This window comes from Halopseudomonas sp., from assembly GCF_036961105.1.
Taxonomy (GTDB): Bacteria; Pseudomonadota; Gammaproteobacteria; order Pseudomonadales; family Pseudomonadaceae; genus Halopseudomonas.
Genome location: NZ_JBALWW010000007.1, coordinates 1 through 57,671, shown reverse-complemented (window position 1 = coordinate 57,671; position 57,671 = coordinate 1). Strand labels below are relative to the sequence as shown.

Below are 57,671 nucleotides of genomic sequence, written 5' to 3'. Positions count from 1 at the left end.
GCCGATGGTGCCGGAGTAGGCCACCGAGTCGCTGATATTGGCGCCGTGGTTGACGCCGGAGAGCACCAGGTCGGGCTTCTCGGGCATCAGCTCGGCCACGCCCAACAGCACGCAGTCGCTTGGCGTGCCGCTGACGCTGAAGCGGCGCTCTTCAAAGTGATGCACGCGCAGCGGGTGGTGAACCGAGATCGACATGGAGACGCCGCTCTGGTCCAGGTCGGGTGAGACTATCCAGACCTCTTCGGCGATCTGCGCGGCAATTTCCTCCAGCACTTTCAGGCCGGGGCCGCGCCAACCGTCATCGTTGGTCAGCAGTACGCGCTTGATGGGCTTGGACATCAGGATTCCTTGGCGAAGTTTGTAGGTCGGAAACAAGGCGGGGCACCTGATCAGGTGCCCCGCTAGGGTAGTGCTGCTTACTTGCTCTGGGCAATTTCCCAGCCGCGCTGGGCGAGCAGCCCGGCGCGTTTGCCGACTTCCAGGGCGTCGGCGTTGCTGGCGTTGCCCTGCAGTGCGCGGTGATACACGCCCTGCACAATGGCGGCCAGACGGAACAGCGAGAAGGCCAGGTAGAAGTTCCAGTCCGGCACACCGCTGCGGCCGGTGTACTGGCAATACCAGTCCAGCACTTGTTGCTCTTCCGGCAGTCCCAGTGACTTCAGATCGGCCCCGGCCAGGCCCTTGGCGCCATCGACGTTCAGCGGCATGTGGTAGGGCAGGCAGCAGTACGCCAGATCCGACAGGGGATGGCCCAGGGTGGCCAGTTCCCAGTCGAGAATCGAGACGATCCTGGACTCGGTGGGGTGCACCATCAGGTTGCCGATGCGGAAGTCGCCGTGGGCGATGGTGGTGCTGTCGTCGGCGGGGATGTTTTCCGGCAGCCACTTCATCAGCGCGTCCATGGCGGGCATGTCGTCGGTGCGGCTGGCCTCAAACTGGCCGCCCCAGCGCTTGAGCTGACGGGCAATGTAGTTGTCGGGCTTGCCGTAGCCTTCCAGGCCAATGGCCTTGTAGTCGGCGTTGTGCAGCTTGCCCATGGTCTCGATCATCGATTGATAGATCGGCATGCGCTCTTCCTGGGCTACTTCGGCCAGCAGCGGCTGGGAGTAGACGCGGCCGTCAACGTAATCCATGACGTAGAACGCGGTACCGATGATCTCGGGGTCTTCGCACAGCAGGTGGGCGGTGGGCACGGGTACGTCAGTGCTGCCCAGCGCGTTGATCACCTGGAACTCGCGCTCGACCATGTGTGCGGAGGGCAGCAGTTTGCCCGGTGGCTTCTTGCGCAGTACGTAGCGCTTCTCACCGATTTCCAGCAGGAAGGTCGGGTTGGACTGGCCGCCCTGGAACTGCTGGACTTTCATGCCCTGGTTGGCTCCGGGGAGGTAATCCTGCAGATACTTGGCCAATTTGGCCTCGTCAAACTGGTGTGCAGGCAATACGTCAATCAGGGTGGCTCCGCTCATCTTGTGATCCTGTAGTGAATGGGTCTGTACAGAAAGTAACACGCCAGGCGGCTGCCTGGCGTATAGAAAAGCCTTATGAATCAGGCGTTATCAGGTAATGGTATCGCCACCATCGGCAACGATGGTCTGCCCGGTCACATAGGCACCGGCCTGTGAGCCCAGAAACAGAGCCACCCCAGCAATATCCACCGGTTCGCCAACGCGGCGCAGTGGCAGCTTTTCTTCCACGCGCTGCAGGCGATCGGGGTCGTCCAGCAGGGCCTGGGCAAAGTCGGTACGAATCAGCCCCGGTGCAATGGAGTTGACGCGAATGTTCTGCGGGCCCCATTCCAGTGAGAGGTTGCGTGCCAGCCCAGCCTCGGCGGCCTTGGACATACCATAGACGCCAATGTTGGCGCTGGCCCGAATACCGGCAATGCTCGACAGCAGCACGATGGAGCCACCGCCCTGCTTGACCATGTGCGGGATCGCCATGTTGCACAGCCAGAAGGTGCCCTTGACGTTGGTGCCCATGATCTTGTCGAAGGCCTCATCGCTGACGCTGTGCGTGGGGCCGTACACCGGGTTGGTGGCGGCGTTGCAGACCAGAATGTCGATCTGGCCATAGGCGGCCAGGGTCTGATCCACCAGGTTCTGCAACTGCGCCTTGTCGCCCACGTGGCAGGCCACCGGCAAGGCTTCAAAACCCTGAGCACGCAGCTCACTGGCCACCTGCTCGCACACATCCGCCTTGCGGCTGGAAATCACTACCTTGGCACCGGCCTTGGCATATTCCTCGGCAATCGCCTTACCGATGCCCTTGGTAGAGCCGGTAATGACGGCGACCTTGCCAGTCAAATCGAAAAGCTTGCTCATAGAATCCTCGCTGCGCTGGAGCGGCAAGCTTCAAGCCGCAAGCTGCAAGCCAAACAGAATCAGCTTGCGGCTTGCAGCTTGGCGCTTGCGGCTGTTGTTAGAGATACTGCCCCATCTCCAGCTTGGCGATGGTGCCCAGGTGCACTTCGTCCGGGCCGTCGGCCAGGCGCAGGGTACGGGCCTTGGCGTAGGCAGAGGCCAGGAAGGTGTCCTGGCAAACGCCCTTGGCGCCGAATACCTGAATGGCGCGGTCAATCACGTTGCAGGCCATGGTAGGGGCAACGGCCTTGATCATGGCGATCTGCTGACGGGCAACCTTGTTGCCATGCAGATCCATGCTGCGGGCAGCGTGCAGGGTCAGCAGGCGAGCCTGGTCGATTTCGCAACGCGATTTGGCGATGGCTTCGGCGGTGCTGCCGTGCTTGTACAGCGGCTTGCCGAACGCGACGCGCTCGGCGGCGCGGCGGCACATGGCTTCCAATGCGCGTTCGGCAATGCCGATGCTGCGCATGCAGTGGTGAATACGGCCTGGCCCAAGGCGACCCTGGGCGATCTCGAAGCCGCGGCCTTCGCCCAGCAGAATGTTGGAAACCGGTACGCGCACGTTGTCGTAAGTGATTTCGGCGTGGCCGTGCGGCGCGTGGTCGTAACCGAATACGTGCAGATCACGCACTATGGTCACGCCGGGGGTGTCGAGCGGCACCAGGATCATGCTCTGTTGTACGTGCTTGGGTGCGTCGGGATCGGTCTTGCCCATCACGATGGCGATCTTGCAGTGCTCGTTCAGTGCTCCGGAAGACCACCACTTGGTGCCGTTGATCACGTACTCGTCGCCGTCGCGGCGGATTTCACACTGGATGTTGGTGGCGTCGGAGGAGGCCACGTCGGGCTCGGTCATGGAGAAGCAGGAGCGGATCTCACCGGCCAGCAGCGGCTTGAGCCACTTTTCCTTCTGCTCTTCGTTGCCGTAGCGCTCGATGGTTTCCATGTTGCCGGTATCCGGCGCACTGCAATTGAAAACTTCGCCAGCGAAGGAGACGCGACCCATGATTTCGCACAGGTGGGCATACTCTTCGTTGTTCAGCCCGGCGCCACGCTCGGAGTGCGGCAGGAACATGTTCCACAGGCCCTGGCTGCGTGCTTTTGCCTTCAGCTCTTCCAGGATGGGCGGGTGGCCCCACTTGTTGTCTTTGACCTGCTCGTAAAACAAGGCTTCGTTAGGATAGATGTGCTCGTCCATGAAGGCTTGTAGCTGCTGTTTTACGTCCTTGACGCGCGGGCTGAGTTCAAACATGTTGGATCCTTGGCATTGTTGGCTGGGGCGTCACCCCAGGGATGACACAATGCCGCTGACCATATAGTCAGTGAGACGGAAACAGAACGATGTCCCGCCGCTGAAATGGGTGCGCATAAAAAAACGTGATAACGCCGGGTGGGTATTATCAGTCTGAGCGAGACCGCAGCTGTCTGGCTGGCGCTTCAGGCCGCGCCAGCAATCTCTGAACGCAGGGAATCGGGCAGGCGCGCCAGGTCGCGCGGTTCATCCAGATCCCACAGGGTGGGGCCTTCCCAGAGACTTTGCTCCGCTGCCTGCAAGCGCTGGCGGGTGTGCCGCAACACGTTGCTGTGGCTCCATTGCATGCCGACAAAGGGCGCCGGGTTGGGCTCACGCTGGCCGATGAGCACGTAGCCGCCATCGTCGCTGGGAATAATGGCGGTGTCGTAGGTTGCCAGTGCGGCGTTGGCCTGTTGTACGGCGGCGGTGTTCATGTCGGGGCAATCACTGCCAATCAGCAGGGCGCCATTTGGATGCTCTGCCAGGGCATTGGCCATGCGCTTGCCCAGATCTACGCCTACCTGCTGGCGCAGGGTGAGGTCATGCTCTTTGGCTAGTTGCTTGAGTAGCGGATGGTCTGTGTGCGGTGCGTACAGGTAGCGCGCTGCGGGCCAGTCGATGGTCTGTTGCAGGCTATGACGCAGCAGTTTTATGTAGAGATTACAGGCCCCTTCGGCGCCCAGGGCAGGGATCAAGCGGGTTTTGACCTGGCCGGGTATCGGCGCTTTGGCAAAGATCAACAGCGGGCGAGGGCGGTTGGGCATGTGGCGTGGGGCTCCGTCAGTTCGGGGTCAAGCGTGCTAGTACCACTTGGCGAGACGGTGCGGTGACACGCCAAGCCAGTAAAGGGCGCGCAACCACCACATAAGGGCCACGGTGCGCAGGGTGCCGTGCTGTTGCCAGCGGCGGCTGGAGGTAGTCAGTGCCGGTTGCAGACAGGCGGGGCGGCCGTGGCGGCGCAGCCGTTTGCTCAACTCTATGTCCTCCATAAGTGGGAGGTCGGCGTAGCCGCCAAGTTCCGTAAAAAGTTGCCGTTGCACGAAAATGCCCTGGTCGCCGGTACACACACCGGTCAGCCTTGAGCGCTGGTTCATCATCCAGCCAACCAGGCGTAACAGAGCGCTGCCGGGTTCCAGGCGCACATCGAAGCGGCCCCAGCGATGGCCGGCGGCCAGGCTGTGCAGCACGCGCTGGGCAAAGTCGGACGGCAACTGTGTGTCGGCATGCAGAAACAGCAGGGCGTCGCCGCGCGCCGCCTTGGCGCCGAGATTCATCTGCCGCGCGCGGCCGGGTGGGCTGGATAACACGCGGTCGCACAGCGGGGTGGCCAGCGCGGCGGTGTTATCGCTGCTGCCACCATCCACCAGGATGATTTCGACCTGCGGCCGGTAGGCTTGCAGTGGCTGCAGGCTGGCCACAATGTGCTGCGCTTCGTTGCGCGCCGGGATGACGATGCTGAGCGCTGGCAGCATTGTTTCATACGCCATTACTTCAGCCGCCAGCGGTGCCAGCGTTGTACCCAGCCCAGCAGTTTTTCCGGCGCATGCGCGCGTTTCCACTCGCCGGCGGCGTACTTGTTGGCCTCGGCCAGGGTGGGGTAGCTGTGCACGGTGCCGAGTATCTTGTTCAGGCCCAGGTTGTGCTTCATGGCCAGCACGTATTCGGCAATCAGCTCGCCGGCGTGGGCGCCGACGATGGTCGCGCCCAGGATGCGATCCTTGCTGGGCTGGGTGAGTACCTTGACGTAACCTTCAGCGCTTTCATCGGCGATGGCGCGGTCCAGGTCGTCGATGGCGTAGCGGGTGACCTCGTAATCGATCTGCTGTTGCTGGGCTTCGTCCTCGGACAGGCCAACCCGCGCCACTTCTGGCTCGGTAAAGGTCACGTGCGGCAGCACGCGGTAATCCACCTTGAAGCGCTTGAAGCTGCCGAACAAGGCGTTCACTGCGGCGTACCAGGCCTGATGGGCAGCGGCGTGGGTGAACTGATAGGGGCCGGTCACATCGCCGACGGCATAGATGTTGGGGAAGCGGGTGGCCAGGTACTCGTTGGTGGCCAGGGTGCCGTTATCACGCAGGGTCAGTCCCAGCTCTTCAACGCCGTAGCCGCGGATATTGGCCTGCCGGCCAACGGCAACCAGCACGGCATCAAACTCGATGCGCACCAGTTCATCGCTGTCGAGCAGGCGAGCCTCCACCGCGTGCTGTTGTCCGTCACAGGTGAAGCGTTCGGCCTGATGCCGCAGTCGCAGGTCGACCCCTTCGCTACGCAGGGCGAGACTGACCAGTTCGCCGGCGTCGGCATCTTCACGCGGCAACAGGCGCTCGCCGCGTTCCAGTTGAATCACCTGCGAGCCTAAACGCTGGAAGGCCTGGGCCAGCTCACAGCCGATCGGACCGCCGCCCAGCACCAGCAGCCGACGCGGTTGCTCGCGCAGGCCCCACAAGGTGTCTGAGGTGTAGGCCGGCGCCTCTGCCAGCCCAGGTATGTCGGGCATGAGGGGGCGGCCGCCAGCGGCGATGATGATGTTGCGGGTGGTCAGGTTGCGGCCATCGACCTCGACGCTCCAGGGCGAGGTGATGCGGGCGGCGCCCTGGATCACATCAACACCCAGCTTGGTGTAGCGCTCGGGTGAGTCGTGGGGCTCGATGTCCTTGATCACGCGCTGCACGCGCTCCATGACCCGCGCGAAGTCGACGGTGGCGCTGGCGTTGGTGTAGCCCAGTGCGGCGGCGCGTTTCACTTCGGCTGCCAGGCGCGCCGAGCGAATCAGTGCCTTGGAGGGTACACAGCCGGTGTTCAGGCAGTCGCCGCCCATGGCGTGTTTTTCAATCAGGCTGACCTCGGCTTTGACTGCCGCGGCAATATAGGCGCTGACCAGGCCGCCACTGCCGGCGCCGATCACCACCAGGTTGCGGTCGAAGCGCTTGGGCTTGTTCCAGCCGCGATACACGCGCCGGGCCTTGATCTGGTCAAGGATCTTGCGCGCAATCAGCGGGAACAGGCCGAGCAGTATAAAGGCGCCGAGCACGCCCGGCGAGAGTATCCCGCCGAGTGATTCCAGCTGGCTCAGCTCGCGCCCCGCATTCACGTACACCAGGGTGCCGGGTAGCATGCCCAGCTGGCTGACCCACCAGAAGGTACGCGCCTTGATGGCGGTCAGGCCCATGGCCAGGTTGATCATGAAAAAGGGGAACGCCGGCACCAGACGCAGGGCAAACAGATAGAAAGCGCCTTCGCGCTCGATGCCTTCATTCAAGGGTTTCAGGCGGCGGCCAAAGCGATTCTGCACCCAGTCGCGCAGCAGAAAACGGCTGATCAGCATGGCCAGGGTGGCGCCCAGGCTGGAGGCAAACGAGACCAGCAATAGACCCCAACCCAGACCGAACAACGCGCCGCCGGCAAGGGTCATCAGCGCAGCACCGGGTAGCGACAGGGCTGTGACGGCGACGTAGGCGAGGAAGAACAGACTGCCCGCCAGCAGTGGGTTGGCAGTTACCTGGGCGTTGAGGTTCTGCTGCTGCGCCTTGATCGCATCCAGGCTGAAATACTGATTCAGATCGAACAGAAAAAACGCCGCGATCAGCGCCACAATCGCGAGCAGTACCGCGGCTTTCTTGAGATTCATACGAAGTGGGCCTCCAGGGCGCAAAGAGTGCTGGCCAGCGTAAAGCCGCCGAGTAGGGCGTCGAGCGGCTGCTCGGTAGTGCCTTGGGTGATGCGTTCGCGATAGGCCAGCGCGGCGGGGCTGCCGGCTGGCCATTGGCGGTCAAACTCGGCGAGAAACGCCTGATGGTCATAGTTGAGCGGGATGGCCTCGATATACAAGCCAGCCACCTGCGCGCGATACAGCGCAGCCAGGCTGGGCTGAACGCTAATGCGGGTGATGAGCCCGTACTGGCCATTGTTGAAATTGGGCATGCCGGCGGCGCCGTTGTTGATCACCGCCCAATGCTCGGTCGCCAGTGCGGCGGGCGCGCAGGTGTGGCTGGTGGCCAGCACGCTGATCTGCTGTTGCTCGCACCAGCGGCCAAGCTGTTGTTGCCGCTCGGCTGAGCGCAGCGCCTGACGGTCGCATTGCCAGCCCGCCAGTGATTGTTCATCGCCGTGGCTGATGGCCACGCGCTGCCCGCCCACGCTGACCAGGGCGGTGGCCGGCCGCGCGGCCAATTGTTCAGGCATGCCGGGGATTAGCCCCACCGTGGCGGTCAGCCGTTGATGAACGGCATTGGACCAGTCCACAGTTTGCTCGGGTACCTCATCCGGGTAGGCGCAGCCGCAGCCATGTTCGCCGCTGTCAGGACGGCCCAGCTCGGTCTCTACATTGCCGCGCAGCAATGTGTACTGCGCCAGTTGCTGTTCTATGCGGCTGAACAGCGCGGGCTCTGCGTCGAACCAGTGCGCATCGCCATTGACTACTACGCGTGCCAGAGGCTCGCGCAGTAACCGATGATGCAACGCGACCAGTGCCTGTTCGTTACCGTACAGGCCGCCCACTACATACAGGGTGTCGCATTCGAATGCGGGCTCGCCGCTGAAGGCGGTAGCCGGGATCTGATAGTCCAGTGGGCAGCTGCGGCCGGGCTTCATGCTGGCCTCCGCATGCCGCACAGTAAATAGGCCGCTGTACAGAGCAACAGGCCGTAGAGGTTGGTGCCCAGCAGCAGGGCATAGCGGCCATCGCCGATGGCCCAGCTGTCAGGAATCCAGCCGATGGTCAGGGCGACGCCCAGCAGCAGGCCGCACCAGAAACTCAGATGGAAGCCCAGAGCCGTGGGGCGCACCAGGCCGTGCAGCATGAATACCGGCGCCAGGCCGATGACCATGGTGCCGCTGATGGTGGTGGCCTTGAGAATATCGGTGCCGGCCAGCATGGGCAGATTACCCAGCACGGCGAATACCAGCATGGCGGTCATGCCCACGGCAATGGACTTTTGCCCCAGGTTGCGCCCGGCCAGCGCCGGCAGCTCACGGCCGGTCAGGCGGGCGAGGCTGGCGAAGGTGGAATCGAGCGTGGAACCTGCGGCAGAGATCATCACCAGCGTCATCACGATCAAGGCGCCGATGCCCATGGTACGCGCCAGCGCGGCAGGCACATTGCTGGAAGCTTCCAGGCCACTCAGGCTGGCATGCACGCCGATCAGACTGAAGGCCAGAATGGCGATAAAGCCCAGCACGCCAGCCAGAGTAAAGGCGCGCAGCATGGATTTTTCTTCGCTGATAAAGCCGCGGTCGGTCAGCACCGGATCGTGGAAGGGATAGCTGAACAGCTGCAGACAGGCGACCAGGAACAGATCAACTCCGGCATTCATCGCCCAGCTGCTGTTACTGCGCAATTCCGCTACCGAGTGGTTTGGCAATACCAGACCCAACACCCATACCAGGGCCACCACGAAGATAGCGGCCTGGGCGGCGTCGGTCAGGATCGAGCTGCGCAGGCCGCCGCGCAGGCTGTAGGCGAGGGTCACGGCGGTGAACAGCAGGGCAGAGACGATGAAGGGCGTGCTGCCGCTTTCGCCGTAGTAGCCGCCCACCACCGCCGTGTTGCTCCACACCTCGTTGAACAGCCGGATGAGAATCGCGGCAGAGAACGCCAGGGCGGCCGCACGGCCGTAATTGCTGGTCAGAAAGCTGACCATGCTGGTAGCGCCGAAGCTGCGACGCAAACGGTAGATGACATAGCCGCACAACGGAATCGATAGCCAGTAAGTGGCGTAGGCCAGGCCGCCAACCAGGCCGAACTCGGCGCCCAGGTTGGCGGCATTGGTAACGGATTTGGCAAAGATCCAGCTGATGAAAATGCTGATGGTCAGCAGCATGGGCGAGGCGGGGCGACCGCTGCTGTCTTCACCGTTAAAGAAGCCGCCGAGCGTCACGCTGCGCGGTGAGAGTGCATACATGATGGCGCCATAGGCGAGAAGAAAACCCCAGAAAAATAGGCCGGTCATACTGCTGATCGCCATGCGACTGTTCCTGTCAGAGCGGTTGAAGTTTGAATTGTTGTCGGGTGATCAGCTCAGCACGCCGCCGCAGCTGGAGCCCTGGCCGGCGGTGCAGGCAAAGCAATGATCACGCGTGGCAATGGGGGTGCCTTCCAGCGCGCGGGTGGCGAGTTGGCGCAGGTGCGGGCGATCCTTGGCGATGATCGGCATGTCCAGATCGAGCATCTGGTTAAAATCGCAATCGTACAGATGCCCGCGCCAGTCCACGCTGACGGTGTTGCGACACATCAGCCCCGGCAGATTGGCCGCGCTGAAATTGTCGCGCAGCAGCTGCATGTAGTCGTTGAACTGCCCGCGGCTGGCCAGGGTGCTGCCAAAGCGCGCAATAGGTTGATTGGTGATGGTGAACAGCTGGCTGAACACGATGCCAAAGTCTTCCAGCAAGTGCGCCTTGTAATCGGCCTGCAAGGCAGCCTGCGGCGGCGGCAAGCTGGGGCCTTGCGGGTTGTACACCAGGTTGAGCTCAAGGCCGCTGCCGGGATGGCCGTAGCCCAGGCGGTTGAGCTGCAAGAGGCCCTGAATGCTGCGCTCGAACACACCGTCGCCGCGCTGCTGGTCGACATTGTCGCGCGAGTAGCAGGGCAGGGAGGCGGAGACCTGTACTTTATTGTCAGCCAGAAATTCGGCCAGATACTCATAGCCTGGCTCGCTGAGAATGGTCAGGTTGCAGCGGTCGATCACTTCCAGGCCCGCAGCGCGAGCATGCCGCACTATTTCGCGAAAACGCGGATGCATCTCCGGCGCGCCGCCGGTGAGGTCGAGCGTCTGCACCGAGTGAGCATCTATGACCTCGTACAGATCGGCGATCACCTCATCGCTCATCGCCTCGGTGCGGGTCGGGCCTGCGTTCACATGGCAATGCAGGCAGCGCTGATTGCACTGGTACGTCAGGTTGACCTGCAGCGTGGTCAGGGCGTGGCGGGCGATCGGCGGAAAATCCAGACGATTCAATAGTGGCAAGGTGTCCAGCACAAGAAGCTCCTCGCAGATTTGATGTGTATAGAGTAGAGCATTGGGCGGCTGCTTTGTTACATGCGGGGCGGGAATCTGCTCGGGCACCATTGCCCCTATGGCTTGTCACACTGCCAATTGCAGCTACAGTCTGCCTGGGCTGTGTGCGTTCCCACTATTACAGGAAGGTCAAATGATGAAACGCCTATTGCTGGTCGCTGGAGCGGCGCTGATGAGTGGTCTGGTCATAGCCCAGGAGCCGGTCGCTCCGCCGCAGGTTGATCTGGAGCAGCAACAAGCGCTGCGTGATGCTGTGTCCGGTACATCGCGCGGTATTACCAACGTGATGCGCGATGCTTATCGCAACCCGGAGCGCACCCTGGCGTTTTTTGGCGTAACGCCGCAGCAGACCGTGATCGAAATCTGGCCAGGGGGTGGCTGGTACACCGAGATACTGGCGCCGCTGTTGCGTGAGGATGGCAAGCTGATTGCCGCACATTTTGATCCCGAGTCCGAGGTGGCCTTCTTCCGCCGCTCACGTACCGAGTTTGAAGAGAAAATGGCGGGCGCGCCGGATGTCTACGACAAGGTGGAACTGACGACGCTCAATTACGATCCGCAATTGCCTATTGCTGAGCCCGGCAGCGCGGATCGGGTACTGACCTTCCGCAATGTGCACAACTGGCTGTCTGCTGGTGAAGACAAGGCCGCGCTGGTATTCGAGAAGTTTTATGCGGCATTGAAACCGGGCGGGATGCTGGGCGTGGTTGAGCATCAGGCGCGTGCTGGCACCAGCCTGGAGCAGATGATCGACAGCGGCTATGTGACTCAGACCAAGGTGCGCGAATTGGCAGAGGCCGCCGGGTTCCAGCTGGTATCGGTCAGCCCGGTGAATCAGAACGTGCAGGATTCGACCGATCACCCTGAAGGGGTGTGGACGCTGCCCCCCACGCTGCGCCTGGGCGACAAGGATCGCGCGCGCTACCTCGCCATTGGTGAAAGCGATCGCATGACGCTGCTGTTCGTCAAACCCGAATGAGCTGATTCTGCTGCTTGGCTTATTGGCGCGCTGCAGGCTGCTTTTTGCTTAGCTCGCGCCGATACGCCGTGGGGCTCATATCGGTCCAGCGGCGGAAGGCGCGGGTGAAGCTGCTGGGATCGAGAAAGCCAAGCTCATAGGCGATGCTGGTCAGGGAGAGTTGGCCGTCGGCAATCATGCGCAACGCCGCCTCGCGTCGTACCTCATCCGCCAACTGTTCATAAGACGTACCTTCCTGGCTGAGCTTGCGGCGCAAGTGCCGCTGGCTGATATTCATCGGCCCGGCTACGCGTTCCGCGGTAATCTCGCCAGATCCCAACAGCAAATGGATGCGGCGCTTAACCTGTTCGGACAGAGCGCTGCTCGGCAGCGTAGACAGCATCTGCTGCAGGATCTCGGTAAGTTTGGGCAACAGCAGGCTGGACGCGGTCGCCAGCGGCTTGACCAGCACGCTCCGGCGTAGCGACAGGGCATAGCTGTCGGCAAATACCACCTGCTGATTCTTCAATAAATGCCGGCAGTTTTCTGCGTGCGCCTCATGGTGATCTGCCAACTGCACGGTGTGCAGCAGGCCATCGCCATCCAGATCGATACGCGTGAAGTAGCGGGTCAGGTAGCCGACAATCGAGGCCAGATGCTGCGGGTGCGTATCGCCTATGGGCCTGAACTGCAGGCGCACTGTATCGTCCTGGCTCTCGACCTTGAGCGTCAGCTGAGTGGTGACAATCGGAAAGTAGCGGGTCAGCAGCTGCAGGGCGTCGTCTATGGTCGGCGACGCGGATGCTGTCAGCGCGAGCGTATTAAAGGCAGTTGGACTGAATACCCGATGCATGCGCAAACCGAGCAAGGGGTCATCGGCAAGGCGAGTGGCTTCTGACCAGATCAGCGAGCAGAACTGCTGGTCAATGAAACCTTCAGCTTCAAAATGTTCGCTGAAAAGACACCCTGCGACGCTGGTATGGCGCAGCGACAGATCATATTGCCTCAGCGTCTGCTCCACGGCTGTCGCCCAGAAAGCGCTTTCGCGCACGCGAAAAAAAGACTGTGAACTCGACTGCTCGAACATTCCCCGGAGCCTGCTCTACTCTTGTTAGTGACAAAATCGGCGTTTGTCTTGTGGGCGGAGTATAACGAGATTTTTTTACAGCAAAAGCCCGGAATAATGTTTCGCAGAGCAGAATGTTGTTACAGAGAATGTGGGAAAGCGCCAGAGGCCTCGAACGGCCTTGGGTGTGGCTGATCTCGTCGGTGAGTGCCTACGCGAGAGAAAAATCGGACAAACCCAACAAAAGCCAAGATGTAGCTAAAGATTCCCCGTGGTAGAAGCTTTAATTAGCTTTCGTCCGGTGGATTCTGGTTGCGCCAGGGAGCTACCTCAAGCTCACTCAAAAGAGTGAGTTGAACTAGTCGTTACCCCTGCAATTCAGTTGGTGAATGTCCTTTTGGGACAAACAAATTGGCCGATAAGGGCAGGTTATTTGTGCTGGCCTCGTGACAGACTGCGTTTGTCCTGAACGTGTCCCTCGATACACAGGTTCATGTCACCCAAACGGAGCAGCACAATGACAAAAAAAATGCATGCCTGGTCCCTAGCCGCATTGCCTCTGGCAATTGGCCTGGCCAGCTTTTCGGGTACTGCTAGCGCAGTCAACTTCAACCTTGGCGAAGTGGAAGGTCAGCTGGACTCTCAGCTCTCCATCGGCGCCAGCATGTCCACGCAGAACGCGGACAAGCGTTTTGTATCACTTTCTCAAGGTGGCGAGGCGGCTGCTCGTACTTCTGACGATGGTCGTCTGAACTACGAAGCTGGCGATGTCTTTTCCAAAATTTTCCGCGGCGTGCACGACCTGGAACTGCGTTATGGCGATTCCGGTGCCTTTGTACGTGGCAAATATTGGTACGACTTTGAAACCAAAGACGGCAGCCAGCGTTTCTATGATATTGACGACTCTGGCCGTGATCCTTTGGTCAAAGGATCTGGCGTAGCGCTGTTGGACGCTTTCGTCTACCACAACTACTTTATCGGCAATAATCCGGGCAACGTACGACTGGGTCGCCAGGTTGTGAGCTGGGGCGAGTCTACCTTTATCCAGAACTCCATCAACTCCATTAACCCCATCGACGTAGCTGCGCTGCGCCGACCAGGTGCCGAAATCAAAGAAGGTCTCCTGCCGGTTGAAATGCTTTATCTCTCCCAGGGGCTTACCGAAAACCTGAGTATGGAAGCGTTCTATCAGTTGAAGATGCAGGAAACTGTATTGGATAACTGCGGTACCTTCTTTGGTGCAGATACCCTCGCAACGGGTTGTAATGACCGCCTGGTGGTTACAGGGCCTGACTTCCCACAAGGTGGCGCGCAGGGCATGAATGGTGACCCGCTGGCAGGTACGGCTCTGGAGTCATTTTTTGGCGTCCCTGCAGCATCCTATATCGTACGTGCCAGAAAGGATAAGGAAGCTAGCGACGACGGTCAGTTCGGTGTTGCATTCCGCTGGTTTGTGCCTGAGTTGAACGATAGCGAATTCGGCTTCTATGCGATGAACTACCATAGCCGGACGCCTTTTTACTCCAACATCGCCGGTAACTATCTTGGTCCAACCAGCGCAGTCGCTGGCCTGGCCCAAGCAGGTAACTTTCTAGGAGCTGGGCAGGCGAACGCCGTGCGTGCTAATGGCTTGATTACTGGTATCGACGGTGCTCGTGGGCCAGCGGGTTATTTCTTTGAATACCCTGAAGATATCCGTTTGTACGGCGTAAGCTTCCAGACTAGCATCGCTGGCGCTTCCGTAGGCGGTGAGCTGAGCTATCGTCCCAATATGCCGATGCAGCTCAATACGGGTGACATGAGCCGTACCGCATTGTTGGCAGCCAGCGGCGCTGCAGGATCTGACAATACGCACCGCGGCTTGGAAGGCGAAGTTGACGTTGGTGATTACATCAAGGGATACGAACGCAATGAGTTTTGGCAGGCACAGGTTACTGCTATCCAATTCTTTGATCGCGTGATGGGTGCCAGCCGTTTGGCGCTGGTTGGTGAAGCAGGCGTAAACTACATCAGCGGCATTGGCGATATGCGGTTTGGCCGTGATTCGTTGTTTGGTCAGAGCCCTTATAACGGTGGTGACCTTACCAATCCGACCGTTGGCGCTAACGGTACTTTCTCGGACGCAGGTACTTGTGCTTCCAACGAAGGTACCGCTGCGGCTGACCGTTCACCCAATGCTGCTAGCTGGTGTGAAAACGACGGCTTCTATACTGACTGGTCTTATGGCTACCGCCTGCGTGCTTCGCTGGATTACAGCAACGTGTTTGCCGGTATCAACCTGAGCCCGAACCTGGCTTGGACTCACGATGTTGAAGGTTACGGCCCTAACTTCACTGAAGACGCCAAGTCCATCAGCGTAGGTCTGAACGCGGATTACGGTAACAAGTACGCCGCCAGCCTGAGCTATACCGATTTCTTCGATGGTAAATACAACACCAACGTTGATCGCGACTTCTTGTCCGCCAGCTTCAGCGTTAGCTTCTAAGACCGACCACAGGAGAAACAATAAGATGCGTATGCAAAAAACTCTGTTGGGTGCAGGCGGTTTGGCTCTGAGCCTACTGGCCACGGGTGTCATGGCACAAAGCCTGAGCCAGTCTGAAATTGATTCATTGGGTAGCAGCCTGACGCCAATCGGCGCAGAAAAAGCCGGCAACGCGGCGGGCACTATCCCCGAGTGGACAGGTGGCCTGGGCACTGATGCCGGCAAGGAGTTGGCTAACAACTTCTTGGAAGACCCGTTCAAAGGTGAGCAGCCCGAGTTCGTGATTACTGCGCAGAACTATCAGCAGTACAAAGACAACCTGACTCCTGGTCAGGTGGCGATGTTCGAGCGCTATCCTGAAACCTTCAAGATGCCGGTCTACAAGACCCAGCGTACTGTTGGCTACCCGCAGTCAGTCTATGACCAGGTCAAGCAAACAGCAGGTCAAGCCAAGCTGGTTAACGGCGGTGATGGTATCTCCAACTTCTCGCATGGCTCATTTGCTTTCCCGGTACCCAAGTCTGGCGCCGAGGTGGTGTGGAACCATAACACTCGTTATCGCGTGAATATCAAGCGCTGGTACATGCAGGCGATGCCGCAAACCAACGGTTCTTTCACGCTGATTAAAATGGAAGAAGAAGTAGGTTATCCACAGCTGATGGATGATGTTGACGCATCCACCATGCCGAACACCCTGTTGTTCTTCAAGCAGCGCGTAAACGCGCCCGCTCGTTTGGCCGGTAACGTACTGCTGGTGCACGATACTCTGGATCAGTTGAAAGAGCCGCGCATGGCGTGGGTTTACAACGCTGGTCAGCGTCGTGTACGCCGCGCACCGCAGGTCGCCTATGACGGTCCAGGTACTGCTTCTGACGGTATGCGTACTTCCGATAACTTCTCGATGTACAACGGTGCACCTGACCGTTACAACTGGAAGCTGATTGGCAAGAAAGAAATCTACGTTCCTTACAACAGTGGCAAGCTGACCGATCCGAGCGTCAAGTACGAAGACGTTCTGCAAGCCGGCCACATCAACCCCGACTACACGCGCTTCGAGCTGCATCGCGTGTGGGAAGTGCAGGGTGATGTCAAAGAAGGTCAGCGTCATATCTACGCTCAACGTAACTTCTTCGTTGACGAAGACTCCTGGATGATCACCCTGGCGGACCACTACGATGGTCGCGGTACGCTCTGGCGTGTAGGTGAAGGCCACATGGGCTTCAACTATAAAGAGAAGATCCCGGGTTACTCGATCGAGACTCTTTATGACCTGCTAGCTGGTCGTTACATCGCGCTGGGTATGTACACTGAAGAAGCATCTGCTCCTCAGTTCGACTTCCAGCCGAACTACAACCAGTTCACTCCAGCGGCCCTGCGTTCTTCAGGTATCCGTTAAGGTGTAGGTTGCGGTAAAACGTTGCTGTAAATAAAGAAGGGGGAGCCGCAAGGCTCCCCCTTCTTTATTGGTGGGGCGAAATCATGTCTCGGCTGGGCGCGAGATGCTGCTGGAAATTTTCCGGGTGCTAGAGCTTCCGCCCAATCATCAGAGTAGGCTGCACCTTCTCGGTTCCGGATAAAATCTACCATTGCCACGCCCACGCGGTGAGGAGCCTGATTTATCAGTAGCTGTTGGTAGTTGGGTAGCGGCGCAAGAAAAAGGCGTGTTATACGCCCTTTCTCTTGTACTTATCTTGAGCTTGACTCAGGAGGGAACTGCTGCCTGATTGTATTGGCCACGGAATGTGGTGGGGCTAACACCGGTCCAGCGGCGGAACGCTCGGGTGAAACTGCTGGGGTCGAGAAATCCGAGTTCAAAGGCAATTCGGCCGAGATTTAGTTTGCCTTCTTTTATGAGTCGAACGGCCAATTCCATGCGCACCTCATCCAGCAACTTTTCATAGGTGGTCTGGGTTTCGCTGAGTTTGCGGCGCAAATGCCGTGGGCTCATGTTGAACGGCGTTGATACCAGCTCTTCGGACACGGTGCGCTCAGAGACCAACACCCGAATTCGTTGCTTCACTTGCTCGGCAAAGTCGACATTGGGCAAGTCGCTGAGCATATCTTCCAGCGAGTTATCCAAGCGCTTGCGTAAAAAAGCATCGGCGTTGGGCAGGCGAGAGTTCAAAAAGCGACGATTGATTCGTACCGACTGGCGCTTGGCGCCCAGTCGTACTCGGCCGCCGAGGATGGATTCGCATACCGTGCGACTCTTGTCATGCTCGCCCGTCAAGCGCGTTTCCAGCATCAAAGCGGCCTTGCCAATCCCCAAGGCATCCCAGATTCGGCTGCACTGGCTCATCAGAGCTTCCATATGCATCGGGTGCGGTGCGCCCTTGGGCTGAAAGTAGAGCGTCAGATACTGGTCATCTTCAACCGAATACAGCTGCACTTGCGTGCTGAATACCGGCATGAAGCGAATGATGCGCTGAATTGCATCGCCTAGCGTTTCGCTGGAGGCGGCGGCGAGGCAGAGTAGCGAGAGGGTATTGCTTTGATGGCGCTGCCCCATGCGCAGGCCGAAGCATTCATCCTGCGACAAGCGCGCGGCTGCGTGCCAGAGGCGATTGATATCGGTTTGACTGATATGGGTAAGGCTGAGGTCGGCTTGCTTGCAATGAGAGCGCAAGTCAGCGGGAAGATCCTTGATGCTCTTGTCGTACTCTTCAAGGCATTGCGCAATGCCCTGCGCCCACAGAGCACGTTCATGCACGCGCTCGGACGGTAACGGATGGAGTTCCGGATTCATAAGCAGAAGACGTCTCGAATTTTATTATTGTGATTGGATACATCTAAGATCCTGGCTCAACAATAGAGTAATGCGGGTGATTGTGCAAAATTTCGCAACGGATAATTGCACGTCAAAACCAAAAGGTATTCATTGCATGAATGTCCTTACCGGCCAAAAAACTCGTCCTAATCGGCCAATTCGGTTTTTTATCTCGTGACAGACTTGTCCTCGGTGCTAGAGGCCTCCCAGTCGTCTGGTACCCATGATTCATTCTAACGGAGCAGCACAATGACAAAAAAAATGCATGCTTGGTCGCTCGCCGCTTTGCCTCTGGCAATCGGGCTGGCCAGTTTCTCTGGGTCGGCGAACGCTATTAGCTTCTCGCTGGGTGAGGTAGAAGGCCAGTTTGACTCACAGCTGTCTGTGGGTGCCAGCTGGTCCATGGAAGACGCAGATAAACGGTTTATTCACGTTGATACGTCTGTTGACGGAGAGCCGCAAAACGGCCAAGCGGCTGCTCGTACCAGTGACGATGGTCGTCTGAACTATGAGAAAGGTGATGCGTTTTCCAAGATTTTCCGTGGTGTGCATGACCTTGAGCTGCGCTACGGTAACTCCGGCGCCTTCGTTCGCGGTAAGTACTGGTACGACTTTGAGACCAAAGACGGCAGTCAGCGATTTTATGATATCGACGATTCTGGCCGCAAACCTCTAGTCAAGTCTTCGGGCATAGCATTACTGGACGCATTCGTTTACCACAACTACTTCATTGGTAATAACCCCGGTAACGTTCGTCTCGGCCGTCAAGTCGTGAGCTGGGGCGAGTCCACCTTCATCCAGAACTCTATTAATTCTATCAACCCAGTTGACGTCGCGGCCTTGCGTCGTCCAGGTGCTGAGTTGAAAGAGGGTCTGTTGCCAGTTGAAATGCTTTATATGTCGCAAGGGCTGACCGAGAACTTGAGCATGGAAGCGTTTTACCAGCTCAAGTGGGAGCCATATGCGATTGACAACTGCGGGACTTTCTTTGGTGCAGACACTCTAGCTACTGGCTGTATAGATCGACTGGTTTTCAGAAACGGCGATTTGCCACAGGGCGACCCTGCACTGAACGGCAACATCATTGTTCGTGATGGCAAGAACCGTGAAGCATCGGACGACGGTCAATTTGGCGTGGCTTTTCGTTACTTCGTGCCTGAGCTGAATGATACTGAGTTTGGCTTTTATGCCATGAACTATCACAGCAGAACGCCAATTTATAGCAATACTGCCGGGGCTTTCACGCCAGCAACGGCGAACGGTGCCGGACTTGGAGGTTTATTTGGCGGCGCGGGTTACTTCTTCGAGTACCCTGAAGACATCCGGCTCTATGGTGTAAGTTTTGCAACACAGGTCGCAGGTGTTTCCTTGGGTGGCGAGGTTAGCTATCGTCCAAATATGCCAATGCAGATTACCACTGGTAGCATGAGTGCAGCGGCCCTCTATCAGGATGGCACTATCATCGGGCGCGACGAAGCCTATGCTCTGGGAGATTACATCCAAGGCTATGATCGCAAAGGTTTCTATCAGGCTCAGGTGACCGCGATCAAGTTTGTGGAGCGCGTCTTGGGTGCCAGTCGTTTGGCCTTGATCGGTGAAGCAGGCTACAACCATATTGAAGGCATTGGATCAGATCCGGGCGATACATTCTACGGCCGGGACTCTCTCTTTGGACAAAGTCCTGAAGCGGATGGCTCCTGCCTTTCGCAGGCTACAGGCCGCGGCGCTAGCTGGTGTGAAACTGATGGCTTCTATACCAGCGACTCTTACGGTTACCGCCTGCGTGCCAGCCTTAACTACAGCAACGTGTTTGCGGGCGTTAACCTGACCCCCAACATTGCCTGGTCGCACGACATCGAAGGTTACGGCCCTAACTTCACCGAAGATGCTAAGTCTGTAAGTCTGGGTCTGGATGCCGATTACGCTAACCGCTACAACGCCGGTATCAGCTACACCAGCTTCTTTGATGGCAAATACAACACCAGCGTTGATCGTGACTACGCGTCCCTCACCTTCAGCGTAAGCTTCTAAGACCGGCTTAAAGGAGAAATAACAATATGCGTATGCAAAAAACTCTATTGGGCGCAGGCGGTTTAGCCCTGAGCCTGTTGGCTTCCGGTGTCATGGCGCAAAGCCTGACCCAGGCGCAGATCGATGAGCTGGGCTCCTCGCTCACGCCGATCGGTGCCGAGAAAGCTGGTAATGCGGCTGGCACCATCCCCGAGTGGACCGGTGGTCTGCCCACCAACGCCGGCAAGGCGTTGGGCGACAACTTCTACGAAGACCCCTTCAAGGGCCAACAGCCCGAGATGGTGATCACTGCGCAGAACTATCAGCAGTACAAAGAGAACCTGACCCCCGGCCAGGTCGCCATGTTCGAGCGTTATCCGGAAACCTTCAAGATGCCGGTTTACAAGACTGAGCGTACTGTTGGCTACCCACAGTCGGTGTACGACCAGGTCAAGCGTACCGCAGGCCAAGCGAAGCTGGTCAACGGCGGCGATGGTATCTCTGACTTCACCCACGGCACCTTTGCGTTTCCGATCCCACAGTCCGGCGCTGAAGTAGTCTGGAACCATAACACTCGCTATCGTTTGAATGTCAAACGTTGGTATATGCAGGCCATGCCGCAGACCAATGGTTCTTTCACGCTGATCAAGCTGGAAGAAGAGGTGGGTTATCCGCAACTGATGGACGATATTGACGAGTCCACCATGCCGAACACACTGCTGTTCTTCAAGCAGCGCGTGAACGCGCCAGCCCGTCTGGCCGGTAACGTACTGCTGGTACACGATACCCTGGATCAGTTGAAAGAGCCGCGCATGGCGTGGGTTTACAACGCTGGCCAACGTCGCGTACGTCGCGCACCTCAGGTTGCGTACGACGGCCCAGGTACGGCTTCTGACGGCATGCGTACTTCCGACAACTTCTCCATGTACAACGGCGCACCTGACCGTTACGACTGGAAGCTGATCGGCAAAAAGGAAATCTATGTTCCTTACAACAGCGGCAAGCTGACCGATCGTAGCGTCAAGTATGAAGATGTGCTCCAAGCCGGCCACATCAACCCTGACTACACTCGCTTCGAGCTGCACCGCGTGTGGGAAGTGCAGGGCAACGTCAAGCAGGGTCAGCGTCACATCTACGCTCAACGTAACTTCTTTGTTGACGAAGATTCGTGGATGATCAACCTGGCTGACCACTACGATGGACGCGGCACACTGTGGCGTGTAGGTGAAGGCCATATCGGCTTCAACTATGCCAACAAGATTCCGGGTTACTCCATCGAAACCTTGTATGACCTGCTGGCCGGTCGTTACATCGCGCTGGGAATGTACTCCGAAGAGCAATCTGCTCCTCAATTCGACTTCGATCCGAACTATAACCAGTTCACCCCGGCAGCTCTGCGCTCCTCGGGTATCCGTTAAGTTTTAATGCTGCTTTAGTAAGAAGTTTGGGTTTTAAGGGGTATCTTCGGATACCCCTTTTTTTGCCTGCTATTTTCCTGTCACGCCGCTTTCAGCCGGCGTATGACTTCACTTCTGTTAGACTGTTGGCATTGTCGCACCGACCTTGATACCGACCTTCCAGAGTGATGCCCTTGTCCAGCCAATCAGACAGCCAAACAGACAGCCAGCCCATGTTCAGCCAGCTTAACCTGCACGAACGCCTGCTAAAATCGCTTGAGGAGCTGTCCTTCGAACAGCCTACCGAGGTGCAGCGGGCAACCATTCCCGCTGCGATCGCCGGCAAGGATCTGTACGTCATTGCCCAGACCGGCAGCGGCAAGACGGCGGCCTTTGTGCTGCCGTTACTGCAGCGCCTGTTGCAGGATGAATCCAAACCAATGGCACCACGCGGTTTTATCCTGGTGCCCACGCGTGAGCTGGCGCGTCAGGTGGTAAAGGATATTGCCGCCCTGGCGCAATACACTTTTCTCAAGGCCGAGCTGGTGACCGGCGGCGAAGACTTCAAGGTGCAGGCGGCGCGTTTGCGCAAGAACCCGGACATCGTGGTGGCAACGCCCGGGCGTGCGTTGGAGCAGCTGGCGGCTGGTAATCTTGAACTGGGCAGCGTGCAAACGCTGGTGCTGGATGAGGCTGATCGCATGCTGGATATGGGCTTCAGCGAAGACGTGACCAAGCTGGCTGAGGCCTGTCCGCAGCCGCGCCAGACGGCGCTTTACTCCGCAACCAAGGGTAGCCGGGGTTTGCAGCGGATGATCGATTCGGTGCTACACGAGCCGGAAATTCTCGAGCTGACCAGTGTACGTGACGACACACCCGCCATCGCCCAGCAGGTGATCCCGGCGGACGACAACCCGCACAAGGAAGCCATGCTCAAGTGGTTGCTGGTCAATGAAGGGGAGGGCAAGACCATCGTCTTCACCAATACCCGGGTCGCGGCCGATCGGTTGAATGGCGTGCTGCGGGCGATGGATCTACGGGTTTATGTGTTGCACGGTGAGAAGGATCAGAAGGAGCGCAATCTGGCCGTAGAGCGTTTCAAGCAGGGGCAGAGCGGCGTGCTGGTGGCGACCGACGTGGCCGCTCGCGGGCTGGATATTGCCGAGCTGGACCGGGTGATCAACTTCGATATGCCGCGCAGTGGTGATGACTACCTGCACCGCGTCGGCCGTACCGGGCGCGCCGGAGCCAGCGGCCTGGCGATCTCGCTGATCAGTCCGCACGAGTGGAATCTGATGTCGAGCATCGAGCGCTACCTGCGACGTCAGTTCGAGCGGCGCATCCTCAAGGAAGTGCCTGGCAGCTTCAAGGGACCTAAGAAGGTCAAGTCGTCCGGCAAGCCGGTGGGAGCCAAGAAGAAAAAGGACGACAAGAAAAAGTCGGCACCCAAGTCGAAAAAGCCCAGGGCGGGCAAGCGTCCTTCACGGCCACCACAGGGTCAGGTCGTTACCAGTTCCGATGGCTTGGCGCCACCGAAGCGCAAATAAGGCGAGGAAGCTGATGCTTGGCAGCCACGGGTTGCCAAGCATCAGCGTGATCGGCTAGAGTCGTTAACAGTTCAACGGAGAGTCACATGTCTGCCAAATCTGCACATCGCACTGCATCTGCCAACGCATCTTGCGTTGCCTTGCTGCGCGCGCTGCCGGCAGTCGTGTTGAACGCGTTTTATTTTGGGTATTGGTTTAGCCATAGGCGCGCCTGATACCCCACAGGCGCCCTGCATCAACGGGACGCCACCAGCATTAGTAAAACCCCGGTCGGCCTCCCGCCCGGGGTTTTTTATTGGGTTTTATTCGGACTTCAAAGAGGCTTTGCACATGTACACATACCGCGATTTTTACCGATTTCCCAACAGCTGCTGGACCGGCGGCAGCGTGACCCCAGGCCATTGCAACGGTAAACAACGAACACCCAGATAGCGTCGGCGCGGCTCGCCGCCTCGACTAAGGAAAGCATCAGATGAACGCCACTGTTTCTGCTCTATGTACGCCAATATCACCTGCTGCCGCGCGCAGTGCCCAACCCTTGCCGACACCTGCACAATTGCGCGCCAGGCTACCTCGCAGCACCGTCGCCGCTGCGAGCGTGCAGCATGGGCGCGAGGCCATTCGGGCCATCATGCGGGGTGAGGATTCCCGTCTTCTGGTCATTGCCGGCCCTTGCTCCCTGCATGACGCTGACGCCGCCATGGAGTACGCCCAGCGGTTAGCTGAGCTGGCGCCTCAGGTCAGCGATCAGATGCTGTTGGTCATGCGCGCCTATGTCGAGAAGCCGCGTACCACCATCGGCTGGAAGGGGCTGATCTACGATCCGCAACTGGATGGCAGTGGCGACATGGCAGGCGGCCTGGCCTTGGCGCGCAGGCTGATGCTGAACATTGCCGAGCTGGGTCTGCCGCTGGCGACCGAGCTGCTGCAGCCGCTGGCAGCGGGTTACCTTGAGGACCTGTTGAGCTGGGCTGCCATAGGTGCGCGCACCAGTGAGTCGCAGATACATCGCGAGATGGTCAGCGGGCTGGAACTGCCGGTTGGTTTCAAGAATGGCACCGACGGCAGTGTTGCTATTGCTTGTGATGCCATGCGCTCGGCAGCGCACCCGCATCAGCACTTCGGACTGGACGAGCAGGGACGGCCCTCGCTGATTCATACCCAGGGCAATGCCGATACCCATCTGGTGTTGCGTGGCGGCCATGCCGGGCCCAACTACCAGCCAGAAGCAGTGGCAGCGGCATGCAATGTGCTGAAGGCTCAAGGCGTCGCGCAGGGCCTGATAGTCGATTGCAGTCACGCCAATAGCGGCAAGGATCCTATGCGGCAGCCCCAGGTGCTGGAGTCAGTGATAGCGCAGCGGTTGGCAGGTCAGACGAACCTGCGTGGCGTCATGCTGGAAAGTCACCTGTTCGGCGGCAGCCAACCGCTGACTAGCCAGCTCGAATACGGCGTTTCAGTGTCCGATGGCTGCCTTGGCTGGGATGGCACTGCGCACGCACTGTTGGCGGCAGCCGAGAGACTGCGGGGCTGAGGCCGGGTGCGGCGCCACCGCCATCTGAGGTTTCCCTCGGCTTGACGCAGCGCGTGCTGACCGCATCGCTGCGTCAAGCCGAGGGAGCAGCTTTACGAGCAAAGCTGAAAGTCAGGAGTGCCAGCAACGAAAAGCAGGCCAGCGTCAGACCCAGTGTTGCGGCGGCGGGCAGCGGCACAACGCTGGTCAGCCAGGTGCCCAGCGCCGCGCAGCTCATTTGCAGAAAGCCGAGCAGGGCCGAGGCAGCGCCAGCCTGCTGCCCGAAGGGTTGCAGCGTCAGTGCGGTGCCCAGCGGGTTCACCGTACCCATGCCGGCCAGAAAGACCGTGAGCGCCAGAGTGAAGAGCGGCAGGTTGTGATCCTGCGCCAGATAGACCGCGGTGCCGCCTAGCAATGCCAGCACAATACCGGCCGCGGCAACCCGGGAAGGGCCCCAGCGCCGGGCCAGGCGTGGCGCCAGCAGCCCGGAGGCAAATACCACCACGACGGTTCCGGCAAACAGCAGGCCCAGCTCGAGGGCAGTCAGTCCCATGCCAACCATGAGCACCGCCGGTGCGGCGCCGAAAAAGGCATAAAGCGCGCCCACAATCAGACTGACGGCCAGTGCCGGCCGGGTAAAGCGCGTATCTCGCAGCAGGCTTATGTATTGGCCGATCATGGCGAGGGCAGAGACCGCCTGGCGTCGCTCGATGGCATGGGTTTCGCCAACCCGGCTGGCGTAGGCCAGCGCGGCTACTATGCCCAGCAGACCCACGATTGTGAAGGTGGCGCGCCAGCCCAGCAGGCTGTCCGAAGCGCTGCCCAGCAGCGGTGAAAAGCCGGGCGCGGCGGCCATCGCTACCATGATCAGAGCCAGAGTGCGCGCCAATGCTTCGCCTTCAAACAGGTCGCGTGCAATGGCGCGAGACAATACCGAGGCAGAGCAGACGCCCAACGCCTGCACTACGCGCCCGGCCAGCAGGGTGTTGAGGCTATCGGCGTAAGCGCAGAGCACGCTGCCGAGCGAAAACACCAGCAGGCCGCCGATCACCAGTTTCTTGCGGCCCCAGCGATCCGACAAAGGCCCGACCAGCAGTTGCCCCAGCGCAAAGGCGATGAAGAAGTAGGACAGCGTCAGTCCCATGTCGCGCGATGACATGCCCAGTTCGGCACCCATCGCCGGGAACGAGGGCAGGATGATGTTGGTCGAGAGCGCGCCGAGCGCGGCCAGGCTGGCCAGGACGGCCAGCACCGTCTTGCTCAGGTGCTGCTCCGGTTGAGCTGCAATGGCCTGCGTCAGTGTGTCTGACATTGGCGCGCTCATGTCGGGTTGCTCGCGTTCAGGTGCTGCATCATGTGCTCCAGGCTGCGTTTCACCACCATGGGGTCGCTCAGTACGCGGCGATGCCCGAGCCCCTCCAGCGTCACCAATTCGGAACCGGCCCAGGCTTGATGCAGGTCCATCGATGCGGATGCTGGCACCACTCTGTCCTGCGGGTCGTGCATGATCAGCGCCGGGTGCCGCAGGCCATCGTGCAAGCTTTCGAGATCGACCGACTGCGTTGTCTGACCGATGAAATCTTCTGCCCACAGATGAAATTTCTGGCTTTGCTCGGCATTCAGGCCATAGCCACGAGCTTGCAACCGCACCATGGTGGTCAGTGAACTGGGGCCGCACAGATGCACGCTGGCAGCTACCCGTAAACCCTGATTGAAGGCGATGAGGGCGGCGGCCGAGCCCATCGAGTGACTGATGATGGCAGCCACGTCGCCCAACGCACTGGTCAGCGACAGCAGCGCGGCAGCCGCATGTACAACACTACCGGACTCGCCATCTGAATCGCCCTGGGCCGGCATGTCGAACAGGGTGACGGCAAAGCCGGCGCGGACCAGGGGTTCGACAAACGCAGCCAGGTGCGAGCCGCGGCTGTCCCAGCCATGTACCAGTAACACACGGGGACCGCTGCCGAAGGACCACAACTGCATATTCTGGCCGTCATGGCGATGGGTCGAGTGCGCTGCCTGAGCCAGCAATGCCTGCTCGGCCGGGCTGGCGGCGATGCGACGTGGCTTGCTGAAGGCAAGACATGCTTGCATAAAAAGATCTTCAGCGGCGACTGTGCTGTTGGTCGATGAGAGGCTCATGGAAGGCTCCTTGGTGGTAAATGAGCTGACAGGATAAATACTTCGGTCGCTTGATATGATGAATGTAATTATTAAATGTCTATCATCATATAAATTAAGTCAAGCTGCTTTTGGCGCGCTATCAGCGGCTTCTGCTATTTGCGTACATCAAGGCTAACTTGCGCTGGAAGAGGGTGCCGATCGCGTGCTACCTTTCGTCGGCGGCTGTGTGCTGGCCGATGTTTGACCAACGGATGGTCGTATAATGGCGTTTCGCCACATCTTTATCGCCTTCCGGACCCGCTGACAGATGCTCCCCAGCAGTTACAATTCGGTTCTTGTCGCTTTTTCCCTTATCGTCGCCATTCTCGCGTCCTATACGGCGCTCAATATGGCCGCGCGCGTAGCCAATACCCAGGGTCGCGCTGCGCTCTTGTGGCTGGTTGGTGGCTCCTTTGCCATGGGGTTTGGCATCTGGTCGATGCATTTTGTCGGCATGCTGGCGTTCAGCTTGCCGATTCCGCTTGGCTACGATCTGGGGCTCACGCTGCTGTCGCTGCTTATCGCCATAGGCTCGTCGGCCTTTGCACTATGGATGGTGTGCCAGCGCGACATGCCCAGATTGCATCTGATGCTGGGCGCCTTGCTCATGGGCGCGGGCATCGCCGCCATGCACTATACCGGCATGGCGGCCATGCTGATGTCGCCGCAGGTGGTGTACGTACCCTGGATTCTGGTGCTTTCGGTAGTCATTGCGGTGGTCGCTTCTGGCGCGGCACTGTGGATCGCCTTTCGCCTGCGCGGTGATTCGGAAAATGTATTCTACGCCCGGCTTGGCGCCTCGCTGGTGATGGGTTGCGCTATCGTCGGCATGCACTATACCGGTATGGCGGCGGCGCAATTCCCGGTGGGCAGCTTCTGCGGCGCCGCCAATAGCGGCATCGACACCAAGTGGTTGGCGGTTGTGGTCATAGTGGTCACCCTGGCGGTGTTCGCCATCGCGTTGATCATCTCGATGCTGGATGCCCGCACCAGCATCCTTGCCCATTCGCTGGATCAGGCCAACAGCGAGCTGGTACAGCTGGCTCTGCACGACAATCTGACGAAACTGCCCAACCGCATATTGCTGGATGACCGCCTGGCTCAGGCCATCAGCAAGTCCGCGCGTGAACGCCGCGGTTTTGCGGTGCTGTTCATGGATCTGGACGGCTTCAAGACGGTAAATGACATTTATGGCCATCATGTGGGTGATCGCCTGCTGGAGCAGGTAGCCGAACGCATCATGACTACCAAGCGCGCCGAAGACACCGCCGCGCGCATGGGCGGCGATGAGTTCGTATTGCTGATTGATCCCGGTGAGCCTGAAGATGCCGCCGCGCTGGCGCAGCGCCTGATCGAAAGCCTGGGCGCGCCCTACGCAGTAGAAGGCAATACGCTGCATATCAGTGCGAGTATTGGCGTGGCGGTCTATCCTGGCGATGGCGACAGCGCCCACCAACTGATGGTCAATGCCGACGCGGCCATGTATCACTCCAAGGAAGCGGGGCGCAATTGCTACAGCTTCTTTGAAGCCAAGATGAATGCCAACGCCCACGAGCAACTTAAACTGCAGCAGGAGTTGCTCGGCGCGCTGGATCGCGACGAGTTCGTGCTGCATTACCAGCCCAAGTTGATTGCTCCGGCCGGCCCGATGGTCGGTGTGGAGGCGCTGCTGCGCTGGCGCAGCCCCGAGCGTGGCATGGTGGCGCCGGACGCTTTCTTGCCGCTGGCCGAGCGTACCGGGCTGATAGTGTCCATTGGTAATTGGGTGATAGATGAGGCCTGCCGGCAGTTGAAGATCTGGCATCTGCAAGGCCATGCGGATTGGAGTATTGCGGTAAACCTCTCGACGGTGCAGCTGGGCCATCCGGGCCTGGTGGAGGCCGTGCGCGGCGCGCTGCAGCGGCATGACCTGGCTCCGTCCTTTCTGGTGCTGGAGGTGACTGAGTCCACCGCCATGCGGGATGCGGAAAACAGCCTGGTCATCCTCGATCAACTGACCGCTCTGGGCGTCAGTATCTCTATCGATGACTTCGGCACCGGCTATTCCAGTCTGCTGTACCTCAAGCGCCTGCCAGCCAACGAACTGAAGATTGATCGGGGCTTTGTCACCGAGCTGGTGCAGGACAACGACGACGCGGCCATCGTTTCCGCCATCGTGGCGTTGGGCAAGACGCTCGGCCTGAAAATTGTGGCCGAGGGGGTAGAGACGGCTGAGCAACAGGAACTGCTCACCCGGCTGGGATGCAACACGCTGCAGGGTTTTTATCTTGGGCGCCCGGTAGCCGCCGACGAACTGCTACCAAACCTGGCTGCGGCCATCGCCAGGCAAGAGACGCCGGAGCAGGGCGCGACCTAGCCTCCCCATGACCTGACAGTCATGGCGCACCAGGGAGGGCTCTTTCTGCGACCCAGAACGCCACCGCTGCGCCTATTTGATGCGCCTGTCGCAACAGACTGTGGCCAAATTCGGCCGAAAATGTCGCACTGATACAAGTTCCTTGCTATCCCCTTTGTTCGACCCCTCTAGACTGGGCGCTGGTACGGCGCTTGCATTCGCTGTTCCCACTGCTGCTGCCCCAGCCATGAAAAATCCACGATATCGATGAAAGGGGCGCAGCAGAGGGCTGCACCTTAATTGGTGGGGTCGACAACGGAAGGTCGGGCGCCAGGCGTTCGACTATAGGCAAATTGCTATCAGTCTTGCGTCCACTATAGTGAATGGGCGATTCGGTCCAACTGATCGAGCGCTGGCTTGCGATCCCTGCTCCACAAGAGCTACAGGGCGGGCCCGAGACTCCAACACAACAATAGCAACTGGAGATGCAAATGAAGATGGTGAAATCCACTCTGGCAGTAGTTACCACCGCCGCCGTACTGGGCGTGAGCAGTTTTGCGCAGGCTGGCGCCACGCTGGATGCCGTGCAAAAGAAAGGCTTTGTGCAATGCGGTATCAGCGACGGTTTACCCGGCTTCTCCTATGCCGATGACAAGGGCAATTATCTGGGCCTGGATGTGGATGTCTGCCGGGCTGTGGCCGCTGCGCTCTTCGGCGATGCCACCAAGGTCAAGTACAGCCCGCTGACGGCCAAGGAACGCTTCACCGCACTGCAATCCGGTGAGGTCGACATGCTGTCGCGCAATACCACCTGGACCAGCTCGCGTGACGCCGGCCTGGGCCTGAACTTTGCCGGGGTCAACTACTACGACGGTCAGGGCTTTCTGGTGAACAAGAAGCTGGGCGTAAGCAGTGCCAAGGAACTGGATGGCGCCACCGTCTGTATTCAGGCCGGTACCACTACCGAGCTCAATCTGTCCGACTACTTCCGTGCCAATAATCTCAAGTTCACCCCCATCACCTACGATACCTCGGACGAGAGCGCCAAGTCGCTGGAGTCGGGCCGTTGTGACGTGCTGACATCGGATCAGTCGCAGCTCTACGCGCAGCGCATCAAGCTGGGTTCGCCGGATGATTACGTGGTGCTGCCGGAGGTGATCTCCAAGGAGCCGCTGGGTCCGGTCGTCCGCCAGGGCGATGACGAGTGGTTCAATATCGTGCGCTGGTCGCTGTTTGCCATGGTCAACGCCGAAGAGCTGGGTGTGACCTCTGCGAATGTGGCAGAGAAGAGCAAGTCCACCGGTAACCCGGATGTGGCGCGACTGCTGGGTGCGGAGGGGGAATATGGCAAGGATCTGAAACTGCCAGCGGACTGGGCCGTGCAGATCGTCAAGCAGGTGGGTAACTATGGTGAAAGCTTCGAGCGCAATGTCGGTGCCGGCAGTGAGCTGAAGATTGAACGTGGCCTCAATGCCCTGTGGAACCAAGGCGGACTTCAGTACGCACCGCCGGTGCGCTGATATCCAACGCCACATCAGCTCGGCCCCGAGGCCGGGCTGATGTCGTTCTGACAAGCAGATCTTCGCTCGCCGTGCGGGCCGAGGATGCGAGAGGCTTATATGCAAAATGTTGCCAATGCGCCGCGACGCAGTGGGTCGGCCTGGACTGATCCGAAATGGCGGGCATTGATCTTTCAGTTGATTTCCATCGCGGCAGTGGTGGGGCTCGGCTGGTATCTGTTCGACAACACACAGACCAACCTGGAACAACGCGGCATCACCTCCGGGTTTGCTTTTCTCAACAACACCGCCGGCTTCGGCATCGCCCAGCACCTGATCGATTACACCCAGACCGACAGCTACGGGCGGGTGTTTTTTGTCGGTCTGCTCAATACACTGCTGGTATCGGTCATCGGCATTGTTCTGGCGACGCTGATCGGCTTTTTACTTGGGGTCGCACGGCTGTCGCCCAACTGGCTGATTCGCCAGTTGGCAACCATTTATATTGAAACCTTCCGCAACATCCCGCCGCTGCTGCAAATCCTGTTTTGGTATTTTGCGGTCATGCTGTCGCTGCCCGGGCCTAGGCAGAGTCTGGGTGTGCTGGACAGTTTCTTTCTCAACAGTCGCGGTCTGTACATGCCGTCACCGGCCCTGTCTGAAACCTTCGGGCTGTTCTTTGCGGCTTTGCTGCTGGCGATTGCTGCCTCGCTACTGCTGGGCCGCTGGGCCAGGAAGCGCCGTGAGGCGACCGGTCAGCCGTTTCCGCTGCTGGTGTCGGTATTGGCGTTGCTGATAGTGATCCCGGGTGTGGCCGTTCTGATTGCCGGCAACCCGCTGGTGTGGACGGTGCCGGAACTCACCGGCTTTAATTTTACCGGAGGCTGGGTACTGATTCCCGAGCTGATGGCGCTGACACTGGCACTGAGTATCTACACCGCTGCCTTTATCGCCGAGATCGTGCGCGCCGGTATTCAATCGGTCAATCATGGCCAGAGCGAAGCAGCCCACTCGCTGGGGCTGCCGGCGGGCAAAACGCTGAGGCTGGTAATCATTCCGCAGGCGCTACGCGTGATCATCCCGCCGCTGACCAGTCAGTATCTCAATCTGGCGAAAAACTCCTCGCTGGCGGCGGGTATCGGTTATCCGGATATGGTTTCGCTATTCGCCGGAACCGTGCTCAACCAGACCGGGCAGGCAATCGAAGTTATTGCCATTACCATGAGTGTGTATCTGGCCATCAGCATCAGCATCTCGTTGTTGATGAACTGGTACAACGGGCGCATAGCGCTGATCGAGCGCTGAGGAGCCGCCATGCAAACACATACTTTCAAGCCCGACATGCCGCCACCCAAACAGAACATTGGGGTGCTGGCCTGGTTACGCGAGAACCTGTTTTCCGGCTGGTTCAATAGCCTGCTGACGCTGTTCGCCTTCTATCTGGTGTGGCTGATTGTGCCGCCGTTGATCAGTTGGGCGTTCATCAACGCCGACTGGATCGGCACTACCCGCGCCGATTGCCCCAGCGAGGGCGCCTGCTGGGTGTTTATTCAGCAGCGCTTTGGCCAGTTCATGTACGGGTTCTATCCCACGGAACTGCGCTGGCGAGTCAATCTCACGGTGATTCTCGCCGTGGTAGGCGCGGCGCCGCTGTTCATCGACGCCATGCGCCACAAGGCGCGCTACGGCATCGGCTTTCTGGTCGTGTATCCGCTGCTTGCCTACTGGCTGCTGCACGGTGGTTTGCTGGGGCTGGAAACCGTACCTACCAGCCAGTGGGGCGGCCTCACCCTGACCCTGGTGATTGCGGCCGTGGGCATCGCCGGTGCGTTGCCGCTGGGCATCATGCTGGCGCTGGGGCGACGCTCCGACATGCCGGCCATTCGGGTTATCTGTGTCACCTTCATCGAGTTCTGGCGCGGCGTGCCCTTGATCACGGTGCTGTTCATGTCATCGGTGATGCTGCCGCTGTTTCTGCCCGAGGGCATGAACTTCGACAAGCTGGTGCGCGCGCTGATTGGCGTCATCCTGTTCCAGTCAGCCTATGTTGCCGAAGTGGTGCGCGGCGGCCTGCAGGCCATCCCCAAGGGGCAGTACGAGGCGGCCGAGGCCATGGGTCTGGGCTACTGGCGCATGATGGGCCTGGTGATACTGCCGCAGGCGCTGAAGCTGGTCATTCCCGGCATCGTCAATACCTTTATCGCGCTGTTCAAGGATACCAGTCTGGTGATCATCATCGGCCTGTTCGATCTGCTCAACAGCATCAAGCAAGCGACCACCGACCCGGCCTGGCTGGGCATGGCGACCGAAGGCTATGTCTTTGCGGCGCTGGTGTTCTGGATTTTCTGTTTCGGCATGTCCCGCTACTCCATGCATCTGGAGCGTAAGCTGGATACCGGCCACAAGCGTTAGGAGCACGACATGAGTGAAGCAAGCATGCAGCCGACTATTCCCGAAGGGATTATCCAGATGGAGGGCGTGCACAAATGGTACGGCCAGTTCCATGTGCTCAAGGACATCAACATGAACGTGCAGCAGGGTGAGCGGATTGTGCTCTGCGGGCCTTCTGGCTCGGGTAAGTCGACTACTATCCGCTGCCTGAACCGGTTGGAAGAGCATCAGCAGGGACGCATCATTGTGGATGGCACCGAGCTGACCCATGATCTCAAGCACATCGAAGCGGTACGCCGGGAAGTGGGCATGGTGTTTCAGCATTTCAATCTGTTCCCGCATCTGACGGTGCTGCAGAACTGCACCCTGTCGCCCATGTGGGTGCGCAAGACGCCACGCCGCGAAGCCGAAGAAATGGCCATGCATTACCTTGAGCGTGTACGCATTCCCGAGCAGGCGCACAAGTTTCCGGGTCAGCTCTCGGGCGGGCAGCAACAGCGCGTGGCCATTGCCCGAGCGCTGTGCATGCAGCCGAAGATCATGCTGTTTGACGAACCGACCTCGGCGCTGGACCCGGAAATGGTGAAAGAGGTGCTCGATACCATGATCGGACTGGCCGAAGACGGCATGACCATGCTCTGCGTCACCCACGAGATGGGTTTTGCCCGCACTGTTGCCAACCGTGTGATTTTCATGGATAGGGGCGAAATTGTGGAAGAGGCCGAACCCAACAGGTTTTTCAGCAACCCAGAGAATGAGCGCACGCAATTATTTCTCAGTCAGATACTGCATTAATTGCAGTGACTGCCGATAAGCTGAGGCGGGGAGCGGAGCCTTCCCGCTATTTCGGAGATGATTCTGAATTGCTGGCTGTTGGCCACATCGTTCACTACACTGCAAACGACGCTCAGCTGCCGGCTTTAAGGCAGACAACCTAGATATATTCGGGCGCTATGCCCGGAGCTTGAGGTGACAGGTTTGATGTCAGGGATGCCACAGAATAACCCGCACAAGCGCGACGCACGTCCAGAATTCTGGGAGCTGTCAATGCGTTGCTGTCAGTTGGCTGGCAGCGTTGATGTTGCTTTCTTCTTCATCTTCCTTGCACTTGGTTCACCGATTCTGGCCTGGATCAACGTGGTCAGCGTGGCCATGTATATTTATGCCTATCGCGCCTTCAGGCAGCGGCGCAACCGGCTGGCGATTCTGCTGATTCGCACCGAGGTATTGGTTCATGCGGGTCTGGGCACGGTCTTGGTGGGGTGGGAAAGCGGTTTTCATTATTTTCTCCTGATGTTCATTCCGGCGCTGTTTGTCACCATGCGCGCGCGCAGTGCCTGGATTCTGGTCGGTTGCATGTGGATCTACTACGTGGGGCTGGATGTGCTCATGTGGTATATCGAGCCGTTGCAGCCAATCTCGTCCAACGCGCTGCTGGCGGTGCATATTTTCAACCTGACCGTCGTATTTGGCATGTTTGCCTACCTCGCGTTGTTTTATGTAATCACCGTCACCCGCGCACACAAGCGTCTCGCGCGCATGGCGACCACAGATTCACTGACCGGACTGTTCAACCGACGGCATATGATTGCCCTGACTGAAAAGGAACTGGCCCGTCACTACCGTCGTCCTAGCAACCTGACGTTCTTGCTGCTGGACGTGGATCACTTCAAACAGATCAACGACCGCTACGGTCACGACATAGGTGACCGTGTGCTAAGCGGAGTCAGCCAAATGCTGACTGACTCGATGCGCGAACAGGATTTTATTGGTCGGTGGGGTGGTGAAGAGTTTCTTGCGGTACTGCCAGAAACTGATCTGTCTCAGGCTGAAGCGAGTGCGGAGCGCATACGCAAAGCGGTTGAATCTTTGGTAATTGAGTGCGATGGCCAGCGCCTCAGCGCGACAATTTCCATTGGTATTACCCAATACCGTGCGGAGGAGTTGCTCAGCACTGCTATCGCACGGGCCGACCGCGCGCTGTACGAAAGTAAATCAGCGGGGCGCAACCGGGTAGAGATCGCGGCGCCCTGAGTTTGCTGCCGCAGCTGGACAGTCTCACAGCAACGGCGAGAATATACACCTTCAGTTGCTGCCAAGTCGGGTAGTGCATCTTTGTGCGATAACGCCAACAAGCTGCAACGGCAAACGGGTGTTTTCCTTTTTTTTGGCTGCAGATATAGCGCGTCAATTGGCCGATAGCGCTGCGACTTATTGCACTTGCGGCACCTGGCGATTGTCGGATAGCCAGTAAGCCGCACTCCGAAAAGACACCCGCCGCCTGAGGCAAGCCTATTGATGTTCGTTATGCACCAGAGCAATCCCCACAAACGCGACGGCCGTCCAGAGTTCTGGCAGTTGGCCATGCAAAGTTGTCCGTTGGCAGGTGCTGCGCATACTGCTTTCTTCTTTATCTTTCTTTTGCTTGGCTCCTTCATTCTGGCCTGGGTCAACGTGGTCAGCGTGGGTATATACCTGCTTGCCTATCGCGCCTTCAAGCGCAGGAACAATCGGCTGGGATACTGCTGATTCGTGCCGAAGTACTTTTCTATGTTGGTTTCGGAACGATATTGATCGGATGGGAGAGCGGGGTGCATCACTTCCTGCTGTTATTTGTTCCAACCTTGTTCATCTCCATGCGGATGCGTAGCGCCTGGATTCTGTTCGCGGGCATGTGGCTCTACTACGTAGCCCTTGATGTGCTCATGTGGTACATGGAACCGCTGCAACCAATTTCTTCTCACGCCTTATTAGCATTGCAGGTTTTCAATTTGAGCGTGGTTTTCGGCATGTTCGGATATCTGTCGCAGTTCTATGTCTCCTCCGTGACCCGTGCACATAAGCGCCTGGATAGTATGGCCACGGTAGACTCGCTGACGGGGTTGTTCAATCGAGGGCATATCATTGCGCTGAGCGAAAAGGAACTCGCGCGGCATCATCGTCATCCGACCGACCTGATTTTCATGTTGATGGATCTAGACCACTTTAAACAGATCAATGACCGGTACGGTCACAACGCGGGTGATCAGGTACTGAGCGAAGTCAGCCAATTGCTGGCGGACTCCATCGGAAAGCAAAGCTACGTGGGGCGGTGGGGCGGAGAAGAGTTTATAGCGGTAATGCCGGCCACCGATATTGATCAGTCAATCGCCAGTGCAGAGCGCATACGCAAAGGCGTTGAGTCGTTGGCGATCGATGTTGATGGCGAGCGAATAAAGGTGACTATTTCCATAGGTATCACCCAGTACCGCGCTGAAGAGCTACTCAGCAACGCCATCGCGCGCGCAGATCAGGCGCTGTATCAGAGCAAGGGAGCGGGGCGCAACAGAGTAGAGGTGGCGTCTGGCTGAGCCCGCTGGCAGTCAGCAGCGTTGGCGCTTTAATCCTGATCGAGCATCGGCCCGATCATCTGCGCGACCTGTTCGTATACGCCGGGGCAGGCCACCAGATAGGGGTTGCCGTGCAGCAGGCCGTCGCCGCGCAGAAAATCATTGCTGCGCCCGCCGGCTTCCGCCACCAGCACCAGGCCGGCGACGCAGTCCCAGCTCTTGAGCAGTGTTTCGTAGTAGCCCAGCAACCTGCCGGCGGCGACGTAGGCGGTCATCAGCGCGCCTGAGCCGTTGCGCAGGAACATGCCGCCGTCCGCCAGGAGCTGGGTCAGAAACGGAATGAAATGTTCGGTACCGCGTGAGTAGAAGGTGCCCACGCCCAGCAGGCCTTCACGCACATGAGTCGCGGGGCTAGCCCGTAATGGCTGATCATTGACGAAGGCGCCCTGGCCGCGCATGCCGTGGAACAGCTCCTGATGATTGGGATCAGCCACTGCGCCAATGTGCGGTACACCATCCAGCAACATGCCGACGGAAACGCACCAGTTGTGCAAACCGTTAACGAAGCAGGCGGTGCCATCAATGGGATCGACAACCCAGAGGCAGCGCGCCTGCAAATCGGCCGAGCCGCTTTCCTCGCCAAGAAAGCCATCCTCGGGAAAAGCTGCCGTTAATTCGGCGCGGATAAAGTCTTCCAGCGCCCGGTCGGCGACGCTGACCAGATCGCGGCGGTCGCCGCCCTTGTGTTCAACGTCGAGCTCGTCGCGAGCCTGATAATAGGCCAAACCGCGTTCGGCGGCTTGCTGCGCAACGCGCTGGGCCAATGCGTAACGGCCAGGCAGGTCGAGGTCGGATGGGGTAGGGCTGTTCATGGCTAGGTCCGCAGCAGCTGAAAGCCTGCAAGGGTACTGAAGATCGGCGCGGAAATTAAGCCTGCTGACTTACTCCGTCGCGGTTCAGCGTCGCGCGTTGAGCAGATGGCGCGGCGAGGGCACAGACAGGTTGCAACGCAGCGCGCTCTTGAATGTTGTCCTGTAGGGCTTTTGCAACTCGCGCTGGATTTGTTCACGGGTAAGTCCGATATCGGCCAGCAGGTGCTCGTCGAGTTTCAGCAAGTGGTGATAGTCACGCCTTTGCTGGTGATGTTGCAGCGCATGGCGTAGCAGGCGCAGTAGGGCATGGGTACTCATCATGGATCTCCGGTTAGCGTGGAGACAGGTTAACCTTGGCAGTGGTGTGCATACAGATACAGGCGAAAATTTAGAATAAGATACAGTTAACGCTAATCGCCCGCTGTATGCTGCGATTTAGGATAATCTGTATCCCTGCAACGGTAATCTGTGGAATTTTGTCATGAATCGCTATGAAGAGGTCGCCGCCACCATTCGCCAGCGCTTGGAACATGGCCTGTATCGGGCAGGGGACAGATTGCCCTCGATTCGTGAGCTGTGTGCGGAGTTTGCCGTCAGTATTTCCACCGTGCAGACCGCTTACGCGGGGCTGGAAGCCGAGCGGCTGATCGAGGCGCGACCCAAGTCCGGCTATTACGTGTTGCCGCGCTCCGCTCCGCCGGTGTTGCCTGGGGTGAGTCGCCCGGCCCAGCGGCCGCTGGATGTATCACAGTGGGACCATGTGTTGAATCTGGTGGGCGAGCCCGGCGCGGATCACGTCATATCCCTGGGGCGTGGCATTCCCGATGTGGAGGCCAGAACGCTGAAGCCGCTATTTCTGCAGTTGGCGGGGCTGCACCGCCGCGCCCATGTTGCCGGACTCAAGTACGATTCGCTGGCTGGCAGCCCGCAACTGCGTGAGCAACTGGCGCGGCTGGCCTCCAGCTCGGGTTGCCTGCTGCATCCTGACGACATACTGATTACCACCGGTTGCCAGGAGGCGCTGTCGATTGCCATTCGCACCCTGACGGTACCGGGCGACGTGGTGGCAGTGGATTCGCCGAGCTTTTACGGCAGCATGCAGATTCTCAAGGCGCATCAGCTCAAGGCCATGGAGATACCTACCGATCCGCAGACCGGCATCAGCCTGGAGGCGCTGGAGTTGGCGCTGGAACAGTGGCCGATCAAAGCCATCCAGATCACCCCGACGCATAATAATCCGCTGGGCTACACCATGCCCGAGGCGCGCAAGCGCGAGCTGGTGGCCCTGGCGCAGCGTTTTGATGTGGCCATTATCGAGGACGATATCTACGGCGATCTGGCTTATCGGGCACCACGTCCGCGTACGCTGAAATCCTTTGATGACGACGGCCGCGTGCTGTTGTGCAGCTCCTTTTCCAAGACCCTGATTCCCTCACTGCGCGTCGGCTGGATCGCACCGGGGCGCTATCGCGATCAGGTGCTGCATATGAAATACGTGTCCACCGGCGCGTCCGCGACCTTGCCGCAGCTGGCAGTGGCGGAGTTCATTGCCCGGGGCCATTACGAGCGGCACTTGCGTAACGTGGTACGCCAGTATCAACGCAATCTGGACGTTATACTGGGTTGGGTGCAGGCGTTGTTCCCGCCGGGCACGGGCGTCAGCTATCCGCAGGGCGGTTTTCTGTTGTGGGTGGAGGTCAAAGGACTGGATTCGGTGCGGCTGAATGAACGACTGCTTGTCTCAGGTATTCAGATCGCGCCCGGCTCGCTGTTTTCGGCTTCGGGCAAATACCGGGACTGCTTGCGCATCAACTACACCCAGGCTAGTGCGCAGATGCATGACGCGCTGGTGGTGGTCAGCCGGGAAGTGGCACTGCTGCAAGCAGAACAGGCGGCCGAGGCGGGGTGAGCCGCCCGGCCATGTTTTGCATTCAAACCTGATCGGTAGAGCATTGCGGTTCGGTCGTGAAGGTGCGCGAGGTATCAATCGGTCCGAGCTCATTGAGGGTGCGGCGACCCAGCAGGACCGGGTAGTGCATGTTGTCGCGGTCGCGTAGCGAGAACTCTTCGTTGAGCATCTCGTCACCCACACAGACTTGCATCTTTACTACCGGGCGCTCCTCCGAGCCACCGGCACCGCGTACCTTGAGGTTACGCTCAAGCGGACGCTCGAAGGTGGAGGCTACGGTTTCTTCGGAATTGATGTCTTCGAGTTCGACGCGAAAGCGTACCCAGTCTTCGCCATCCTTCTCAAACAGCTCGATGTCCTCAGCGTGCATGGAAGAGGTGAGAGCGCCGGAGTCGAGCTTGAATTTGACGGTGAGATCGTCTGGCATGATAACGCCTTCCTCTACCCAGCCCAGCGGCTTGGTGGTATCGGCGTGGCTCAGGGCGGAAGCGGCCAGTGTGGCAACGGCAATGGCAGGAACCAGCGATTTCTTCAGCAGATGATGCATGTACGTCTCCTGTTGCGGCAGTTCAATTCAAATCGATATGTTGAAATGGACTAATACGCGTCAGAAACGTTCACGAAATGCTTAACGCTGTCTATGAGCAGATATTGCAAGCCACCGCCGCGACAACCTGGCGGTGGCTTGACGGTCACTGTGGCGCGAGCCGGTAGAGGCCGTTGTCGATGTCTGAACTGAAGTAGATGCTGCCGTCCGTCGCAACCGCCACGCCAGTGGGTATGCCGGTGGGCGGCATCCCTGGGCCGGCGGGCAAGCCGATCGGCAAATCACTGGCAATCACGCTCTGCTGCCCATTGGCAGGATCTATTCGCAGCAGGCGCTTGCCGGCGCTTTCGGCGACGATGAACTGGCCAGCGGCGGTTTCGGCCAGACCTTCGGGTAACTGAAGGCCCTCCGCCAGGCGCTCTGTCTTGCCGTTGCCGGGGTTTATGCGAGTGAGAAAACCGGCCATCTCGGTCAGGTAGATATTGCCGTCGCGGCCACGGATCATCTGTACCGGGCCCTGCAGGCCTGTCGCCAATTCCTCGCGTTGCTCCAGCTTGTTGCCGCTCAACCTGAGCAGTGTGCCGCTGCCCATTTCGCTGACCACAATGTCGCCGTTATCCAGCTCGACCGCGCCGGAGGGGGCGTTCAACCCGTGCAGCAGGTGCAGGGTGCTGTGGTCGCTGCGGCTGATGACCTGCAAGGTACCGGTAGAAAAACTGGTCAGCAGCAGTCGCTCCTTGCCCAAGCCGACACTGATGGGATATTCGACATCCGAGCCATGGGCGCGGCGCAGGTCAGTTACCTCACCGCTGGCCGTATCTACCCCGCGAAAGGCAAATACATCGGCTACATACAGGGTTTTGCCGTCTTCGCTCAATGCAATGCCGGCGGGTACGGCCAGCTCGCCACCGGTAATCAGGCGTACCTTGCCGGTCTCAGGGTTGACCTCCTGAATGCTGTTGTCGGCCATGTTGGAGACAAAAATACGGTCCTGGCTATCGATAGCCAGATTGTCCAGCGAGCTGTCCAACTGCGCTATATCGGTGGTTTCGCCGCTGGCGAGGTCGATGCGCTTGAGTAGCCCCTTGAGCGTATCCAACGCGTACAGATTGCCCTTCGAATCGAAGTTGGCCGCCGCCGGCGTGCCAAATCCGGTGGCTAGAGTCTCCACCTTGCCGTCGGCAGGGTTGATGCGCACTACCTCGCCCTTGAACCACAAGGGGCCATAGAGCCAGCCGTCCTCACCTACCTCAAAGCCGTTGAAGCCGCCCAGGTCTTTGGCGATCAGGCGTGGCTCCTGTTTGCCGGCAGGGTCTATCTCCCAGAGTGCATCGCCGAGAAATACCTGGCTGGCATAGAGTTGGCCGGTCTCGTCGTTGAAATCGAGCGAATTCATGCCCGGCAGACCGGTGGCCACCACGCGAATGGGCGCATCGTCGTTGTCGCGGATCAGTAACTGCCCGGCATAGAAGCCGGTCCAGGCCATTTCGCCCCTGGGGCCGATGGCGATGTCATCGGCCTGGCCCTGGTCCGGGCCAATGAAGGTGGTTACCTCGCCGCTATCGATATCCACCTGATAGATGCTGTTGCCCACCACGCTGCCGGCCAGCAAACGGCCTTGCTGATCCACCGCCAGACCGTGCACGCCCTTGAACGCTGAGGGGGCGACCAGCGCTTCTGGCGCCTGGTATTCGATGGCCATGCTGGCACCGCTGAGGCTGACGAGGGCGGCCAGTGCGGCGGCCTGAAAGGGAGGCTTCATGCGAGATCCTGTTATTGTTGGTTTGTCTCGATTCTAGCCGGCCGGGGTCTGATTGCCCGCGGCATTGGCCAGGCTGATGTTGCGGAATAAGCGTTGCGGGCCGGACTGCAGGCGGCCTGTCAGTCGAACAGGCCCTGGAACGGCAGGAAGGGCACAGGCTCACCCACAGCAACCGTACTGCCGGCGGGAATCAGGACCAGTCCGCTACCCTGACTCGCGCTGCTGAGTACACCGGAACTCTGATTGCCGCTCAGCACCACGTGGCCATCTTGCAGGCCGGCGCGCAGGTATTCGTCGCGGCTCCCGGAGCGTGGCCACGCAAAGCTCGCTGGTAGCTGGAAGCTGACGGGCGCGACGCAGTCGCAGCCAAGCCGGGCCAGCAGGTAAGGGCGTACCAGCAACAGAAAAGTCACCAGTGTGGCGGCAGGGTTGCCGGGCAGGCCCAGCACCGGCGTGTCGGCAAAGCGGCCCAGGGTAAAGGGCTTGCCGGGCTTGATGGCCAGCTTCCACAGCCATACTTCGCCTTCTTGACGCAGTACTTGCCCCAGGCAATCGGCTTCACCAACCGAAACGCCGCCGGAGCTGATGATCAGGTCGGCCTGGTCGGCCAGTGCGCGCAGCCGGCTGCTGGTTTGTGCCGGGTCGTCCGGCAGGATGCCGCCATCGATGATCTGCTGGCCCAGGCGCTGCAGCGCGCCGATCAGGGTGAAGCGGTTGCTGTTGTAGATCTGTCCGGGCTGCAGGGAATCCCCTGGTTCTACCAACTCATCGCCGGTTGATACCACCGCAACGCGCAGCGGTCGGCGCACGGCGACGCCGGCCAGACCGATCGAGGCGATAACGCCCAGGTCCTGCGGGCGCAAGCGCAGCCCGGCAGGCAATAACGCACTACCTATGTGCACATCCTGGCCTTGCGGCCGCACGTTCTGGCCGGTTTGTACTGCCTGGGTCAGGCGGGCCAGGCCGCCGTCGGTCAGCTCGATATTTTCCTGCATCTCCACGCAGTCGGCCCCGGCCGGCAGCGGCGCACCGGTGAAGATGCGCGCGCAAGTGCCGCTTTGCAGTGGCGCCGGCGCCGTGCCGGCGGTAATGCGCTGGCTGACCGGCAGGCCATGTTGCAGTGCCTGTTCGACGTCGGCGCTATTGAAGGCGTAACCGTCCATGGCGCTGTTGTCCCAGGGCGGTACGTCATGCGCGGCAATCACGGGGGCGGCCAGCACATGGCCCAGCGCCTGCTCCAGCGGCAACTCGTCGACCGGCTGGGCGGCGTGGCTGCGGGCGCTGGCCATCAGCTGCGCCAGCGCCTGATCTACCGGCATCAGACTCATGCGCGGCTGTCGCACTGGGCAAGCGTGCCCAGGTGCTGCACAAAGTTGCAGGGCCGGGTACGGGCGTCGAGTTGCTCCTGCAGAATCCTGGTCCAGGCGGTGCGGCAGGCGTTGGTAGAGCCCGGGACGCAGACCACCAGGGTGCGATTGGCCAGGCCCGCCAAGGCGCGTGATTGCAGCGTGGAGGTGCCGATCTCCTGCCAGGAAATATGCCGGAACAGCTCGCCGAAGCCATCGACCATCTTGTCCAGCAGGGGCGTGATGGCCTCCGGGGTGCTGTCACGCCCGGTGAACCCGGTGCCGCCGGTAATCAGCACCACTTGCACGTCGGAGCGCGCGATCCAGGCGGAGACTGTGGCGCGAATCTGGTAGATATCATCGGGTTGCAACTGACGGTCGGCGAGGTGGTGGCCCGCTGCACCCAGGCTGTCGGCCAGCAACTGGCCGGAGGTATCGGTGTCGATCGTGCGGCTATCGCTGACGGTCAGAACGGCGATGGACAGGGGAGTGAAGGGGGCGTCTGGCTTGGCCATGCTGTATTCCTTGAAACGGCTGTGCTGGCCGCTGCAAGCGTGTTTGCGGCGGTCAACTTTCTATTGAGCTGGGCTGGGTGTTATAACACAGAGCTGTCGATTACCCGAGTACCGAACCATGCCCCCAAGCCTTGTACCTACCGCGTTACTGCTGGCCGGTGGCCAGGGTAGCCGGTTGGGTGGCCGCGACAAGGGCTTGATGCCTTTTGGTGGTGAGCCAGTCGCAGCACACCTTGGCCGCCTGCTGCGCGCGCTGGGCGGCGAACTGTTGATCAGTTGCAATCGTAACCAGGCGGTTTATGCTGCCCTGGCTGATCGGCTGGTGGTGGATGAAGAGCCTGATTTTCCTGGTCCGCTGGCCGGGATACTGGCAGGTCTGCGTTCCTGTCACAGCGGTCATATGCTGGTGCTTGCCTGCGACATGTCCCAGGTGGATCTGCCGTTGCTGCAAGGCTTTCTGGCTCACGCGGCCAAGACGCCGCAGCGGCCCTGCATGGTGCGCACTGGTGATCGCTGGCAACCATTATTGTGCGTTATTCCACAGGCACTGCTGCCGCAACTAGAGGCAGCCTGGCAGGCTGGCCAACGCAGCCCCCTGCGATGGTTGCTGGCGCAACAGCCCACAGCATTTGAACTGCCGGCAGCGGATCCAAGGCTGCATAACGGCAATTGCCCGGCCGACTGGACACAAGGCTAACTGTCGGAAAACGGTCATATTTTCCCGCCATCCCCCCTTGTGCGATACGACCAATTAGGTAAAATGCCGCCTGTTAACGGAGTGTAGCGCAGCCTGGTAGCGCGTCTCGTTCGGGACGAGAAGGTCGCTGGTTCGAATCCAGTCTCTCCGACCAATTCCCCGTTTCTGGTGTTACTGCCGCCTGGCCAGAGACAGTAAAAAGCCCGCCTTGAGCGGGCTTTTTTGCGTTTACTTTCACTTCTTTCGCCCAGCGCCTGGTATATCGCTCATGCGGTTTTCCAAAGGATACTCGAGCGGCAACCTGCGCTCCTGGAAGGGCGCTTACTCTGCGTGTGGGTGCATCTCGAAAAAGTCGTGCAGACGGGTGCTGCCGTCTTCCGCTTGAGCCAGGGTGCAGGTCAGGGCAGTGAGGGAAAGCATGAGTGCGATAGCAAATTTCATGGGATGAATCCTTGTGCAGTGATAGCGGTGGCGATTGCCGCCGCTTGACCTGTACAGGATATGGTCACGCTCCCAACCTGGGCATGACGTGTGGATTACAAGGATGTCATCTGCGTCATGTCGCTGCGATAGTGGGAAAATGCAGCTCGAAACTCACCCCCGAGGCGATGTTGGCAACACTGACGTTGCCGCCGTGCAACCGCATGATGGCCTCGACGATGGACAGCCCAAGCCCGCCACTGTCACCGGGCTGACTGCGTGAGCTATCTGCACGGTAGAAACGATCAAACAGCAGCGGCAAGTGCTCTGCCGCGATGCCTGGGCCCTGATTGTGTACGCTGATGCAGGTATGGGCGTTGTCTTTCCGACTGGCTATGGTGATAGTGCTGCCCGGATCGGCGTGGCGTATCGCGTTGGCGACAAGATTGGCCAGCGCCCGCGTGAGCATCTCGGGTTCCGCTACCAACTGTCCTGTGCATTGGTTGCACAGCGTGAGCCGTTGCTCCTCTGCCATGCCTTCGAAGTAATCGCAGAGCCGTTCGGCAACTAGATGCAGATCCGTGGGCTGCAGCGCGAGACTTTGCCTTGGCTGCACGCAACGCGCCAGAAAAAGCAGGCTGCCGATCATTCTTGCCAGGCGCTCGAACTCTTCCAGGTTGGATTCCAGCAACTGTTCGTGCTGTTCTACCGAACGCGGCTGGCTGAGCGTCTGCTGGGTCTGTCCGATGAGATTGTTGAGGGGCGTCCGCATTTCGTGCGCCAGGTCAGCGGAGAATCGCGATAATTGCTCAAAACCATCTTCCAGCCGTTCCAGGGTTTGATTGAAACTGCCAACGAGCGTATCCAGTTCACTGTAGTGCCTCACAGTATCCAGGCGCAGGTGCAGGTGTTCGCTGTCGATCACGGCCGCTTGCTGCGCCAGGATCCTGAGTGGCTTAAGCCCCCGCTGGCTGATCCAGAATCCCAGGCAGAATATCAGCACGCTGCCGGCACCGAGCACGGCTATCAGGTTGGAACGATATGCCGCGAGCATCAATTGCTGCTCGGACAGCAGGTGCCCGGCGGTCAAGGTCAGAGTGCGTTGATTAACGCTGATCTGCTGGGTGACCAGCCGGTAGGAAGCGGCGTCGTCCTGATAGAACCTCGGCTCAGCGGTAGCCGGGAGTTCAGGTAGCGAGAGCTGGGCGGGATTGATACTGACCAGCGTGTTACCGGCGCTGTCATGCACCCAGAGAAAGTGCTGGGTGTTACCCAGCATATTGGCGTAGAGCTCGGGCCGGTCGGTCGGCGCATCGAGATCGGGGCTGTTTTTCAGCAACAACTGAACTCGCTCAAGGCGTCCGAGCAATGCCTGATCATCGCGCCAGGCAATCTCGCGCTGCAACGATTGATAGAGATACACGCCAATGCTGCCCAGCAACAGGGTGCTGACCAGAGCAAAGGTCAGCCCGAGCCGCAGACTCAAGGAGCTCAACAGGTCTTTCATGGAGATGCATCCAGTTTGTAACCCATACCCCTGACCGTGTGCACCAGCTTGTGCTGAAAGGGGTCGTCAATCTTGGCGCGCAGCCTGCGGATGGCCACATCGACCACGTTGGTATCGCTGTCGAAATTGATGTTCCAGACATCCGAAGCGATGCGCGTGCGAGACATCACTTCCCCCGCATGGCTGATCAGCAACTGGAGCAGGGCGAACTCCTTGTTGGTCAGCACAATGCGCTGACCAGCCCGGTTCACCTGCCTGCGCAGGACATCGACCTCCAGGTCGTCGAGCTTGTAATGTTCGAGTTCTCGCAGTGGCGCGCGGCGCAGCAGGCTACGCACGCGGGCCAATAACTCCGAGTAGGAGAAGGGCTTGATCAGATAATCGTCAGCGCCCAGCTCAAGCCCCTTTACCCGGTCTTCGATACTGTCGCGCGCGGTGAGAAACAGCACCGGTGTCTGGCCGCGCAGGCGGATCAGCTTGATCAGTTGCCAGCCGTCCATACCCGGCAGCATCACATCAAGAATGATGAGATCGAAGGCTTCCTCTTCTATCAAGTGCCGCGCATCCAGACCCTCCAGGGCAACAGCTACCTGATACCCCGACTCGCTCAAGCCCTTGCGTAAATACTCAGCGGCCTTGCGTTCGTCTTCTACAACCAGAATGCGCATCTTCGTCTCCCGTGGCATGCCGCAAGATTAGAGCTAAAGCGGCAGGCTGCCCATTACAAATACGTAATGCAGCGGCAATGCGGCTGACGCTAGCCCCCCTGCACCATGCACTGGTGCTGCAACAGGCCGGTACGGATACCACCCTTTTCAAACAACACAGGAGACTTCCATGCTGCATCGACTGTCCCTCATCACGCTGTTCATCGGTGGCTTGGCTGCAGGCGCTGCCCAAGCCAGCACCCCGGATGTGGCCGCGCGCAAGGATCTGACGCTGGCATTGGGTAACCAGTTGGCAGAGGCCACGCTGAGCGCCTGTCATGCGCAGGATCGTAGCGCCGTAGTGGCTGTGGTCGACCGATCTGGCCGCCTGATGGCGTTGCAGCGCGATGACAATGTGGGCCCGCACAACACGCTGGCGGCGCAGCGCAAAGCGTTCACCGCGCTCTCTACCAAAACGCCAACCAGCGAGCTCGCCAGGCGCGCGCAAGGCGATCCGAGCTCAGCCAATCTCAATACCCTGGATGAGTTGTTGTTGCTTGGCGGTGGCGTGCCGGTGGTTGTGGAAGGGCAGGTGGTCGGCGCGCTGGGCGTGGCAGGGGCCGGCGGCTCCAGCATCGACGAAGGGTGCGCCCAAAGCGCGATTGAGCAATTAATTCAACCCAACAACTAAGGAAACAATGATGGCATCCATTTATCGCTGGACCTTCGCGCTACTCATGACCGGTATCGCCGGCAGTGCTCTGGCTGCAGGCAACCCGCTCAGCGTGCATGTGCTTAATCTGCAAGACGGTCTGCCGTCGCCGGATGTGCGCGTCACCCTGGCACAGCTCAAACCGGATGGCTGGCAGCCCCTGAATGAAGCCGTGACCAACGAGCAGGGCCGTATTACCGAGCTCTTTCCGCAGGGAAAGTCACTGGAAAGCGGTACCTACAAGGTGACTTTCAAAACCGGTGACTGGTTTGCCCAGCATCAGGCGCGAACCTTCTTTCCCGAAGTGCCGGTCATTTTCGAGGTAGACGGTGCAGTTGAGCATTACCACATCCCATTGTTGTTGAGCCCTTACGGCTACTCGACCTATCGCGGCAACTGAGCCGGCCCATCGCAGCGTGCAGTGCTCGCCACTGCAAACAACAAAGCCCGCAATTGCGGGCCTTGTTGTCTCTGGCGTTGGATAATCAGAGCCGCTCTGTCAGCTCCTCGTCCAGGTCTTCGGCCAGAAAACCGCCGGACTGCCGTGCCCACAACTTGGCGTATAGGCCGCCGCGTGCGACCAGTTCGGCGTGGCTACCATCTTCGATTACACAGCCCTGATCCATCACGATCAGGCGATCCATTTCGGCGATGGTCGATAGGCGGTGAGCGATGGCGATCACGGTCTTGCCCTGCATCAGCTTGTTCAGGTTTTCCTGAATGGCCGCTTCCACTTCGGAGTCCAGCGCCGAGGTCGCTTCGTCGAGAATCAGAATGGGCGCGTCCTTGAGCATCACCCGCGCTATGGCGATCCGCTGGCGCTGGCCACCGGACAGTTTTACCCCACGCTCGCCGACGTGCGCATCAAACCCGCGGCGGCCCTTGGCGTCTTCCAGTTCGGCGATGAACTGATCGGCCTCGGCGTTGCGCGCTGCTTTGAGCATCAGTTGCTCGTCTGCATCGGGGCGGCCGTAGAGGATGTTGTCGCGCACCGAGCGGTGCAGTAACGAGGTATCCTGGGTGACCATGCCGATGTGTGCGCGCAGGCTGTCCTGCTGCACATCTGCGATGTTCTGGCCGTCGATCAGCACGCGGCCGGACTCGACGTCGTAGAAGCGCAGCAGCAGATTGACCAGAGTCGATTTACCCGCGCCCGAGCGGCCCACCAGGCCGATCTTCTCGCCCGGTTTGATACGCAGGTTAAGATCGCCCATCACGCCATGACCCTTGCCGTAATGAAAATGCACCTGCTCAAAGCAGATTTCACCCTGGCTGACCTGCAGCGGCTTGGCCTCGGGCGCGTCGTTGACCAATTGCGGGCGCGAGATGGAATTGATGCCGTCCTGCACGGTGCCGATGTTCTCGAACAGCGCCGAGAGCTCCCACATGATCCACTGCGACATACCCCACAGCCGCAGCACCAGGCCGGCGGCCACAGCCACGGCGCCAACAGTCACCGCTCCCTGTATCCAGAGCCAGATGGCCAGGCCGGTGACGCCCAGCAGCAGCAGCGCATTGAGCAGGTACAGCAGGCTGTACAACTGGGTAACCAGGCGCATCTGCTGATGCACCGTGACCATGAACTCGTCCATCCCCTCGCGGGCGTAGGTTGATTCGCGCTTGGCGTGGGAGAAGAGTTTGACGGTCTGGATGTTGGTGTAGCTGTCAACGATGCGCCCGGTCATCGTCGAGCGCGCATCGGCCTGCACCTTGGCCACGTTGCCCAGGATGGGGATGAAGTAGCGCATCAGCAGAATGTAGCCCAGCAGCCAGCCAAGCATCGGCAGCGTCAGACGCCAATCGGCCAGGCCCACCAGCAGCAGAGTACCGAGGAAGTAGACGATGATGTAGTTGAGCACATCGATCAGCTTGATCACGCACTCGCGTACCGCCAGGGCGGTCTGCATCAGCTTGGTGGCAATGCGGCCGGCAAACTCGTCCTGATAAAAAGCCATCGACTGCTTGAGCAGATAGCGGTGCACCATCCAGCGAATGCGCATGGGGTAGTTGCCCATCAGCGTCTGGTGGGTGAGCAGCGAGTTGCTGAAAATCAGCAGCGGCAGGGCAACCAATACCACAAAGGCCATGCCTGCGAGCTTCCAGCCCTCGGTCTGCAGGAAGGTTTCGCGGTTCTGCTCGCTCAGCCAGTCAACAATGCTGCCCAGAAAACCGAACAGCCAGACCTCGGTGATGGCAATGGCGGCCATCAGGATCGAGGCCAGAATCAGATAGGGCCAGGCGCCTTTGGTGTAGTGCAGACAGAATCCCAGCAGCGTGCGCGGCGGCTCCGTTGGCTCTTCAGGGGGGAAGGGATTCAGGCGATTTTCAAACCAGCGAAACATGAGCAGGGCCTGTAGCTAGGGAGGCGGGCCGTGCATTATGCGGTGGGCTACGGCGGTCCTCAAGGGCGGATTGGCGCGGATTGCCGCGCTCCGGACCAGGACCTCTATACGCTGATTGGCGTAAGCGACCTTGGCCTCTGCGCGGCGTCGGGACGTCGATCTTCGCAGGTCGCACCAGCTCACGCATGGCGCGCCTCGCGTTGTACCAGCTGTTGGTCGTACCAGAGCGCCAGGGCGGCCAAGGTGGCCAGCGCCAAGCCGGTGGCGCAGGTAGCGCTCCAGCCGCCCAGGCTCCAGGCTGCGGCGCCCAGGGCTGAGCCGCTGGCTGCGCCGATAAAATAGCCGGTCATATAGACCGCGTTCACGCGCGCCCTGGCGTGCGGGGCCAATTGATAGATAACGCTCTGATTGCTGATATGCACCGCCGGCAGCGCGATATCCAGCAATAGCATTGGCAATAGAAACCACCATAGATTGCCCGTGCCCAGGTAGAAACCAAGCCAACCGAGCAACAGCAGGACTATGGCGGCGCAACTGATGCTCTGGCCGTGCCCCAGGTCAGCCAGCCGACCGACCAGGCTGGCGGTAATCACCCCGCTGATGCCCAGCAAACCGACCAGGCCAATCTGACTGTCGTTGAGTCCATAGGCCGGGCCGGACAACAGCAGTGCCATGCTCGAGAACAGGACGCTGACCGAGCCGAACACCAGGCCGCCGAGCAGCGCCCGGCTGCGCAGCCGCGGATGGGCGGCACTCAGGCTGGCCAATGAGCGCAGCGTGGCGGCGTAGCTCGCGGGTTCGGGATTGCGAGAGCGCGGTAGCAGCGTCCAGAGCAGCGCGGCGAGCAGTAACATAAGCAGGGCGGTGAGACGGTATATGCTGGCCCAGCCCGCGACCTCCGACAGCAATCCGGCGGCGGCGCGGGCCAATAGAATACCGGCCAGCAATCCGCTCATGACCAGCCCTACAGCCCGACCACTGCGCGCGGGGTCGGACAGGTTGGCGGCCATAGGCACCAGAATCTGCGCGGCGACTGAAAACAGCCCGGTAATCAGAGTGCCGATCACCAGCATGTTGAAATTGTGGGCGTAGCCGCTGATCAGCAACCCCGCTGTCGCCAACAACATGAGCCCCACGGCCAGCCCTCGCTGTTCCAGTTTGTCGCCTAGCGGCACCAGGAACAGCAGGCCCAGAGCGTAAGCAACCTGGGACAGGGTCACTGTGGTGGCGGCCAGACCTTCGCTGATCGACAGTGACTGGGCTATGGAGTGCAGCAATGGCTGGTTGAAGTAGTTGGCGCCGGCGCACAGGCCGGTAGCGGTGGCCATTAGCAGCAAGGTGGCGGTGGACAGGTAAGCCTTCATCTCGGTTGGGGTGTCCAGTCCTTCGGCTGAGTTCATGCTGCGCGCTCCGTGGTCTGGTTGGGGCCGACGCAAGCGGTAGCATCTATTTCGATCAGCATGCCGTCCAGCGCCAGACGTGGCACGGGAATCAGGGTACAGGCTGGCGCTGGTTTGTCTGCCCAGGCGTCGCGCAGCGCGCTGGCTATCAGGCTGAGGCGGGCCTCGTCGTGATCAACCACCAGCACGGTCAACTTTGTCACTTGTTGCAGCGTTGCGCCGCCCGCCGCCAGGGCAATACGCAGGTTGTGCAGGCAGCGCTGCAACTGCGGCTGAAAGCCGGAAGCGAGACTGCCGTGTTGATCTTCCCCGCCCTGACCAGCAACAAACAGCCAGCGTGCGTTGAGCGGAGCGACTACCACATGGGAGTAGCCGTTCGGTGTTGGGTCATAGAGCGCGGGCGGGTTGATGGCAGTGGAAAACAGAGAGTTGAGCGTCTGTGTCATGGCCGTTTGATCCTGGGTGTTGTGAAGCAGCAGGGCGCACTTTAATATCTCAACTTAACTTGAGGTCAAGGGTCATTTTTTGAGGTGTTCGATGATGCAGAAAACCGCTCTGAAGCCTGGCGAGGCTTCTAGCATAGGGGTGGGCGAAGCAGCTATGCGCAGTGGTCTGGCGGTATCCACGTTGCATTTTTACGAGGCCAAGGGGTTGATCCGCGCCTATCGCACGGCAGGTAATCAGCGACGCTATCCGCGTTCGGTATTGCGCCGGCTGGCGGTGATCAAGGTGGCGCAGCGGGTAGGCGTCTCGCTGACCGAGATTGCCGAGGCGCTGCAGGCGCTACCGGCCGAGCGCACACCGGGCGTGCGCGATTGGCAGCGTTTGTCACGCCACTGGCAGCAGTCGCTGGATGAGCGCATACAGGCTCTCACGCAGCTGCGTGATCAGCTTGATGGCTGCATCGGTTGCGGTTGTCTGTCGCTCAAGGCCTGCCCGTTGCGCAATGCCCATGATGAGTTGGCGGAGGAGGGGCCGGGGCCGCATTTTCGGGAATAGTGAGCGCTGAGGAACGTGCTGAACCGGCGAGGGGGCAAAGCAGGGAGAAAGATCGGGCCACGGCAGCGGTTGCCGTGGCCCGAGTAGCTTACTGATCCAGGGCCTGCAGCAACAGATCAGCCAGTACGCGTGAACCGGCGGCGGTAGGGTGAATCCCATCGCTGGTGATGTACTGGGCTTCCTTGCCGGCGAAGGCGGCGCGCACATCGACGAACTTGACGTTCATGCCGGGGTAGGCGGCTGCCTTGTAGTTCATGCTGTAGTTGTTGATGTCGCGCAGTTCTTCGGCACCGCCGGTGGCGTTGTAATAGCCGAGGAAGATGATCTCTTCGATACCGTCGTCGCGCATGTCGTTCACCAGTGCCGCAATCTTGTCTTCCAGCTCGTTCAGCAGGGGCATGCAGGCGCTCAGGGACGGGCGGCAGCTGTTCAGCTGAATGTCGTTGCCACCGCCGTTGAAGATCACCGTCTTGATGCCGGTCTTGCTGGCGCGGGCGTACTGCCGCTCAACCGAGTACAGACGCGAGCAAAGCACGTTGCCGCCGCTCAGTTGGCAGCCGGAGCGGGCGTAGGTGTCGATGTTTTCGTCCAGGTCAGCTTCCAGATACTCGTGAATATCACCCGACAGCGCGAAGATGGAGTCACCGAGAATCATGGTGTCCGGGTTGCTGGTGCCAGGGTTGGTGGCCTGGGCGGCGCCAGCAAACAGTGTGCTGAGAGCGATAACAGCGAGGCCGCTCTTGAAGACTTTCTTGAGTGCAAACATGGCGTATTCCTTGTGATTGATTTTGTTCTTGTATGCCCGCATGACCGTTGCGACGGTGCCTGGTCAGTTGCGGTGAGACATAAGTGCTAAATGGCCCGTAGATGGTAGTTTTGTGAGTAAATGTTACAAGCACCCAAATAGGCGATTAACTGCGAGCCAGCGCACCTTTGGCGAAGGCGTTCTGCTCAAGGCGGGCTTGGAATAAAAACACGGCGCACCCATTTAGCGCATCGCTGGGGAGTAGCTACACTCCAGGTTGAACAAACAACAAGAACAAGAAGGCTATGCGCGGCTGGCGCGTCGAGGCAGAAGTAATGGCGCAGGATCTTTTTCTATACGAAAACATCAGCGAGCAATTGACGTCCCATATTCGCAGTGGAAGTTATCGATCAGGTGAACGCCTGCCCTCGGTACGTGCGCTCAGCAAGCTGTTTGGCGTCAGCATCAATACGGTCATACAGTCGTTGCGCAAGCTGGAAATGGACGGTTATGTGGAGATCCGCGAGCGCTCGGGTGCCTTTGTGTGTGGCTCGCTGCCCCCGGATCGCACCAGCCCTGCAGTAGTTCATTTCCCCATGTTGCCGGTGGACGTATCCTTGAGCGAGGACATCCTTCGCTACATGGAGCCGCATGTGAGTGCCGGCACCCTGCATCTGGGGATTGCATTGCCCGCCGCAGAACTCATGCCGGTGCAGCGCATCATGCGTCTTTTTCGCGAGATGACGCGGCGCCAGCCGCAGGCGGTTTGGGATTATTCGCATCCCAATGGCATGGCGAGCTTCACCCGCCAGTTGTCTCACCGCAGCCTGCACCATGAAGCTCCCGTGGCCGAGAGCGATATTCTGGTTACCAATGGCTGCATGGAGGCCATCGAGCTGGCATTGCGTACGGTCACCCGGCGCGGCGATGTGGTGGCAGTGGAAACGCCGACCTACTATGGCTCGCTGCTGGCGCTCGAGGTGCTGCAACGGCGCGCGCTGGAAATTCCCACGCATTATCGTGACGGCCTCTGCCTCTATTCCCTGGAGCAGGCTTTTCGCCGCGGCCAGGTCAAGGCCTGTCTGGTGTCCTGCAATGCGCAGAATCCCCTGGGGTTCAGCATGTCGGTCGAGCGCAAGCGCAGGCTGGTTGAACTGGCCAGCCGCTATCAGGTGCCACTGATCGAGAATGATATCTGGGGCGATACCGTCTACAGCGGAGAGAGTCTGCCGGCCAAGGCCTTTGACCGCGATGGGATGGTTATCTACTGCAGCTCCTTCTCCAAATCATTGATGCCCGGCCTGCGATTGGGCTGGGTGGCGGCCGGCCGTTTTCATGGTCGGCTGCGTGAGCTCAAACAGATCAGCAGTATTACCACCGCCGCTGCGCCGCAGATGGTAGTCGGCAGGCTGATGGAAAGTGGCGCCTACGCCCAACACTTGCAGCAGTTGCGCAGTCGATTGCAGGCGCAGGTGCGGGCCATGATCGAGATTGTGCGGCAAAGCTTTCCGTCCGGTACCCAGGTGCATGAACCTCAGGGTGGCTGCGTGCTGTGGGTAAGGTTGCCGGACAAAGGCGATGCGCGCGCGCTGTTTGAGCGGGCCCTAGAATGTGGCATTCACGTGTTCCCCGGCAGTGTTTTTTCCGCTGGTTCCAATCACCACGATTTTCTCAGGCTCAACGCGGGCAACCCGGTAAGCCCGGAAATCGAGGCCAAGTTGCGCAGCCTGGGCAGGCTGGCAAGCTCGATGCTGAGCAACTGATCATCTGTGTCAGCGTAAATCGCCTATCTGTAACTGTTTTGCGACAGGGCTGGCGCCTAGCATGACCAGGCGTAGTAACAGACCTGCTCATCAAAAATAAGAAGCCCATTGGCAAGAAGGATCTGTAATGGATATTTCGAGAAAACTTGCACCTGCCTTTTCCATCAGTTTGTTGACCCTGGCACTTGGCGGCTGTCTGAGCGACAGCGATAGCTCCGACAACGACAGTGGCGCACGACCTGACCTGCAACTGGGCGTGCTGTCGAGCGCGCCCGACCAAGTGACCGGTAGCGATGTGCTGTTGACGGTCGAGGGTGACACAGCCGTAATAGATCAGGAGCTGGATAACCTTGAGCTCTGGTTGAACGACAAGCAGATCGAGCCCGCCCGTATGGCGCAACGCGAGGGCAGGGTAGAGATACTGATTGAAGGTTTGCTGCCTGGCGAAAACCAGTTGGAGTTGCATCACAGTCAGCATGGCGAGCTGTACAGCATGACGCTCACTGACTACCCGGAGACCGGGCCGATATTCTCCGGGCCGCAGCAATATCCCTTCGTGTGCAGTGTCGACACCGAGCTGGGCATTCAACCGCTGGTGGATAATCAGGAAGAAGGTTACCCGGTGTACGAAGGCGAGACCGTTGTAGGCTACAGCCGAGATTGCACCATCGAGCCACGCATCGACTTCCTCTACCGCACCACTGGCGGTGCCTACGTGGCTTTGCCGGGGGATGGCTCCCGGCCGGCCGATATGGCGAAAACCACGCTGACCGATGGCAGCGAGGTGGATTTTATCGTGCGCCGTGAAGTAGGCACCCTCAACCGCTTCATCTACAGCTTCGCCACCCTGGCCAACCTGGGTGACGCTGCCGATACCGCCAGCACCGAGCACTGGAACGGCAGGCTGCTGTTTCATTTTGAAGGCGGGGTAGCGATTGGGCATACCCAGGGCCGTATCAGTGGCGATGCACTGACGCCTGAAGTGCTTGGCAAGGGCTACGCCGTGATCTACTCCACCGGCACGCGCACCAGCTCGCACTACAACCTGCAGGTGGGCGGCGAAACTGCGCTCATGGTCAAGGAGCACTTCATCAAGCGTTTTGGCGTGCCTGAGTATACGGTTGCCATAGGCGGCTCCGGCGGCGGTATTCAGCAGTACGTCTATTCGCAGAACCACCCCGGTTTGATCGACGCCGGCGTGCCCCAGTACTCCTATCCGGACATGGTGACCCAGACCATTCATGTGGGCGACTGTGAGCTCCTGGAGTACTACATGGACGCCACCGATCGTACCAACCCACGCTGGCGCACTACCACCGAGCGCAGCCTGCTCGTAGGGATGAATGCGACCGACGCCTACGCTGACCCGCTTTACGAAACCAAAATCATGCTTGGCTATTCGAGCGCCCCCGGCATGACCGAGTGCATTCCGGCCTGGCGCGGCCTCACACCGCTGACCATGAATCCGCATTATGGTCAGGTAAGGAATCAGGAAAAGATGCACCCACCCGGCATCATGGCCGATGTGCAGTGGACGCACTTTGATGACCTGCGCAACATCTACGGGCTGGACGGCGAGGGTAATCCGCGCACCCTGTTCGACAACGTGGGTGTGCAGTACGGCCTGCGCTCGATGCGCAGTGGCGAGATTACGCCAGCCGAGTTTCTCAAGCTCAATCGCTTGATTGGCGGCTGGAAACAGCCCAGCGAGATGGTGCAGGAGGGCGCTCCTTTCCTGCCGCCGGAAACGCCCGAGAACTTCGATCCCTGGAGCAGCCGCAATATGAATCTGAGCCCCGATGGCACGGCGCCGGCGCCGCGAACCGAGGGTGATTTGCTGGCGATGAACGCGGCCTATGAGTCGGGCATGGTGTTTGATGGCCAGCTGAATATCCCGGTGATCGACTGGCGGCACTATCTGGAAGAGGTGCTGGACATGCACAACAGTCATCAGTCGTTCTCCGCCAGACAGCGCATCCTCAACAAGATGGGAAATGCAGACAACCAGGTGATCTGGTTTACCGATACCCGCCCGACCGATACCAGCGACCCCGATGAGCCGGAACCGCGCAAGGAGTTTGATCAAACCTGGCAGGCGCTGGAAGTGCTGGATGAGTGGCTGGCCAACATTCGCGAGAACCCGGAGCAGAGTATTGGCGAAAACCGGCCGGCTGCTGCGGTGGATAGCTGCTTCAATACCGATGGCAGCTTGATAGCCGAAGGCGATGCAGTGTGGAACGGCATCATCGACGGGCAGCCGGAAGGCGCCTGCACCGAGAAATTCCCGACCCACACCACATCACGCATGGTCGCTGGCGGGCCGATTGAAGGCAGCGTGTTCAAGTGTGCGCTCAAACCGGTCAGCACTGCGCTGGGTGACGGCACTTACGGCAGTTGGGTGCCTTCCACTGACGAACAGGCGCAGCTCAACTCGATCTTCCCGCAGGGCGTATGTGATTACACTCAGCCGGATCAGGGCAGACCGGCTGATTGATTTCAGCAGCTGGATCGACAGTCCCCGGGGAATGCATGGTGCTTCCTTGGGGCGGCCGGGTTTGTTCCAGAGATTAGCGGCAGCGCCGCTGGTCGAGATGGAGTTCGGCCGTCCCGGTTGGGGCGGGCGTGGCCGTAGGGCAATAGGTTTCTCCTGACCAGTCGTGCGCATTGGCTTTGCGCCGGTCTAGAGGGGCCTCGACAGTCCCGTGTAGTGCACGGTGCTGTCCTGGGACGGCCGTATATGGTCTCCTCCCTCATTGCAAGGCCTCCAGCTTTTGATAACAAGAGCAGGTTGTCTGTCGTATATCCGGCCTCAATCTGCAGCACAGTGCTGCGGGCCTTGATGAGCATTCGCCACGTACCGTCCTTATCGAGTTCGCGGCCTCAAGGGCCTCGACCGTCCTCAGGTTTTCGGTACGTCGGTTTGACCTGTGTTGTCATCAGCTACTGATTGCCTTCGCAACCTGGGGGAAAGCGCTTTACCTCGCTGTTAAACCTGTATTACACCCGCTAGCCTGCCAGCCTTATGCCGGTAGCGCTCTGTATTGCTCAGACCGTGCGATCACCGCCCAGCCTATGCGGGCCAGTTTGTTTGCCAAGGCCACCACCGCCTTGTTATAGCCGCGCCTCTCAATCAGGCTTTGTACCCAGCGACTCAGCCTGTCATCACGCTCCTTGGCGTAACGGGCCACCGCCCTGGCGCCATGCACCAGCAATGCCCTGAGATGCTTGTCTCCGCGCTTGCTGATACCCCCAAGCAGCGTTTTACCGCCGGTGCTGTATTGCTTGGGCACCAGGCCAAGCGCAGCGGCCACGTCACGGCCACAACGAAACTGTTGACCATTGCCAAGCCAGCCGT

General features: G+C 59.6%; 49 protein-coding genes and 1 tRNA gene (1 of these 50 running past the window's edge). 23 read left to right on the top strand and 27 right to left on the bottom strand.

Features of this window, described 5'->3' with window-relative positions:
• The 10 genes from surE to arsS form a co-directional block, all read right to left on the bottom strand.
• A protein-coding gene (gene surE, locus V7756_RS09185) for a 5'/3'-nucleotidase SurE (protein WP_335609858.1) crosses the window boundary here: on the bottom strand, positions 1-339 show its 5' portion. The gene continues 501 nt to the left of window position 1, outside the view; 339 of the gene's 840 nt are visible here — the first part of the coding sequence; the start codon lies at positions 337-339; the stop codon falls past the left edge of the window.
• A 77-nt stretch (positions 340-416) separates the two neighbouring features.
• Entirely contained in the window at positions 417-1,466 is a 1,050-nt protein-coding gene (locus tag V7756_RS09180; protein WP_092284712.1) for a phosphotransferase, read from the bottom strand.
• Positions 1,467-1,556: 90 nt separating this feature from the next.
• A complete protein-coding gene (locus V7756_RS09175; protein WP_335609857.1) occupies positions 1,557-2,321 on the bottom strand; it encodes an SDR family NAD(P)-dependent oxidoreductase in 765 nt (254 codons plus the stop codon).
• A gap of 97 nt (positions 2,322-2,418) precedes the next feature.
• Entirely contained in the window at positions 2,419-3,615 is a 1,197-nt protein-coding gene (locus V7756_RS09170; RefSeq protein ID WP_335609856.1) for an acyl-CoA dehydrogenase family protein, read from the bottom strand.
• Positions 3,616-3,800: 185 nt separating this feature from the next.
• Entirely contained in the window at positions 3,801-4,421 is a 621-nt protein-coding gene (locus V7756_RS09165) for a TIGR04282 family arsenosugar biosynthesis glycosyltransferase (RefSeq protein WP_335609855.1), read from the bottom strand.
• A 36-nt stretch (positions 4,422-4,457) separates the two neighbouring features.
• On the bottom strand, positions 4,458-5,144 hold the full coding sequence (locus V7756_RS09160; protein ID WP_335609854.1) for a TIGR04283 family arsenosugar biosynthesis glycosyltransferase: 687 nt from the start codon (positions 5,142-5,144) through the stop codon (positions 4,458-4,460).
• Entirely contained in the window at positions 5,144-7,285 is a 2,142-nt protein-coding gene (locus V7756_RS09155; protein WP_335609853.1) for an FAD-dependent oxidoreductase, read from the bottom strand. Before V7756_RS09155 ends, V7756_RS09160 begins: the two co-directional genes overlap by 1 nt.
• Entirely contained in the window at positions 7,282-8,247 is a 966-nt protein-coding gene (locus V7756_RS09150; protein ID WP_335609852.1) for a hypothetical protein, read from the bottom strand. The genes V7756_RS09155 and V7756_RS09150 overlap by 4 nt, the downstream gene beginning before the upstream one ends.
• The gene (locus V7756_RS09145) at positions 8,244-9,614 is read right to left on the bottom strand and encodes a sodium:solute symporter (protein ID WP_442908986.1); all 1,371 of its coding nucleotides are present in this window, start codon (positions 9,612-9,614) and stop codon (positions 8,244-8,246) included. The genes V7756_RS09150 and V7756_RS09145 overlap by 4 nt, the downstream gene beginning before the upstream one ends.
• A gap of 54 nt (positions 9,615-9,668) precedes the next feature.
• Positions 9,669-10,631 carry an arsenosugar biosynthesis radical SAM (seleno)protein ArsS gene (arsS, locus tag V7756_RS09140; RefSeq protein WP_335609850.1) on the bottom strand — a complete coding sequence of 321 codons (963 nt, stop codon included), beginning with the start codon at positions 10,629-10,631 and terminating at the stop codon, positions 9,669-9,671.
• 172 nt (positions 10,632-10,803) lie between these two features.
• On the opposite strand from arsS, the gene V7756_RS09135 reads away from it, so the two are divergent.
• The gene (locus V7756_RS09135; protein WP_335609849.1) at positions 10,804-11,649 is read left to right on the top strand and encodes a class I SAM-dependent methyltransferase; all 846 of its coding nucleotides are present in this window, start codon (positions 10,804-10,806) and stop codon (positions 11,647-11,649) included.
• A gap of 19 nt (positions 11,650-11,668) precedes the next feature.
• Here the strand turns inward: V7756_RS09135 and V7756_RS09130 are convergent, their stop codons facing one another.
• The gene (locus V7756_RS09130; RefSeq protein WP_335609848.1) at positions 11,669-12,715 is read right to left on the bottom strand and encodes a helix-turn-helix transcriptional regulator; all 1,047 of its coding nucleotides are present in this window, start codon (positions 12,713-12,715) and stop codon (positions 11,669-11,671) included.
• A 496-nt stretch (positions 12,716-13,211) separates the two neighbouring features.
• On the opposite strand from V7756_RS09130, the gene V7756_RS09125 reads away from it, so the two are divergent.
• Positions 13,212-15,179: a DUF1302 domain-containing protein gene (locus tag V7756_RS09125; RefSeq protein WP_335609847.1), complete on the top strand. Its 1,968-nt coding sequence runs from the start codon at positions 13,212-13,214 to the stop codon at positions 15,177-15,179.
• 31 nt (positions 15,180-15,210) lie between these two features.
• Complete coding sequence (locus tag V7756_RS09120; RefSeq protein WP_335609969.1) at positions 15,211-16,575, top strand: DUF1329 domain-containing protein; 1,365 nt, start codon at positions 15,211-15,213, stop codon at positions 16,573-16,575.
• Between the two features lie 306 nt (positions 16,576-16,881).
• Here the strand turns inward: V7756_RS09120 and V7756_RS09115 are convergent, their stop codons facing one another.
• Complete coding sequence (locus tag V7756_RS09115) at positions 16,882-17,925, bottom strand: AraC family transcriptional regulator (protein WP_335609846.1); 1,044 nt, start codon at positions 17,923-17,925, stop codon at positions 16,882-16,884.
• A 270-nt stretch (positions 17,926-18,195) separates the two neighbouring features.
• Here V7756_RS09115 and V7756_RS09110 point away from each other — a divergent pair, with 270 nt between their 5' ends.
• The 4 genes from V7756_RS09110 to V7756_RS09095 all read left to right on the top strand — a co-directional run bounded on the left by V7756_RS09110 (position 18,196) and on the right by V7756_RS09095 (position 24,434).
• Positions 18,196-19,977, top strand: a complete 1,782-nt coding sequence (locus tag V7756_RS09110; protein ID WP_335609845.1) for a DUF1302 domain-containing protein — start codon at positions 18,196-18,198, stop codon at positions 19,975-19,977.
• 32 nt (positions 19,978-20,009) lie between these two features.
• The gene (locus V7756_RS09105) at positions 20,010-21,374 is read left to right on the top strand and encodes a DUF1329 domain-containing protein (RefSeq protein ID WP_335609968.1); all 1,365 of its coding nucleotides are present in this window, start codon (positions 20,010-20,012) and stop codon (positions 21,372-21,374) included.
• A 212-nt stretch (positions 21,375-21,586) separates the two neighbouring features.
• The gene (locus V7756_RS09100; RefSeq protein WP_335609967.1) at positions 21,587-22,900 is read left to right on the top strand and encodes a DEAD/DEAH box helicase; all 1,314 of its coding nucleotides are present in this window, start codon (positions 21,587-21,589) and stop codon (positions 22,898-22,900) included.
• Positions 22,901-23,372: 472 nt separating this feature from the next.
• A complete protein-coding gene (locus tag V7756_RS09095) occupies positions 23,373-24,434 on the top strand; it encodes a 3-deoxy-7-phosphoheptulonate synthase (protein WP_335609844.1) in 1,062 nt (353 codons plus the stop codon).
• Between the two features lie 73 nt (positions 24,435-24,507).
• Here V7756_RS09095 and V7756_RS09090 read toward each other — a convergent pair whose 3' ends face one another.
• Positions 24,508-25,725, bottom strand: coding sequence for a multidrug effflux MFS transporter (locus V7756_RS09090; protein ID WP_335609843.1), 1,218 nt, complete (start codon positions 25,723-25,725; stop codon positions 24,508-24,510).
• 8 nt (positions 25,726-25,733) lie between these two features.
• Positions 25,734-26,558 (bottom strand): alpha/beta hydrolase, encoded by an 825-nt coding sequence (locus V7756_RS09085; protein WP_335609842.1) that lies wholly within the window; start codon positions 26,556-26,558, stop codon positions 25,734-25,736.
• 289 nt (positions 26,559-26,847) lie between these two features.
• Between V7756_RS09085 and V7756_RS09080 the strand changes: the two genes are divergently transcribed.
• From V7756_RS09080 to V7756_RS09045, 8 genes are all read left to right on the top strand, one after another.
• Positions 26,848-28,935 carry a putative bifunctional diguanylate cyclase/phosphodiesterase gene (locus tag V7756_RS09080; protein ID WP_335609841.1) on the top strand — a complete coding sequence of 696 codons (2,088 nt, stop codon included), beginning with the start codon at positions 26,848-26,850 and terminating at the stop codon, positions 28,933-28,935.
• Positions 28,936-29,405: 470 nt separating this feature from the next.
• A complete protein-coding gene (locus V7756_RS09075; RefSeq protein ID WP_335609840.1) occupies positions 29,406-30,434 on the top strand; it encodes an amino acid ABC transporter substrate-binding protein in 1,029 nt (342 codons plus the stop codon).
• Between the two features lie 99 nt (positions 30,435-30,533).
• A complete protein-coding gene (locus V7756_RS09070) occupies positions 30,534-31,718 on the top strand; it encodes an amino acid ABC transporter permease (RefSeq protein ID WP_335609839.1) in 1,185 nt (394 codons plus the stop codon).
• Positions 31,719-31,727: 9 nt separating this feature from the next.
• The gene (locus tag V7756_RS09065) at positions 31,728-32,825 is read left to right on the top strand and encodes an amino acid ABC transporter permease (RefSeq protein ID WP_335609838.1); all 1,098 of its coding nucleotides are present in this window, start codon (positions 31,728-31,730) and stop codon (positions 32,823-32,825) included.
• A gap of 9 nt (positions 32,826-32,834) precedes the next feature.
• Positions 32,835-33,599, top strand: a complete 765-nt coding sequence (locus tag V7756_RS09060) for an amino acid ABC transporter ATP-binding protein (protein WP_335609837.1) — start codon at positions 32,835-32,837, stop codon at positions 33,597-33,599.
• A 186-nt stretch (positions 33,600-33,785) separates the two neighbouring features.
• A complete protein-coding gene (locus tag V7756_RS09055; protein WP_335609836.1) occupies positions 33,786-34,838 on the top strand; it encodes a GGDEF domain-containing protein in 1,053 nt (350 codons plus the stop codon).
• 264 nt (positions 34,839-35,102) lie between these two features.
• The gene (locus V7756_RS09050) at positions 35,103-35,333 is read left to right on the top strand and encodes a hypothetical protein (protein ID WP_335609835.1); all 231 of its coding nucleotides are present in this window, start codon (positions 35,103-35,105) and stop codon (positions 35,331-35,333) included.
• A gap of 62 nt (positions 35,334-35,395) precedes the next feature.
• Positions 35,396-36,154 (top strand): GGDEF domain-containing protein, encoded by a 759-nt coding sequence (locus tag V7756_RS09045; protein WP_335609834.1) that lies wholly within the window; start codon positions 35,396-35,398, stop codon positions 36,152-36,154.
• Between the two features lie 29 nt (positions 36,155-36,183).
• On the opposite strand, the gene V7756_RS09040 is transcribed toward V7756_RS09045, so the two are convergent.
• Complete coding sequence (locus tag V7756_RS09040; protein WP_335609833.1) at positions 36,184-37,005, bottom strand: inositol monophosphatase family protein; 822 nt, start codon at positions 37,003-37,005, stop codon at positions 36,184-36,186.
• Positions 37,006-37,089: 84 nt separating this feature from the next.
• Positions 37,090-37,323, bottom strand: a complete 234-nt coding sequence (locus tag V7756_RS09035; protein WP_335609832.1) for a DUF1127 domain-containing protein — start codon at positions 37,321-37,323, stop codon at positions 37,090-37,092.
• A gap of 163 nt (positions 37,324-37,486) precedes the next feature.
• Between V7756_RS09035 and V7756_RS09030 the strand changes: the two genes are divergently transcribed.
• Complete coding sequence (locus V7756_RS09030; RefSeq protein ID WP_335609831.1) at positions 37,487-38,914, top strand: aminotransferase-like domain-containing protein; 1,428 nt, start codon at positions 37,487-37,489, stop codon at positions 38,912-38,914.
• Positions 38,915-38,936: 22 nt separating this feature from the next.
• Here V7756_RS09030 and rloA3 read toward each other — a convergent pair whose 3' ends face one another.
• The 4 genes from rloA3 to moaB form a co-directional block, all read right to left on the bottom strand.
• Positions 38,937-39,461, bottom strand: coding sequence for a retropepsin-like aspartic peptidase RloA3 (gene rloA3, locus V7756_RS09025; protein ID WP_442908984.1), 525 nt, complete (start codon positions 39,459-39,461; stop codon positions 38,937-38,939).
• A 145-nt stretch (positions 39,462-39,606) separates the two neighbouring features.
• Positions 39,607-41,223: a Vgb family protein gene (locus V7756_RS09020; RefSeq protein WP_335609830.1), complete on the bottom strand. Its 1,617-nt coding sequence runs from the start codon at positions 41,221-41,223 to the stop codon at positions 39,607-39,609.
• A gap of 119 nt (positions 41,224-41,342) precedes the next feature.
• Positions 41,343-42,551 (bottom strand): molybdopterin molybdotransferase MoeA, encoded by a 1,209-nt coding sequence (locus tag V7756_RS09015; RefSeq protein ID WP_335609829.1) that lies wholly within the window; start codon positions 42,549-42,551, stop codon positions 41,343-41,345.
• Positions 42,548-43,084 carry a molybdenum cofactor biosynthesis protein B gene (moaB, locus tag V7756_RS09010; RefSeq protein ID WP_335609828.1) on the bottom strand — a complete coding sequence of 179 codons (537 nt, stop codon included), beginning with the start codon at positions 43,082-43,084 and terminating at the stop codon, positions 42,548-42,550. Before moaB ends, V7756_RS09015 begins: the two co-directional genes overlap by 4 nt.
• A 118-nt stretch (positions 43,085-43,202) precedes the next feature.
• On the opposite strand from moaB, the gene mobA reads away from it, so the two are divergent.
• Together mobA and V7756_RS09000 are read left to right on the top strand one after the other, a co-directional pair.
• The gene (gene mobA / locus V7756_RS09005) at positions 43,203-43,781 is read left to right on the top strand and encodes a molybdenum cofactor guanylyltransferase MobA (RefSeq protein WP_335609827.1); all 579 of its coding nucleotides are present in this window, start codon (positions 43,203-43,205) and stop codon (positions 43,779-43,781) included.
• A gap of 77 nt (positions 43,782-43,858) precedes the next feature.
• A tRNA-Pro gene (locus tag V7756_RS09000) sits at positions 43,859-43,935 on the top strand.
• A gap of 402 nt (positions 43,936-44,337) precedes the next feature.
• Here the strand turns inward: V7756_RS09000 and V7756_RS08995 are convergent.
• Complete coding sequence (locus tag V7756_RS08995) at positions 44,338-45,708, bottom strand: heavy metal sensor histidine kinase (RefSeq protein WP_335609826.1); 1,371 nt, start codon at positions 45,706-45,708, stop codon at positions 44,338-44,340.
• Positions 45,705-46,376 carry a heavy metal response regulator transcription factor gene (locus V7756_RS08990; RefSeq protein WP_335609825.1) on the bottom strand — a complete coding sequence of 224 codons (672 nt, stop codon included), beginning with the start codon at positions 46,374-46,376 and terminating at the stop codon, positions 45,705-45,707. Before V7756_RS08990 ends, V7756_RS08995 begins: the two co-directional genes overlap by 4 nt.
• Positions 46,377-46,545: 169 nt before the next feature.
• Here V7756_RS08990 and V7756_RS08985 point away from each other — a divergent pair, with 169 nt between their 5' ends.
• Together V7756_RS08985 and uraH are read left to right on the top strand one after the other, a co-directional pair.
• Positions 46,546-47,046 carry a GlcG/HbpS family heme-binding protein gene (locus tag V7756_RS08985; RefSeq protein WP_335609824.1) on the top strand — a complete coding sequence of 167 codons (501 nt, stop codon included), beginning with the start codon at positions 46,546-46,548 and terminating at the stop codon, positions 47,044-47,046.
• Positions 47,047-47,056: 10 nt separating this feature from the next.
• Entirely contained in the window at positions 47,057-47,467 is a 411-nt protein-coding gene (gene uraH / locus V7756_RS08980) for a hydroxyisourate hydrolase (RefSeq protein ID WP_335609823.1), read from the top strand.
• Positions 47,468-47,552: 85 nt separating this feature from the next.
• Here uraH and V7756_RS08975 read toward each other — a convergent pair whose 3' ends face one another.
• The 3 genes from V7756_RS08975 to V7756_RS08965 form a co-directional block, all read right to left on the bottom strand.
• Positions 47,553-49,409 carry an ABC transporter ATP-binding protein gene (locus V7756_RS08975; RefSeq protein WP_335609822.1) on the bottom strand — a complete coding sequence of 619 codons (1,857 nt, stop codon included), beginning with the start codon at positions 49,407-49,409 and terminating at the stop codon, positions 47,553-47,555.
• 179 nt (positions 49,410-49,588) lie between these two features.
• Entirely contained in the window at positions 49,589-50,809 is a 1,221-nt protein-coding gene (locus tag V7756_RS08970) for an MFS transporter (RefSeq protein WP_335609821.1), read from the bottom strand.
• Positions 50,806-51,255: a RidA family protein gene (locus V7756_RS08965; RefSeq protein ID WP_335609820.1), complete on the bottom strand. Its 450-nt coding sequence runs from the start codon at positions 51,253-51,255 to the stop codon at positions 50,806-50,808. Before V7756_RS08965 ends, V7756_RS08970 begins: the two co-directional genes overlap by 4 nt.
• Before the next feature lie 94 nt (positions 51,256-51,349).
• Between V7756_RS08965 and soxR the strand changes: the two genes are divergently transcribed.
• Positions 51,350-51,808, top strand: coding sequence for a redox-sensitive transcriptional activator SoxR (soxR, locus tag V7756_RS08960; RefSeq protein ID WP_335609819.1), 459 nt, complete (start codon positions 51,350-51,352; stop codon positions 51,806-51,808).
• A gap of 88 nt (positions 51,809-51,896) precedes the next feature.
• Here soxR and V7756_RS08955 read toward each other — a convergent pair whose 3' ends face one another.
• Positions 51,897-52,574 carry an SGNH/GDSL hydrolase family protein gene (locus V7756_RS08955; RefSeq protein WP_335609818.1) on the bottom strand — a complete coding sequence of 226 codons (678 nt, stop codon included), beginning with the start codon at positions 52,572-52,574 and terminating at the stop codon, positions 51,897-51,899.
• A gap of 284 nt (positions 52,575-52,858) precedes the next feature.
• On the opposite strand from V7756_RS08955, the gene V7756_RS08950 reads away from it, so the two are divergent.
• Both V7756_RS08950 and V7756_RS08945 read left to right on the top strand, forming a co-directional pair.
• Positions 52,859-54,316, top strand: coding sequence for an aminotransferase-like domain-containing protein (locus V7756_RS08950; protein ID WP_335609817.1), 1,458 nt, complete (start codon positions 52,859-52,861; stop codon positions 54,314-54,316).
• A 127-nt stretch (positions 54,317-54,443) separates the two neighbouring features.
• The gene (locus V7756_RS08945) at positions 54,444-56,810 is read left to right on the top strand and encodes a DUF6351 family protein (RefSeq protein ID WP_335609816.1); all 2,367 of its coding nucleotides are present in this window, start codon (positions 54,444-54,446) and stop codon (positions 56,808-56,810) included.
• 526 nt (positions 56,811-57,336) lie between these two features.
• Here V7756_RS08945 and V7756_RS08940 read toward each other — a convergent pair.
• On the bottom strand, positions 57,337-57,671 hold a 335-nt coding region (locus V7756_RS08940), incomplete at its 5' end, for a transposase (RefSeq protein ID WP_335609815.1).

Coding starts and splice junctions, on each gene's coding strand:
- V7756_RS09035 (WP_335609832.1), bottom strand. CDS start 37,323: ATGAGTACCCATGCCCTACTGCGCCTGCTACGCCATGCGCTGCAACAT.
- V7756_RS08945 (WP_335609816.1), top strand. CDS start 54,444: ATGGATATTTCGAGAAAACTTGCACCTGCCTTTTCCATCAGTTTGTTG.
- V7756_RS09170 (WP_335609856.1), bottom strand. CDS start 3,615: ATGTTTGAACTCAGCCCGCGCGTCAAGGACGTAAAACAGCAGCTACAA.
- V7756_RS09080 (WP_335609841.1), top strand. CDS start 26,848: ATGCTCCCCAGCAGTTACAATTCGGTTCTTGTCGCTTTTTCCCTTATC.
- V7756_RS09180 (WP_092284712.1), bottom strand. CDS start 1,466: ATGAGCGGAGCCACCCTGATTGACGTATTGCCTGCACACCAGTTTGAC.
- V7756_RS09160 (WP_335609854.1), bottom strand. CDS start 5,144: ATGGCGTATGAAACAATGCTGCCAGCGCTCAGCATCGTCATCCCGGCG.
- V7756_RS09060 (WP_335609837.1), top strand. CDS start 32,835: ATGAGTGAAGCAAGCATGCAGCCGACTATTCCCGAAGGGATTATCCAG.
- V7756_RS09155 (WP_335609853.1), bottom strand. CDS start 7,285: ATGAATCTCAAGAAAGCCGCGGTACTGCTCGCGATTGTGGCGCTGATC.
- moaB (WP_335609828.1), bottom strand. CDS start 43,084: ATGGCCAAGCCAGACGCCCCCTTCACTCCCCTGTCCATCGCCGTTCTG.
- V7756_RS09015 (WP_335609829.1), bottom strand. CDS start 42,551: ATGAGTCTGATGCCGGTAGATCAGGCGCTGGCGCAGCTGATGGCCAGC.
- soxR (WP_335609819.1), top strand. CDS start 51,350: ATGCAGAAAACCGCTCTGAAGCCTGGCGAGGCTTCTAGCATAGGGGTG.
- V7756_RS09105 (WP_335609968.1), top strand. CDS start 20,010: ATGCAAAAAACTCTATTGGGCGCAGGCGGTTTAGCCCTGAGCCTGTTG.
- V7756_RS09110 (WP_335609845.1), top strand. CDS start 18,196: ATGACAAAAAAAATGCATGCTTGGTCGCTCGCCGCTTTGCCTCTGGCA.
- V7756_RS09070 (WP_335609839.1), top strand. CDS start 30,534: ATGCAAAATGTTGCCAATGCGCCGCGACGCAGTGGGTCGGCCTGGACT.
- V7756_RS09115 (WP_335609846.1), bottom strand. CDS start 17,925: ATGAATCCGGAACTCCATCCGTTACCGTCCGAGCGCGTGCATGAACGT.
- V7756_RS08965 (WP_335609820.1), bottom strand. CDS start 51,255: ATGACACAGACGCTCAACTCTCTGTTTTCCACTGCCATCAACCCGCCC.
- V7756_RS09175 (WP_335609857.1), bottom strand. CDS start 2,321: ATGAGCAAGCTTTTCGATTTGACTGGCAAGGTCGCCGTCATTACCGGC.
- V7756_RS09095 (WP_335609844.1), top strand. CDS start 23,373: ATGAACGCCACTGTTTCTGCTCTATGTACGCCAATATCACCTGCTGCC.
- V7756_RS08985 (WP_335609824.1), top strand. CDS start 46,546: ATGCTGCATCGACTGTCCCTCATCACGCTGTTCATCGGTGGCTTGGCT.
- V7756_RS09090 (WP_335609843.1), bottom strand. CDS start 25,725: ATGTCAGACACACTGACGCAGGCCATTGCAGCTCAACCGGAGCAGCAC.
- V7756_RS09165 (WP_335609855.1), bottom strand. CDS start 4,421: ATGCCCAACCGCCCTCGCCCGCTGTTGATCTTTGCCAAAGCGCCGATA.
- V7756_RS08950 (WP_335609817.1), top strand. CDS start 52,859: ATGCGCGGCTGGCGCGTCGAGGCAGAAGTAATGGCGCAGGATCTTTTT.
- V7756_RS09055 (WP_335609836.1), top strand. CDS start 33,786: ATGTCAGGGATGCCACAGAATAACCCGCACAAGCGCGACGCACGTCCA.
- rloA3 (WP_442908984.1), bottom strand. CDS start 39,461: ATGCATCATCTGCTGAAGAAATCGCTGGTTCCTGCCATTGCCGTTGCC.
- V7756_RS09065 (WP_335609838.1), top strand. CDS start 31,728: ATGCAAACACATACTTTCAAGCCCGACATGCCGCCACCCAAACAGAAC.
- V7756_RS08990 (WP_335609825.1), bottom strand. CDS start 46,376: ATGCGCATTCTGGTTGTAGAAGACGAACGCAAGGCCGCTGAGTATTTA.
- V7756_RS09120 (WP_335609969.1), top strand. CDS start 15,211: ATGCAAAAAACTCTGTTGGGTGCAGGCGGTTTGGCTCTGAGCCTACTG.
- V7756_RS09130 (WP_335609848.1), bottom strand. CDS start 12,715: ATGTTCGAGCAGTCGAGTTCACAGTCTTTTTTTCGCGTGCGCGAAAGC.
- V7756_RS08975 (WP_335609822.1), bottom strand. CDS start 49,409: ATGTTTCGCTGGTTTGAAAATCGCCTGAATCCCTTCCCCCCTGAAGAG.
- V7756_RS08995 (WP_335609826.1), bottom strand. CDS start 45,708: ATGAAAGACCTGTTGAGCTCCTTGAGTCTGCGGCTCGGGCTGACCTTT.
- V7756_RS09150 (WP_335609852.1), bottom strand. CDS start 8,247: ATGAAGCCCGGCCGCAGCTGCCCACTGGACTATCAGATCCCGGCTACC.
- V7756_RS09020 (WP_335609830.1), bottom strand. CDS start 41,223: ATGAAGCCTCCCTTTCAGGCCGCCGCACTGGCCGCCCTCGTCAGCCTC.
- mobA (WP_335609827.1), top strand. CDS start 43,203: ATGCCCCCAAGCCTTGTACCTACCGCGTTACTGCTGGCCGGTGGCCAG.
- V7756_RS08970 (WP_335609821.1), bottom strand. CDS start 50,809: ATGAACTCAGCCGAAGGACTGGACACCCCAACCGAGATGAAGGCTTAC.
- V7756_RS09030 (WP_335609831.1), top strand. CDS start 37,487: ATGAATCGCTATGAAGAGGTCGCCGCCACCATTCGCCAGCGCTTGGAA.
- V7756_RS09085 (WP_335609842.1), bottom strand. CDS start 26,558: ATGAGCCTCTCATCGACCAACAGCACAGTCGCCGCTGAAGATCTTTTT.
- uraH (WP_335609823.1), top strand. CDS start 47,057: ATGGCATCCATTTATCGCTGGACCTTCGCGCTACTCATGACCGGTATC.
- V7756_RS09040 (WP_335609833.1), bottom strand. CDS start 37,005: ATGAACAGCCCTACCCCATCCGACCTCGACCTGCCTGGCCGTTACGCA.
- V7756_RS09075 (WP_335609840.1), top strand. CDS start 29,406: ATGAAGATGGTGAAATCCACTCTGGCAGTAGTTACCACCGCCGCCGTA.
- V7756_RS08955 (WP_335609818.1), bottom strand. CDS start 52,574: ATGTTTGCACTCAAGAAAGTCTTCAAGAGCGGCCTCGCTGTTATCGCT.
- V7756_RS09125 (WP_335609847.1), top strand. CDS start 13,212: ATGACAAAAAAAATGCATGCCTGGTCCCTAGCCGCATTGCCTCTGGCA.
- V7756_RS09050 (WP_335609835.1), top strand. CDS start 35,103: ATGTTCGTTATGCACCAGAGCAATCCCCACAAACGCGACGGCCGTCCA.
- V7756_RS09135 (WP_335609849.1), top strand. CDS start 10,804: ATGATGAAACGCCTATTGCTGGTCGCTGGAGCGGCGCTGATGAGTGGT.
- V7756_RS09100 (WP_335609967.1), top strand. CDS start 21,587: ATGTTCAGCCAGCTTAACCTGCACGAACGCCTGCTAAAATCGCTTGAG.